General features: G+C 37.9%; 46 protein-coding genes, 1 tRNA gene and 1 pseudogene (1 of these 48 running past the window's edge). 12 read left to right on the top strand and 36 right to left on the bottom strand.

From position 1 onward, the window contains the following. Positions 1–1,310, top strand: partial view of a DEAD/DEAH box helicase gene (locus ACFIKY_RS05975; protein WP_375636301.1) — the 3' portion only. The gene continues 94 nt to the left of window position 1, outside the view; 1,310 of the gene's 1,404 nt are visible here — the last part of the coding sequence; its start codon lies beyond the left edge, outside the window; it ends in the stop codon at positions 1,308–1,310. A 59-nt stretch (positions 1,311–1,369) separates the two neighbouring features. Here ACFIKY_RS05975 and gltX (ACFIKY_RS05970) read toward each other — a convergent pair whose 3' ends face one another. The 7 genes from gltX (ACFIKY_RS05970) to ACFIKY_RS05940 all read right to left on the bottom strand — a co-directional run bounded on the left by gltX (ACFIKY_RS05970) (position 1,370) and on the right by ACFIKY_RS05940 (position 11,703). Beyond that, complete coding sequence (gene gltX / locus ACFIKY_RS05970; RefSeq protein ID WP_375636300.1) at positions 1,370–2,743, bottom strand: glutamate--tRNA ligase; 1,374 nt, start codon at positions 2,741–2,743, stop codon at positions 1,370–1,372. A gap of 10 nt (positions 2,744–2,753) precedes the next feature. Beyond that, the gene (locus tag ACFIKY_RS05965) at positions 2,754–4,415 is read right to left on the bottom strand and encodes an NAD+ synthase (RefSeq protein ID WP_375636298.1); all 1,662 of its coding nucleotides are present in this window, start codon (positions 4,413–4,415) and stop codon (positions 2,754–2,756) included. A gap of 122 nt (positions 4,416–4,537) precedes the next feature. After that, positions 4,538–5,917: a class II 3-deoxy-7-phosphoheptulonate synthase gene (locus ACFIKY_RS05960; protein WP_375636296.1), complete on the bottom strand. Its 1,380-nt coding sequence runs from the start codon at positions 5,915–5,917 to the stop codon at positions 4,538–4,540. Positions 5,918–5,985: 68 nt separating this feature from the next. Further along, on the bottom strand, positions 5,986–7,377 hold the full coding sequence (gor, locus tag ACFIKY_RS05955; protein WP_375636294.1) for a glutathione-disulfide reductase: 1,392 nt from the start codon (positions 7,375–7,377) through the stop codon (positions 5,986–5,988). A gap of 205 nt (positions 7,378–7,582) precedes the next feature. Next, the gene (locus ACFIKY_RS05950; RefSeq protein ID WP_375636292.1) at positions 7,583–8,152 is read right to left on the bottom strand and encodes a DUF2059 domain-containing protein; all 570 of its coding nucleotides are present in this window, start codon (positions 8,150–8,152) and stop codon (positions 7,583–7,585) included. A 111-nt stretch (positions 8,153–8,263) separates the two neighbouring features. Further along, entirely contained in the window at positions 8,264–8,968 is a 705-nt protein-coding gene (gene rpiA, locus ACFIKY_RS05945) for a ribose-5-phosphate isomerase RpiA (protein ID WP_375636290.1), read from the bottom strand. A gap of 470 nt (positions 8,969–9,438) precedes the next feature. Continuing rightward, positions 9,439–11,703 carry a ComEC/Rec2 family competence protein gene (locus tag ACFIKY_RS05940; RefSeq protein ID WP_375661544.1) on the bottom strand — a complete coding sequence of 755 codons (2,265 nt, stop codon included), beginning with the start codon at positions 11,701–11,703 and terminating at the stop codon, positions 9,439–9,441. Between the two features lie 112 nt (positions 11,704–11,815). On the opposite strand from ACFIKY_RS05940, the gene gltX (ACFIKY_RS05935) reads away from it, so the two are divergent. The 7 genes from gltX (ACFIKY_RS05935) (at position 11,816) to ACFIKY_RS05905 (ending at position 19,891) form a co-directional block, all read left to right on the top strand. Beyond that, complete coding sequence (gltX, locus tag ACFIKY_RS05935; RefSeq protein ID WP_375636287.1) at positions 11,816–13,246, top strand: glutamate--tRNA ligase; 1,431 nt, start codon at positions 11,816–11,818, stop codon at positions 13,244–13,246. Between the two features lie 263 nt (positions 13,247–13,509). After that, positions 13,510–14,805 (top strand): citrate synthase, encoded by a 1,296-nt coding sequence (gltA, locus tag ACFIKY_RS05930; RefSeq protein WP_375636285.1) that lies wholly within the window; start codon positions 13,510–13,512, stop codon positions 14,803–14,805. Positions 14,806–15,534: 729 nt separating this feature from the next. Next, a complete protein-coding gene (locus ACFIKY_RS05925; protein WP_012755057.1) occupies positions 15,535–16,287 on the top strand; it encodes a transporter substrate-binding domain-containing protein in 753 nt (250 codons plus the stop codon). A 493-nt stretch (positions 16,288–16,780) separates the two neighbouring features. After that, positions 16,781–17,533, top strand: a complete 753-nt coding sequence (locus tag ACFIKY_RS05920; protein ID WP_012755056.1) for a transporter substrate-binding domain-containing protein — start codon at positions 16,781–16,783, stop codon at positions 17,531–17,533. A gap of 79 nt (positions 17,534–17,612) precedes the next feature. Continuing rightward, on the top strand, positions 17,613–18,335 hold the full coding sequence (locus ACFIKY_RS05915; protein WP_375636283.1) for an ABC transporter permease: 723 nt from the start codon (positions 17,613–17,615) through the stop codon (positions 18,333–18,335). Beyond that, positions 18,332–19,039: an ABC transporter permease gene (locus ACFIKY_RS05910; protein ID WP_375636281.1), complete on the top strand. Its 708-nt coding sequence runs from the start codon at positions 18,332–18,334 to the stop codon at positions 19,037–19,039. Before ACFIKY_RS05915 ends, ACFIKY_RS05910 begins: the two co-directional genes overlap by 4 nt. A gap of 78 nt (positions 19,040–19,117) precedes the next feature. After that, entirely contained in the window at positions 19,118–19,891 is a 774-nt protein-coding gene (locus ACFIKY_RS05905) for an amino acid ABC transporter ATP-binding protein (protein ID WP_375636280.1), read from the top strand. A 20-nt stretch (positions 19,892–19,911) separates the two neighbouring features. Here ACFIKY_RS05905 and lpxB read toward each other — a convergent pair whose 3' ends face one another. The 14 genes from lpxB to ACFIKY_RS05835 form a co-directional block, all read right to left on the bottom strand. Beyond that, positions 19,912–21,108: a lipid-A-disaccharide synthase gene (lpxB, locus tag ACFIKY_RS05900; protein WP_375661543.1), complete on the bottom strand. Its 1,197-nt coding sequence runs from the start codon at positions 21,106–21,108 to the stop codon at positions 19,912–19,914. Beyond that, positions 21,101–21,973 carry an LpxI family protein gene (locus tag ACFIKY_RS05895; RefSeq protein WP_375652986.1) on the bottom strand — a complete coding sequence of 291 codons (873 nt, stop codon included), beginning with the start codon at positions 21,971–21,973 and terminating at the stop codon, positions 21,101–21,103. Before ACFIKY_RS05895 ends, lpxB begins: the two co-directional genes overlap by 8 nt. Before the next feature lie 2 nt (positions 21,974–21,975). Beyond that, positions 21,976–22,800: an acyl-ACP--UDP-N-acetylglucosamine O-acyltransferase gene (gene lpxA, locus ACFIKY_RS05890; RefSeq protein WP_375636274.1), complete on the bottom strand. Its 825-nt coding sequence runs from the start codon at positions 22,798–22,800 to the stop codon at positions 21,976–21,978. A 24-nt stretch (positions 22,801–22,824) separates the two neighbouring features. Further along, positions 22,825–23,292, bottom strand: a complete 468-nt coding sequence (gene fabZ / locus ACFIKY_RS05885) for a 3-hydroxyacyl-ACP dehydratase FabZ (RefSeq protein WP_375661542.1) — start codon at positions 23,290–23,292, stop codon at positions 22,825–22,827. A 1-nt stretch (position 23,293) separates the two neighbouring features. Continuing rightward, positions 23,294–24,340 carry a UDP-3-O-(3-hydroxymyristoyl)glucosamine N-acyltransferase gene (gene lpxD, locus ACFIKY_RS05880; protein WP_375661541.1) on the bottom strand — a complete coding sequence of 349 codons (1,047 nt, stop codon included), beginning with the start codon at positions 24,338–24,340 and terminating at the stop codon, positions 23,294–23,296. Positions 24,341–24,405: 65 nt separating this feature from the next. Continuing rightward, positions 24,406–26,802 (bottom strand): outer membrane protein assembly factor BamA, encoded by a 2,397-nt coding sequence (bamA, locus tag ACFIKY_RS05875; protein WP_375636271.1) that lies wholly within the window; start codon positions 26,800–26,802, stop codon positions 24,406–24,408. A 203-nt stretch (positions 26,803–27,005) separates the two neighbouring features. Continuing rightward, positions 27,006–28,154, bottom strand: coding sequence for an RIP metalloprotease (locus ACFIKY_RS05870; RefSeq protein ID WP_375661540.1), 1,149 nt, complete (start codon positions 28,152–28,154; stop codon positions 27,006–27,008). A gap of 15 nt (positions 28,155–28,169) precedes the next feature. Continuing rightward, positions 28,170–28,985: a phosphatidate cytidylyltransferase gene (locus ACFIKY_RS05865; protein ID WP_375636267.1), complete on the bottom strand. Its 816-nt coding sequence runs from the start codon at positions 28,983–28,985 to the stop codon at positions 28,170–28,172. Between the two features lie 503 nt (positions 28,986–29,488). Continuing rightward, a complete protein-coding gene (locus ACFIKY_RS05860) occupies positions 29,489–29,632 on the bottom strand; it encodes a hypothetical protein (protein WP_375636266.1) in 144 nt (47 codons plus the stop codon). Between the two features lie 99 nt (positions 29,633–29,731). Beyond that, positions 29,732–30,292: a ribosome recycling factor gene (frr, locus tag ACFIKY_RS05855; protein WP_375636264.1), complete on the bottom strand. Its 561-nt coding sequence runs from the start codon at positions 30,290–30,292 to the stop codon at positions 29,732–29,734. Positions 30,293–30,329: 37 nt separating this feature from the next. Next, the gene (gene pyrH / locus ACFIKY_RS05850; RefSeq protein WP_375636262.1) at positions 30,330–31,049 is read right to left on the bottom strand and encodes a UMP kinase; all 720 of its coding nucleotides are present in this window, start codon (positions 31,047–31,049) and stop codon (positions 30,330–30,332) included. A gap of 157 nt (positions 31,050–31,206) precedes the next feature. Beyond that, positions 31,207–32,130 (bottom strand): translation elongation factor Ts, encoded by a 924-nt coding sequence (gene tsf, locus ACFIKY_RS05845; protein WP_375636260.1) that lies wholly within the window; start codon positions 32,128–32,130, stop codon positions 31,207–31,209. Between the two features lie 102 nt (positions 32,131–32,232). After that, entirely contained in the window at positions 32,233–33,012 is a 780-nt protein-coding gene (rpsB, locus tag ACFIKY_RS05840) for a 30S ribosomal protein S2 (protein ID WP_012755041.1), read from the bottom strand. Positions 33,013–33,179: 167 nt separating this feature from the next. After that, on the bottom strand, positions 33,180–34,016 hold the full coding sequence (locus ACFIKY_RS05835) for a cell envelope integrity EipB family protein (protein WP_375636258.1): 837 nt from the start codon (positions 34,014–34,016) through the stop codon (positions 33,180–33,182). Between the two features lie 145 nt (positions 34,017–34,161). Between ACFIKY_RS05835 and ACFIKY_RS05830 the strand changes: the two genes are divergently transcribed. Next, on the top strand, positions 34,162–34,623 hold the full coding sequence (locus tag ACFIKY_RS05830; RefSeq protein ID WP_375607219.1) for a RidA family protein: 462 nt from the start codon (positions 34,162–34,164) through the stop codon (positions 34,621–34,623). A gap of 134 nt (positions 34,624–34,757) precedes the next feature. Then, positions 34,758–35,180 (top strand): HIT family protein, encoded by a 423-nt coding sequence (locus tag ACFIKY_RS05825; protein ID WP_012755038.1) that lies wholly within the window; start codon positions 34,758–34,760, stop codon positions 35,178–35,180. A gap of 7 nt (positions 35,181–35,187) precedes the next feature. On the opposite strand, the gene clpA is transcribed toward ACFIKY_RS05825, so the two are convergent. Beyond that, on the bottom strand, positions 35,188–37,539 hold the full coding sequence (gene clpA, locus ACFIKY_RS05820) for an ATP-dependent Clp protease ATP-binding subunit ClpA (RefSeq protein ID WP_375636256.1): 2,352 nt from the start codon (positions 37,537–37,539) through the stop codon (positions 35,188–35,190). 6 nt (positions 37,540–37,545) lie between these two features. Further along, entirely contained in the window at positions 37,546–37,917 is a 372-nt protein-coding gene (gene clpS / locus ACFIKY_RS05815) for an ATP-dependent Clp protease adapter ClpS (RefSeq protein WP_375636340.1), read from the bottom strand. 234 nt (positions 37,918–38,151) lie between these two features. Here clpS and ACFIKY_RS05810 point away from each other — a divergent pair, with 234 nt between their 5' ends. Next, complete coding sequence (locus ACFIKY_RS05810) at positions 38,152–39,501, top strand: D-alanyl-D-alanine carboxypeptidase (protein ID WP_375636254.1); 1,350 nt, start codon at positions 38,152–38,154, stop codon at positions 39,499–39,501. A 32-nt stretch (positions 39,502–39,533) separates the two neighbouring features. Further along, the gene (locus ACFIKY_RS05805) at positions 39,534–39,812 is read left to right on the top strand and encodes a hypothetical protein (RefSeq protein WP_375626277.1); all 279 of its coding nucleotides are present in this window, start codon (positions 39,534–39,536) and stop codon (positions 39,810–39,812) included. Positions 39,813–41,561: 1,749 nt separating this feature from the next. Here ACFIKY_RS05805 and ACFIKY_RS05800 read toward each other — a convergent pair. The 13 genes and pseudogenes from ACFIKY_RS05800 to ACFIKY_RS05740 form a co-directional block, all read right to left on the bottom strand. Continuing rightward, on the bottom strand, positions 41,562–42,953 hold the full coding sequence (locus ACFIKY_RS05800) for an L-serine ammonia-lyase (RefSeq protein WP_375636252.1): 1,392 nt from the start codon (positions 42,951–42,953) through the stop codon (positions 41,562–41,564). Positions 42,954–43,298: 345 nt separating this feature from the next. After that, positions 43,299–43,988, bottom strand: a complete 690-nt coding sequence (locus tag ACFIKY_RS05795; RefSeq protein WP_375636250.1) for a nitroreductase — start codon at positions 43,986–43,988, stop codon at positions 43,299–43,301. Between the two features lie 207 nt (positions 43,989–44,195). Then, positions 44,196–44,582, bottom strand: a complete 387-nt coding sequence (locus ACFIKY_RS05790) for a MerR family DNA-binding transcriptional regulator (RefSeq protein WP_375636248.1) — start codon at positions 44,580–44,582, stop codon at positions 44,196–44,198. 473 nt (positions 44,583–45,055) lie between these two features. After that, positions 45,056–49,267 carry a DNA-directed RNA polymerase subunit beta' gene (rpoC, locus tag ACFIKY_RS05785; RefSeq protein WP_375636247.1) on the bottom strand — a complete coding sequence of 1,404 codons (4,212 nt, stop codon included), beginning with the start codon at positions 49,265–49,267 and terminating at the stop codon, positions 45,056–45,058. Between the two features lie 171 nt (positions 49,268–49,438). Further along, a complete protein-coding gene (gene rpoB / locus ACFIKY_RS05780) occupies positions 49,439–53,587 on the bottom strand; it encodes a DNA-directed RNA polymerase subunit beta (protein ID WP_375636245.1) in 4,149 nt (1,382 codons plus the stop codon). A gap of 291 nt (positions 53,588–53,878) precedes the next feature. After that, a complete protein-coding gene (gene rplL / locus ACFIKY_RS05775) occupies positions 53,879–54,250 on the bottom strand; it encodes a 50S ribosomal protein L7/L12 (protein WP_012755028.1) in 372 nt (123 codons plus the stop codon). 101 nt (positions 54,251–54,351) lie between these two features. After that, positions 54,352–54,870 (bottom strand): 50S ribosomal protein L10, encoded by a 519-nt coding sequence (rplJ, locus tag ACFIKY_RS05770; protein WP_375636243.1) that lies wholly within the window; start codon positions 54,868–54,870, stop codon positions 54,352–54,354. A 358-nt stretch (positions 54,871–55,228) separates the two neighbouring features. Next, complete coding sequence (gene rplA, locus ACFIKY_RS05765; RefSeq protein ID WP_375636241.1) at positions 55,229–55,933, bottom strand: 50S ribosomal protein L1; 705 nt, start codon at positions 55,931–55,933, stop codon at positions 55,229–55,231. A 4-nt stretch (positions 55,934–55,937) separates the two neighbouring features. Then, on the bottom strand, positions 55,938–56,366 hold the full coding sequence (rplK, locus tag ACFIKY_RS05760; RefSeq protein WP_273723157.1) for a 50S ribosomal protein L11: 429 nt from the start codon (positions 56,364–56,366) through the stop codon (positions 55,938–55,940). Between the two features lie 149 nt (positions 56,367–56,515). Continuing rightward, a complete protein-coding gene (nusG, locus tag ACFIKY_RS05755) occupies positions 56,516–57,046 on the bottom strand; it encodes a transcription termination/antitermination protein NusG (RefSeq protein WP_012755024.1) in 531 nt (176 codons plus the stop codon). A gap of 20 nt (positions 57,047–57,066) precedes the next feature. Next, positions 57,067–57,279: a preprotein translocase subunit SecE gene (gene secE, locus ACFIKY_RS05750; protein WP_375636240.1), complete on the bottom strand. Its 213-nt coding sequence runs from the start codon at positions 57,277–57,279 to the stop codon at positions 57,067–57,069. A 204-nt stretch (positions 57,280–57,483) separates the two neighbouring features. Then, positions 57,484–57,559: transfer RNA gene (locus ACFIKY_RS05745), tRNA-Trp, on the bottom strand. 47 nt (positions 57,560–57,606) lie between these two features. Further along, positions 57,607–57,671 (bottom strand): annotated as a pseudogene (locus ACFIKY_RS05740) (elongation factor Tu); the annotation flags it as partial.

Raw genomic sequence — 57,671 nt, 5'->3', positions numbered from 1 at the left:
TTCAAAGTGAAACAATTCCGCATGTCCTTCAAAGAAAAGACGTTTTAGGAATCGCCCAAACGGGAACAGGTAAAACCGCTTCTTTCGTATTGCCTATGCTCACTCTCCTTGAAAAAGGTCGTGCAAGAGCACGAATGCCCCGTACGCTCATCTTAGAACCAACACGGGAAATTGCAGCTCAAGTTGAAGAAAATTTCGATAAATACGGAATAAATCATCGTTTAAATGTTGCTCTTTTGATTGGTGGAGTTTCTTTTGAACTCCAAGATCGCAAACTTGAACGGGGAGCTGATGTTCTTATCGCAACACCAGGGCGCCTTCTTGATCATTGCGAGCGCGGTAAACTGCTCCTGATGGGCGTTGAAATCCTTGTTATTGATGAAGCGGATCGCATGTTGGATATGGGCTTTATTCCTGATATTGAACGCATCTGTAAGCTAACTCCTTTTACGCGTCAAACTTTGTTCTTTTCTGCAACAATGGCGCCAGAAATTACAAAACTAACGAAACAATTTTTACATTCTCCTGTATCTGTTGAAGTTACAAAAGCATCCTCAACCGCAACCACAATTACACAACGGCTCGTCAAATCTGGAAGTAAGTCATGGGATAAAAGAGCTGTTTTGCGAGAACTTATTCATAATGAAGGTGCTGAGCTTCAAAACGCTATTATTTTCTGTAATCGAAAAAGAGATATCTCTGAACTTTTTAGATCTCTCGTCAGGCATAATTTTAGTGTAGGTGCACTTCATGGAGATATGGACCAATACTCGCGCATGAGCACATTGGCCGATTTTAAAGACAATAAACTCACACTTCTTGTTGCATCTGATGTTGCCGCCCGTGGACTTGATATCCCAGCTGTAAGTCATGTATTTAACTATGATGTTCCTACACATGCTGAAGACTATATCCATCGAATTGGTCGTACAGGGCGTGCAAATCGTAGCGGAAAAGCTTTTACAATTGTCACAAAAGCTGATCAAAAATATATCAATGCCATTGAGGAAATGAGTAATGAAAAAATTGAATGGCTCAATGGAGATCTCTCAACTTTAATAGCCGATGATCAAACAGAAGATATTGTTGTAAAGAAAAAATCTTCAAAATCATCAAAGAAAACTGCTCAAAAAGAGCCTGTTGCTCACACTAAAAAATCTGTAGAAGAGAATAAAACAGAATATATCAAAAATGCAAATAATAAAGAGAAGCCATCTGAGCAACAACGCCCACGAAAAAATAAGAATTACACGCCCCTTGGATTTGGTGATGATATTCCTGCTTTCATGCTTATAAAAACGTGTAAATAAACCCGTTCTTTACTCTCTTTAAGAGTAAAATGAACGAAATGCTTTTAAAAAAGCCGCTCTTATTTCCTAGAGAGTCTTTCTGCTACCTTTTCACGTCCCAAGAGCGGCAAAATTTTTCCCATTTCAGGTCCATGATCCATCCCAGTAAGTGCCTGACGTAATGGCATAAACAAAGCTTTCCCACTACGTCCTGTTTTTTCTTTTAATTCTGTTGTCCAAATTTTCCAACTTTCCTCATTCAAAGCACCTTCAGGTAAGAAATCGAGTGATTGGCGCACAAAAGCACGATCCTCTAGTGCCACTGTATCAAAATTCTGTTCATCATGAATGATTTTCCACCACAAAACAGCATCATTGACTTTATTAATATTACTTCTTATCGCGTTCCAGAAATATTCCGCCTTATCTCCCTCAATAGAAAGTTTTTTAAGGCGCATTTTTACTTCCTCATAGTTTAACTCATGGACAAGATGACTATTCAAAGCAAGAAGATCAGCAATATCAAATTTTGCAACGGATCTTGACGTATCTTGGAGATTAAAATGCTCTAAAAGCGCTGCTTGATTGGGATAGGGATGCACATTTTGCGATGTCCCAATCAAAACGGCAAGGCATTGAACAGCTATAGATTCAAATCCTTCTTCCCGTAGAGAACGAATAGAAAGATCATTGTTACGTTTTGAAAGTCCTTTTCCTAAAACTGTCGCCAATAAATTGATATGACCAAAAACCGGTAATTCTGCATTAAGAGCTTTAAAAAGAGCAATTTGAGCGCCTGTATTTGTAATATGATCATCCCCACGAATAATATGCGTAATAGCCATATCTACATCATCAACAACAGACGGCAATGTATAAAGATAGCTTCCATCTTCACGAATGAGAACAGGATCTGAAAGAGAAGCCAAATCAATCGTCTGCTTTCCCTTTACTGCATCATTCCAACAAACTGCTGTTCGCTTTGTTTGTAGAGGATCATTTTCAAAATTAGGGAGAAGAAAACGCCAATGGGGTTTACGACCTTGTGATTCAAAGTTTTTTTTCTCTTCTGCTGTCAATTTTAATGCTGCACGGTCATAAATAGGAGGCAATTTGCGTGAAAGCTGGATTTTACGACGCCGTTCTAATTCTTCTGCAGTCTCATAACAGGGATAAAGAAGCCCGCGTTGTTTGAGAATTTCCGCAACTTCATCATATCGATTAAATCGCTTAGATTGGTAATAAATTGCATCTGGTTGAATACCAAGCCATTCAAGGTCAACAGCAATAGCATCGATATATTCTTGTTTAGAACGTTCAACATCTGTATCATCATAGCGCAAGATAAATGCTCCATTATGCGCTTGCGCATAAAGCCAATTGAAAAGCGCAATACGGATATTGCCAATATGAATATAACCTGTTGGAGAGGGAGCAAAACGAACTTTAACCATAAAATAATACTCAATTTTTATCGCGAAAATGATTAACTATGGGATAGCGACGATCGCGTCCGAAACTCTTGTAACTGATTTTTACACCGAGTGCAGATTGTCGTCTTTTATATTCGGCACCATAAAGAAGCTGTTCAACTTTCTCAACAGTTTCCCGTGAATACCCACGTTTAATAATATCACAAATACTCATGTCATTTTCTACAAGAGATTGCAAGATATCATCTAGAATAGGATAAGGCGGTAGAGAATCTTCATCTTTTTGATTTTCCCGCAGCTCTGCAGAAGGCGCTTTTTCTATAATATTGGATGGAATGACAATCCCTTCTGGTCCTCTCAAATTGTGCAAGTGATTTTTATTGCGCCACTCAGCTAATGCATAAACCTGCATTTTATAAATATCTTTAAGAGGATTAAACCCGCCATTCATATCACCATACAGTGTCGCATATCCCACAGCCATTTCCGACTTATTGCCTGTCGTTACCACCAATGAACCGAATTTATTTGAAAGAGCCATTAAAAGTGTACCGCGTATACGACTTTGAAGATTTTCTTCTGTTATATCAGGGGGTAACCCTAGAAAAACTGGCGCCATTGTCTTTAAAAAAGCTTCAACAGGTTGCTCAATCGGTATTATTTCATAATGACATCCTAGAAGTTGTGCACATTCTTTAGCATCTTTTAACGATTCTTGTGAAGTATAGTGATAAGGCATCATAATGGTGCGAACTCTCTCAGAGCCAAGAGCATCCACCGCCATTGCCGCACACAGGGCTGAATCAATTCCTCCTGAAAGACCAAGAATAACATCCTTAAAGCGATTTTTATTAACGTAATCTCTCAAACCTAAAACACAAGCTTGATAATCGGCCGCTAATCCATTGAGAAGACTTTCATTAGGACCTGAAATACAGTGCCATCCCGTCGTTATTTTTTGCCAATGGCTTAAAGCAATATGGCTATCAAAGTGCTTCATTTGAAATATCTTTTTTCCTTCTCCATTCAAGGCAAAAGACCCACCATCAAAAACGAGCTCATCTTGACCTCCAACTTGATTAGCATAAATAATTGGTACCCTAGATCGTAGAGCTTGCGTATGAACAACATCTATACGTTTTAAGGTTTTATTACGATAGTAGGGAGATCCGTTAAGGACAAGAATAATTTCCGCTCCTTTATTACCAAGCTCCGCACAAAGTGAAGAATCATTCCAAATATCTTCACAAATCACTATTCCTAGTCCTACCCCACGATAGATAAGAGGCTCAGGTCGTGGGCCTGAAGAAAATAAACGCTTTTCATCAAATTCAGCATAATTAGGTAAATCAAACTTCAAACTTTCGGCAATGACTCGCCCTTCATCAAGAAGCATGACACCGTTGTAAATATTGCCATTGCGTCTTAATGGAAGACCAATGACAATTCCTGGTCCGCCTACGGTTATCTTTGCTAATTTCTTAACAGTCTCTTCACATGTTTTTGTAAAAGCAGGTTTTAGAACAAGATCTTCCGGCGGATAAGCGCTTATAAAAAGTTCCGTGAATAAAACAAGATCAGCCCCCTCTTCTTTGGCCTTTTGATGTGCCATGACAGCTAAAGAAAAATTCCCCTCAATATCACCAACAATAGGATTTAATTGGGCAATTGATACCCGAAAATCATTTTTCATAAGCCTTTGTATCATTTCATCAGTTTAGCAACCACAACTTTACTCTTCATCATCAGGAAATATCACTTTTTAAAAATTCTCTTCTGCCATAATGACCTAAAAGTATATTAGGAAAAATTTTCCTACCCACCAGCAGCAACTCCTAACGAATCAGTCACACGATTTTTTTTAAGGAGTTCAGCAACAAGAAAAGCCAATTCTAACGCTTGATCTGCATTTAACCGTGGATCACATTGCGTATGATAACGATCAGATAAATCGTCTACAGAAATAGCATGCGCCCCTCCTGTACATTCAGTAACATCACGACCTGTCATCTCAATATGGATACCTCCTGGATAAGTTCCCTCTCCACGATGTACTGCAAAAAAATTCTCTACTTCTTTTAAAACATAATCAAAGGGACGCGTCTTATAACCATTGGCAGTAATCGTATTGCCATGCATTGGATCACATGACCATATAACCGCACGCTTCTCACGTTCAACGGCACGGATGAGTTTAGGCAGATAACTTTCAACTTTATCATACCCAAAACGCGTAATGAGAGTAAGCCGCCCCAGCTCGTTTTCTGGATTTAAAATATCAATTAATTTTAAAAGCTCATCAGACTCAATGGAAGGACCACATTTTAATCCTATAGGATTTTTAACGCCGCGACAATATTCAACGTGAGCATGGTCAATCTGACGTGTACGGTCACCAATCCATAACATATGACCGGATGTTGCATACCAATTTCCTGAAGTTGAATCAATCCGAGTCAAAGCCTCTTCATAACCAAGCAAAAGTGCTTCATGACTGGTATAAAAAGATGTTTCACGCAATGAAGAATGTGTTTTGGATGTAATCCCTATAGAACGCATAAAATCAATTGCTTCAGAAATACGCTCTGCCAATAATTCATAACGTTCCCCCTGCGGACTGTTAGAAACAAAACTCAACATCCATGTGTGTACATTTTCTAAATTAGCATAGCCACCTTGTGAAAAAGCACGCAATAGATTAAGTGTTGCCGCAGATTGGCGGTAAGCCATAGACATCCGTTGCGGATCTGGAATACGAGAATCGGCTTCAAACTCAATGCCATTAATAATATCCCCCCGATAAGCAGGAAATTCAACTCCCTCTTTGCTTTCGATATCAGAAGAGCGGGGCTTTGCAAATTGACCAGCAATACGACCAATTTTAACAACCGGTTTAGAACTACCAAAGGTTAAAACAATTGCCATTTGCAAAAATACACGAAAAAAATCACGGATATTATCAGCTTCATGTTCTGCAAAGCTTTCGGCACAATCACCACCTTGCAATAAAAAAGCTTGTCCTTTTGCAACAGCTGCTAATTCATTTTTTAAATCACGTGCTTCACCGGCAAAAACTAAAGGAGGATAACTTCTCAGTTTTCGTTCAACATCTTCTAACATAGACTTATCCGGATAAGTCGGAACTTGTTTAATTGGCCTTGTTCTCCAAGAGTCAGGTGCCCATTCTTTTATCATTACACTCTCTCTAAAGATTAATCTTACAGATTGGCATATCAAAAGCTTTTTACCGCAATATATGCTGTTTAACTTTCTATTTTCTTCCCATTTTCATATATATAACTTGGTTTATACATCGTTACCAATTCTTCTGCCATCGTTGGATGCACTGCCATCGTTTCATCAAAGATATCCTTCGTCAGCTTTCCTTTGAGAGCTATCCCAATAAGCTGTGCCATCTCACCAGCGTTTTCCCCTAAAATATGAGCGCCCACAACAATACGGCTTTCACCATCAACAATGAGTTTCATAAGCATTTTCTCTGAACTATCAGAAAAAACATTACGCATAGGACGAAAAACTGTACGATAAATTTCAAGACGCTTATAACGACGTACCGCATCTTCTTCTGAAAGACCAACTGTTCCAATCTCTGGCTGAGAAAAAACTGCCGTCGTAATTAAATCATAATCAGGTGTCGTGGGAATATTCTCAAACGCAGTCTTCACGAAACACATTGCATCATGAATCGCAACAGGTGTTAATTGAATATGACCTGTTACATCACCAACAGCCCAAATATGGGGTACATTCGTTGTCATTCTTTCATCAACAACAACTGCACCAAATTCATCCACTTGAACACCTGCTCGCTCAAGTCTTAAACCTGTTGTATTTGGTACACGCCCCGTAGCCAACATAATCTGATCGGCACCGATCGTTTGCCCATTTGATAAAACAACTTCATAACAATTTTCTGCAGCCTGCACTTTAGAAATTGTTACGCCATAGAGAATAGAAATCCCTTTTTCAATCATTGCATCGCTAAGCAATTGCCGCAAATCATGATCAAAACCACGAAGGATTAAATCACCACGATGGAGCAGCGTTGTTTTTACCCCCAATTCATGAAAAATATTAGCAAATTCAACACCAATATACCCTCCACCAACAATGACTATCGATTTTGGGAGTTGATCAAGGTCAAAAATCTCATTAGAAGTGAGGCAAAATCCACCGCCTTCTATGGGAGTATTTGGTGCAAATTTTGCCCCTGTTGCAATCAAAATCTTTTTCGCACTTACCCGCTCACCCGTGGCAGAAAGCTCTAATGTGTGATCATCTATAAAAGTAGCACGACTTTCATAAATATGCACATTGTTATTTTCTAATCCCTTACGATACAGCCCTTCTAACCTTGATATTTCTTTATTTTTAGCTGCAACCAACTTTTCCCAGCTAAAAATTGGATCCGCATATTTCCACCCAAAACCAACACTTTTCTTAAATTCTTTTACATATTGTGATGCATAAACATAAAGTTTTTTGGGAACACAACCACGAATAACACAAGTACCCCCTATACGATATTCCTCTGCTATAGCAACACGCTTACCAAGTCCTCCAGCAAGCCGTGCTGCACGTACTCCACCAGAACCACTTCCAATAACAAATAAATCAAAGTCAAAAGAGCCCACGAATTATTCCTTCTTATGTATCTGCAAGAATAGGCTAAGATCATTTATTATCAAATGAAAGTCTTTTTTTCTTTTGAAGAAGCATTTTTTTATAAAGCCGTATTCTAAAAAGACCTACTCTCATTAAAATATTAAAAACGGCGGAAAAACCGCCGCTATTTAAAAAATCAGAAATTGCCCATTGGTTGTCATGATATCAATCAAGCTATTTTTTATTTTCTGAAGATTCTGATTTTATAGGCATATTTGTAGGCATAGTAGAATTATTCAAATTAACTGTTTCAGACATTTCTTTTTTCACATTTTCTACAAGATCCCGCATAAGCGCAGAACGCCATGCATCAAATGCTGAATAAGAATCACGTGCGATATTGGGGACCTCTGTCAAAAACTTTTTACCGGTATCAGAATTGTAGAATGCCGTTATTGCATCAAGCTCTTTTTGAGTAAAATATTTTGCATATACATGAGCAATCTCTTTTTCTAGATCAGAGCGCCTTTTAATTAAAGCAAGCGCCTGCTTATCAACAATATCAGAAATAGTCTCTGCCAAATTTGGATCAGCCCTCATCAGTGCAGTTTTAAGATCATCTACCGCATTTGGTAAAAAACTATCAAACTGATCCGTTGCGTGAATGGCACTTATAGCCTTTCTAGCTGAAGCTAAATGCTGATCGCTCACACCTTGTGCATAAGCCATTCCAATATTCACAACGAAAACGGCAACTACACCTAAATATACGACAAAACGCTGAAAAGAAAATATTGTTTTCATTTAATGATTACCCCGATAATTAATTATAATTCAAATGCGTTATTTATTCAAAATTTCAATACTCTTTGATTTATTGTATTGTGCTAACATATCGTCATGAAACTGTCTTCTCTAAAAATCAAAAGATTCTAAAATTTTTGTTTGACCATCAGCCATAGCTACAATTGCACGTGAAGCCAATCCCAAAAAAAGTCCATGCTCAACAACACCAGGAATGGCAAGAAGTGCATCCGATAATGGTTTTGGTTGCAAAATGCAGCCCCAAAATGCATCAAGAATAAAATGGCCACCATCTGTTTCAAAAGGATTTTTTCCATTCATTCGCAATGCAATTTCTCCAGAAAGCCCTAAATCCTCAGCGACTTTTTCGATGGCTCTGCATGTTGTATGGATACCAAATGGATTAACTTCAATTGGTAGTGCAAAAGCACCAAGTCGTTTTACCACCTTTGTTTCATCAGCAATGACAAGCATTGCACGAGATGCCGATGCTACAATTTTTTCATACAACAATGCTCCCCCTCCACCTTTAATGAGCATCATCTCAGGACCAATTTCATCTGCTCCGTCAATATCAAGATCCAGTTCAGGTATTTGTTCTAAAGTGCTAACAGGCACTCCAAACTTACGACAGAGTTGTTCAGAATATCGTGAAGTAGCAACACCAGTCACTCGCAAACCATCCGCAACACGCCCACCAAGAAGACGAATAAATTCATTGACTGTCGAACCAGATCCAATACCAAGCCGCATATCATCTTCAATAAATTCAAGCGCTTTAATAGCTGCCATTTTTTTTAACTGCTGAACATCCATGAATGACTTTGCCTTTTATCCGTATAAGCAGCATTTATCACCCCTATTACCACCGATAATAATGATAATAAAAGATAACCTCTTGACGCAATCTATTTAAATTTACCATCATCTTTTGCTTGGAGAGATGTTACTCGTTATAGAAATATATGATAAGAATAAAATAGAATAATCAACAATTATCTTTTTTATTTCTTTGAGAAAATTTATTAGCATTTTTCTCATTCAATAAGAATTTTTGATTTATCTTGTGCTATCAATAGGATGCACATATCAATTTTTTTGAAAAATTTAAAATGATCAGATATAAAAATCATCTATTTCTAGAAAACTGTAGATTATTATCTCGTTTCAATAACTTTGATAAACTTACTAATTTAAATACCGCAAAATTTTATCAGAAGAGTCTTCTATTATTTTTTGTTTTGTCATTATCCAAATGTGAAGCAAAATATGATAGATTATATTTTTTATGAATGCTGTCTGTGCATATTCCATGGTCTATGAAACCCTAGCGAAGACCAAATAATATCTCCACCTTTGGTCATCATAACGCTTCCTCGTGATAACAATTGTTGAGGCGTAAATATTATTTTTGCCTTCTTATAACATGTTGGATTACGCATTACAAATGTATGAATGAGAATATCTGCCTCTACACATTGATCTATTTCTCTCTGTAAAACAACCACTTTTAATCCATTCTCTAATAATGACGTACATACATGATAATCACAAATAAATTGTCCGTGCAACGAAGGACCATATTTTGTTGGTTTAATCGTTTCATTCACACGAAATGACTTTTTCCATATGGATGTCGTGAACTTAGAAATATGGTAACGATCAATATATAATTTTTTATCATGGATAACGCCCACGAGACGCATATTATCTGCTATAATCAGTTGTACAGGTGAATGCATTACGCAAATAGAAATACCAGCCAAAATAAACAAACTAAAAAAGAGCCGGATGAGTGTTTTGCAAAAAGTCAGTCCAACCAAGCCTATACTCAATAAAACCAACGCAGATAACGGCATAAAACCAGGATTCAAATCAGGAGAAATAGCCTTGATAACATGCGCAATCTTTATCACAATATCAACACCAAACCCCATAATTTGAAGGGGGAGCCATTCGAATCCTCCTAACATTGCGAGGACTGCAATTAATCCAAAAGGAATGACGAAAATTGAAATGACAGGCAAAGCAAAAGCATTACTGATAATGCTCAAAGATGCCGTATTAGAAAAATGATACGCAGCATAAATTCCACTTGCACTCCCTGCAACAAGGGAAGAAGCACATGTTGAAAGCATCGATAAGAAAGCAAAATTTATCACTCCTCCTCCAACATAAGAGGGTGTTGTTTTTCTTTTACGAAAAAATGATCTTCCACTCCACCAATCAAAAAAAGCGATCAAAGCAGCAGTCGCAGAAAAGGACATTTGAAAGCTAGGACCTAATATTTCATGGGGTGTCATCGCCAGAGTTATCAACCCTGCAATAGAAAAATTACGCATTGTTATAGCAGAGCGATTACACAATATAGCAACCAACATAACAGCAATCATCACAAAACTTCTTTGCGCTGATATTGCTAAGCCCGACAATAACAAATAAAAAGCTGTTATCATAAACGCAACGATAGCAGCAAATTTTTTACTGGAATAATAGGAAGAAAAAACTGGAAAAAATGCTAAAAAACTACGGATACTCAAAAGAACTATGCCGCTTAACAACGCCATATGTAAACCGGATATTGATAAAATATGGGCTAATCCAGCCGTACGTAATGCTTCATTTGTCTCATTTGAAATGCCAGCACGCTGCCCTGTTATAAGAGCAGCAGCAACACTCCCCTTTTCTCCTTCAAGGGCTATACGGATTCTTTGTGTCATCTTCGTGCGTAAATTTTCAATTTTCTGTAGAATGATAGCGAATATTCCATCAGGCTGCGAAACCGATATTTTTCTTGGTTTTCCTAAATAAACGCCTTGTGCCCCAATTCTTTTAAAATAATTATGAAAACTAAAGTCGTAGCCTCCTGGACGCACTGGCCCAGAAAATGCACGAATCTTAACTTTCCCATATAGTCCATCACCAATTGCTAAGCCAGATGGCAAATATCTTGTCGATAAACGAATACGATGAAGACTATGGCATAATATGGGCTTTTCTGTACTCAAAACATCCAAAACTAAACGAAATCCCCCTTTGGTGCCTAACTCAATAGAAACAATTCTTCCCGTCAATGTGGTGACGATGTCACTGCTTAACATGGGTGTTGCAATACGCCACGTTTCTATTTTTGCCGCCAAAACACCCAATATAATACAAAACAAAAATCCCACGGGAATCCATATTTTTCGATAAAAACGTGCAACATAGAATATTCCCAGAAAAATACTGACCAACGCCCCCAATTGTCCCCAACTTGGCTCCCACTCTAAATGAAAATAAAAAATGATTCCTAGAGCAAAAAAGATTAAAATCAGCGAAAAAAGGATACCAAAAGAAACTTCTTTATTGATACAATCTTCTAGCCATTTGCGAAAACGAATGATTACTTCTTTTGAGAGTGTCAATAAAAAAAGTTTTTGTTGGTTATAACTGCCGTTCTTTGCATCATCATATCTAGAAAAAATACTCTGCCCTATTTGACATGGCTTTTTTCTTTCTGTAACAGATTTTTCGGATAAACCCTCTTTAACTTTACTTTGATAAAACATCCGCCCCCCACTTTAACTCGCAATATGGCTATTGCACACCCCATCACCTATGCTAACATGATTTTTCTATAAAGTTCTATAAGTAATATCTCAGTTTAAAGGAAAATATTTCGTGTCTGTTATTACTCGTTTTGCCCCTTCACCCACTGGCTTCCTTCATATTGGTGGCGCTCGTACTGCTCTTTTTAATTGGCTTTATGCAAAACATACCGGTGGAAAAATGCTTTTACGAATTGAAGATACAGACCGAGAGCGCTCAACAGAAGCAGCTGTAAAAGCTATTATAGATGGCTTACACTGGATGGGGCTTAGTTATGATGGCACCCCTATTTCGCAATTTGAACGTGCTGAACGTCACCGACAAATCGCCGAACAGTTGGTCAAAGACGGCAAAGCATATTATTGTTATGCTTCACCTGAGGAGTTAGCTGAAATGCGTGAAAAAGCCCGTGCAGAAGGGCGCCCACCACGTTATGATGGACGTTGGCGGGACCGTGATCGTTCTGAAGCTCCTAAAGGTGTTAAGCCTGTTATTCGCATCAAAGCCCCTGAAGAAGGAGAAACGATTGTACATGATCGTGTTCAAGGTGATGTTCGTTTTCCTAATAAAGATCTCGATGACTTTATTATTTTGCGTTCTGATGGTTCGCCTACTTATATGCATGCTGTTGTCGTTGATGATCATGATATGGGCATCACACATATTATACGTGGGGATGATCATCTTACCAATGCTGCCCGACAAATGATCATCTTTAAGGCAATGGGATGGGATATTCCTGTTATGGCACACATTCCTCTTATCCATGGTGAAAACGGTGCAAAATTATCAAAGCGGCATGGTGCACTCGGTGTTGATGCCTACCGAACAATGGGATATCTTCCTGCTGCTTTGCGCAATTACCTTGTCCGTTTAGGTTGGAGTCATGGTGATGACGAACTGATGTCGCTTAAAGATATGATTTCTTGGTTTGACATTGAGGATATTAACAAAGGTGCTGCTCGTTTTGATCTCAAAAAGCTCGATTCCATCAACGGACATTATATGCGCATGAGTAATGATCAAGAACTTTTTGATGCCGCTCTTAATATTCTACCAGAAACCGATAGGGGAGCACAAATTATTGAAAGACTTGATGAAAAACGCCGTGTTCAATTTTTAAAAGCAATCCCACATTTGAAAGAACGTTCAAAAACACTGTGCGAACTGATTGACAATGCCTCCTTCATTTTTACGCAACGACCTTTACAACTTGATGAAAAAGCACAAATGCTCTTAGATAAAAATGGACGAACCATTTTAAATGATCTTTATCTTGCCCTGAAAGCTTGCCCCTCTTGGGATACAAAAAACCTAGATGAAACACTTCGCTCTTGTGTACAAACACAGAATCTCAAATTTGGATCTATTGCCCAACCACTTCGCGCAGCTCTTACAGGATCTGCAACATCACCAGGTGTTTTGGATGTTCTTATTTTATTAGGACGCGATGAATCCCTTCATCGCATCAAGGACCAACTTATCACAACAATATGCTCATAATGTGTACTGAGTATATTTCCTCAAATAGGGATCTATACAGATATCTCAACGCGCCCTAGAAGAGTTTTTTATGTTATATCATTGAAATACATTTTTTATTGAGTAATAATGATCAATAAGGAAATATTTTTAGATTGCATGTACTCACTTTTAGAGGCAATCTACCATTAAATATAAGTAAGAAAAGCTTCAGTTATACATCCCCCACTCTGATGAAGCAGAGTCTTAATTTTTAGCAGTGAAGGATCTGAAAGGAATACCGAATGTCTGAGAATAACGCATATATTATTGTGAATGATAAAAAAGTAGAGCTTCCCTTGCGTAAAGGCACGAGTGGACCTGAAGTCATTGAAATTGCTTCTCTCTACAAAAAAGCCGATATTTTTACTTATGATCCTGGTTTTACTTCAACAGCTTCTTGTGAATCAAAAATTACTTATATCGACGGTGATAAAGGCATATTGCTTTATCGTGGTTATCCTATTGATCAATTAGCTGAAAAAGGAGACTTTCTCGAAAGTTGTTATCTTTTACTTTATGGTGAACTCCCAACACAGCAAGAAAAAAATGAATTTGATCGATGTATTATGCAGCATACCATGGTACACGAACAGTTTGCACGCTTCTTCCATGGCTTCCGCCGTGATTCTCATCCTATGGCCGTCATGGTTGCCTGCCTTGGCGCTATGTCTGCGTTCTATCACGACTCTATTGATATTACAGATCCTCACCAGAGAATGATTGCTTCTGTTCGTCTTATCTCAAAAGTTCCAACGCTTGCTGCTATGGCCTATAAATACAGTATCGGACAAGCATTTGTTTATCCACGTAATGATCTTAGTTATGCTGCAAATTTCCTCCGTATGTGCTTTGCTGTTCCTTGTGAAGAATATAAAACAAACCCTGTGCTTGCTCGGGCGATGGATCAAATCTTTATCCTTCATGCAGATCATGAACAAAATGCTTCTACATCTACGGTACGTCTTGCTGGATCCTCGGGTGCTAATCCGTTTGCCTGTATTGCAGCAGGTGTTGCATGCCTTTGGGGACCAGCACATGGTGGTGCCAATGAAGCATGTTTAAAAATGCTACAAGAAATAGGTTCTATTGAAAGAATTCCTGAATTTATTGCACGTGCAAAAGATAAAAATGATCCTTTCCGCCTTATGGGCTTTGGGCACCGTGTCTATAAAAATTATGACCCACGTGCAAAAATCATGCAAAAAACCTGTCATGAAGTTTTAAAAGAACTCAACATTCAAGATGACCCGCTTCTTGATATTGCAATAGAACTTGAAAAAATTGCCTTAAGTGATGAATATTTTATTGAGAAAAAGCTTTATCCCAATGTTGATTTCTATTCCGGCATTACATTAAAAGCTCTAGGTTTTCCAACTGAAATGTTTACTGTTCTTTTTGCATTGGCGCGCAGTGTCGGGTGGGTAGCACAATGGAAAGAAATGATTGAGGACCCTGCACAAAAAATTGGTCGTCCTCGACAACTCTACACAGGCCATGCTATGCGTGACTATGTTCCTATAGATGAACGTGCAAATTAAAAAAAGAAATCAATAAAGCTTCAGTTTACTGAAGCTTTATTGAGAATAATCCAAAAATATCCTTTAAGAATTTTTATAAAACGTGATTTTAAAACTCTTTCTACAGAGGTAACATCATCATAAAAATTTACTAAAAAATTCTAAGTTTTAAATTGAGAATACTCTTCTGCAAATTAGCCAAACATTTAGCAAAAAGAAATTGAAAATTTTACCTTATAATTCCCATTATCTTTAATGGAAGTGTATTCCCTGTCATTCCCTCATGTTTAAAAACCTTATTACATATTAAAATCTAGCAATGTCAGAATTTTACTTTCTATCTTCTCCAGATAAAATTGCAAAAGGCTTACATTAAGTGCTTCTTTAAAATGCCAAAAAATTCTTATCCCTTTTCAAGTAGATTAGAATAAAAATACTTTACATTTTATCCTGTTCAGAGCTGAAATTTTCTTTGTATTTAAGTTAATAGTTTTCCTTTTAAATATAACTTATTGATTTTTAAATAAAATTATTAAAAATCATCATATAATCAACAAGAGGTGTACTTCTTTCCTATATTTTTTATCCCCATACTTAATAAGAATAAATCATTTTTTTTGATAATGATATCCAGCATAATGATAGCAAAATGAACCCAGATAAATTTTTTACATTGCTCCAAAAGAGCTTACAGATTATAAAAATGCATGATGGTTTCATATTTGCCAGCTTATCTAATAGGAGAACATAATGAAATTATTAGCAGGAGCTCTTATAATAAGCGCAACACTGTTTACCCTATCGGCCAATTCTCAAACGCTGAAAATTGCAAGCGATGCCTCTTATCCGCCATTTAGTTATATTGACTCAAATAACGAACTTCAAGGGTTTGATATTGATATATCTTATGCGCTTTGTAAAAAAATGAATGTTGAATGTACTATTGTCACACAAGACTTCGAGGGGATGATTCCTGGTCTTCTTGCCAAAAAATACGATGCTATCGTTTCTTCCCTTTCTCCTACAAAAGAGCGCTTACAAAAAATTGATTTTACAGATCCTTACTACAATACTGTACTCGCTGTTATCGTTACCAAAAATTCGGGAATTAAAGAAATCTCAACACAAAACTTTAGAGGTAAAAATCTTGGAGTACAATCGAATACAACACAAGCTGCATATGCGGAAGATCATTATGCCTCTGAAAGAGTGAATATCAAACTTTATCCTACAGCAATAGAAGCTAATCGTGATCTTTTAAGCCATCGGCTTGATATCATTATCTTTGATAAATTAAAAGCATTAAATTGGCTTGAAAATGAAGGAAAAGATTGCTGTATCCTCCTAGGAACTCTAGAAGAAACAAAATTTCCTGTTGCAATTGCACTCCGTCAAAATAATAACGATCTTAAAAACAGTTTTAATAAAGCAATAGAAGAAATCCGCGCCGATGGAACCTATGAAAAAATTATGAAAAAATATTTTACTTTCAATATCGATTAGATATCACTATGAATTAAAATTCAGTTTTTATATTTAAGGAGTATTTTTTAACTCTTTATTGGACATGCAAAGATAATTGGAAATTCGGCAGTTTTATAAGAAAATTTACATTTATCAAAATAGTTTTTAATTGTTCCTCGATATCTAAACATTTTATAGAATATAATGACAACAATAAGGTTGTATTTTTATCGTATCAAAATCTAATTTTTTCTTTATGTTCAAATTGAATAGCCTTACTTTCAAGAAAAATCCTTAGTTTTTACTCATGAAATGATTCAAATCTATCATTTCGTGAAAATTAACCTATCATACAAGCAATAAGATATTTATTCTTTTTTTATCAATAAAAAAGATAATTTTTTTGATAATAATGTCCAACATAATGATCTAAAATAAACATCAATAAATTTTTGAATTGCTCCCAAAAAGCTTACAGATTATAAAAACATAGTGATTTCATATTTGCCCGCTTATCCAATAGGAGAACATCATGAAACTATTAGCAGGAGCTCTTATAATAAGCGCCGCACTATTCACCCAATTGGCTGATGCGAAAACATTAAAAATTGCGAGTGAAGGCACCTACCCTCCCTTTAGTTATATTGACTCAAATAATAAATTGCAGGGACTTGATATTGATATATCTTATGCACTTTGTAAAAAAATGAATGTTGAGTGTACTGTTGTCACACAAGACTTCGAGGGAATGATTCCTGGACTTATTGCAAAAAAATATGATGCTATCATTGCCTCCCTCTCTCTTACACAAGAGCGCTTACAAAAAATTGACTTCACAGATCCTTACTACGATACAGCACTGGCTGTTATTGTTACCAAAGCTTCGGGAATTAAAGAAATCTCAACACAAGACTTTAGAGGTAAAAATCTTGGTGTACAATCAAATACAACACAAGCTTTCTATGCAGAAGATCATTATGCTTCTGAAGAGGTGAAAATTAAACTCTACCCTTCCACAATAGAAGTGAATCGTGACCTTTTAAATCATCGACTTGATGTGATTATTGTTGATAAATTACAAGCATTAAATTGGCTTAAAAATGAAGGAAAAGATTGCTGTCTCCTCCTAGGAACTCTAGAAGAAACAAAATTTCCTGTTGCAATTGCACTGCGTCAAAATAATAATGATCTTAAAAATAAGTTCAATAAGGCGCTAAAAGAAATCCGTTTAGATGGAACTTATGAGAAAATTATGAGAAAATATTTTACAAGTGATATCTATTAAATATCAATATGATGTTTAAATAAAACCCGCTAGTTATTTCTAAAAAATATTATCTAACTCTTTCATGAGGAACACAAGAATGATTGAAAATTTAGCATTGCTATCATTTAGCAATGGTGGATGGGGAGCGGTTATACTTTCTAGTGCAGGAATGACATTGTCATTGGCATTATGTTGTGGACTTCTAGGACTTCCTCTAGGTCTTCTAAATGCAGTGATGATTCGATCCAATATTAAGATGGCCAAAGCGATGGCACGCCTCTTTTCAACGGTATTTCGTGGACTACCAGAGCTTTTAACTTTGTTTTTAGTTTACTACGGGTTACAAAGCCTTATTCAAAATGTCTTGGACTATTTTAATTTTGAAATCATGTTCAGTATCAATGCTTTTGTTGCTGGTGTTCTTGCGCTTAGTATGGTTCTTGCAGCTTTTTCTTGTGAAGTTTGGCTTGGAGCATTTAATATTTTTGATAAAGGCCAATATGAAGCGGCTAAAGCTTTAGGCCTTTCACGGTCAACCACATTTTTTCGTATTGTCTTCCCTCAGCTCATCCGAAATGCCTTGCCAGGACTTTCTAATAATTGGCTTACTTTACTGAAAGATACATCCCTTGTTTCAACCATCGCACTTGTTGACCTCATGCGACAAACGAACTTAGCTGTCGCTGCTACCAATAAACCCATGCTATTTTATCTTGTAGCATGCTTACTCTATTTGTTATTTTCAGCGGTTTTTACTGCAATCTTACGCCATTTGGAAACATACACTCAAATAGGCGATAAAAAGGTGCTACGTCAATGATTCCTGAGTGGCTTTATTTCCTTTTCAATCCTGATCTTTTAAGCCATTATGGACCAAAATTTATTAATGGCTTTATTGTTACTGTTGAGCTTGTTTCTATTTCTTGTTCTCTTGGTTTTTTTCTTGGTATGCTTATCGCTTTTGCACGTTTATCAAAAAATACATTTTTACAGTATTGTGCAAATGCTTATGTCTATTTTTTCCGTGGCTCTCCTTTATTAGTTCAACTCTTCCTTTTTTATTATGGACTTGGTTCAATGAATGACTTCTGGCAGCAGGTTGGTTTGTGGTGGTTTTTTAAAAACGCGTGGTATTGTTGTCTTTTTATTTTTACTCTCAATTCTGCTGCCTATCAATCTGAGATCTTTAAAGGAAGTTTTCTATCCGTAACAACTGGGCAACGTGAAGCATCAAAAGCTTTAGGTCTAAGCAACTCTGTCACATTTTTTAGAGTTATTCTTCCACAAGCAATGATTGTAGCATTACGCCCCCTAGGAAATGAGTTGACTTTAATGATTAAATCCAGTGCTCTTGCCTCACTTATTACTGTTTATGATTTAATGGGGGTTGCTAAACTCACTTATTCACGGACTTTCGATTTTCAAGTTTACGTTTGGGCTGCTCTTATCTATCTCTTTATCGTTGAACTCATTCATCGTTTTATTGTTTTTATCGAACAGCGCCTCACTCGATATTTACGGTAAATAAAATGATCATAAAAAACTTTACAAACAAAAATGTTGAATTAATCAAGTTATTCATCAATGAAAGAATAAAATAAGATGAATTTGAAAAATAATAAATCGATCTCTCCCTGTAAAAACCCTGTGATCTCTATTCGAAATCTAAATAAATGGTATGGAAACTTTCAGGTCCTACATGATATCAACTTTAATGTTCAAGCTGGTGAACATATCGTTATTTGTGGACCATCGGGATCAGGAAAATCAACGTTAATCCGTTGTATTAATCAATTAGAACAAGCACAAAAGGGTTCAATCTGTATCCATAATGTTGATATCCATACCGCTCCTATACAACAGCAAAAAAATGTTCTTCGTAAGATAGGAATGGTCTTTCAGAACTTTAATTTATTTCCCCACATGAGCGTTATACAAAATTGTATTTTAGCACCTATGACAGTTCAAGGACTTTCCAAACAACAAGCACAAGAACGGGCAATTCGCTACTTAACGCATGTTGGTATTGAAAAACACTGTGAAAAATATCCTTTACAACTTTCTGGTGGGCAACAGCAACGTGTTGCAATTGCCCGTGCACTTTGTATGGAACCTGAAGTCATGCTTTTTGATGAACCAACCTCTGCTCTTGATCCAGAAAGTGTGGGAGAAGTTTTAGACGTGATGGCTCGATTGGCCGATACAGGGATCGCAATGCTTTGTGTTACCCATGAAATGGGCTTCGCACGTAAAGTCTCAGAAAGAATACTCTTTCTAGAAAATGGAAAAATTGTTGAAGATACAGCCTCTGAAGAATTTTTTACTAATCCTAAAAGCCAACGTGCTTGTAATTTTCTTGCTAAAATTAAATATTAATCATTAACATATTGCTTTATTTATACAATTTTATTCCTGCTTTTTAAAAGAGTGATAATTATTTGTGCGCTAACAACCCCCGATGGTACTTCAGTTTTCATTTTCTGTTCTACCATCTCAAAGGCATCGAGTTGTGCCTGTCGTATTAAAGGATTAAACAAAAGTTGTTCTACTTGTCTTGCTAACATACCTGGGCGTAAAAATTCATCAAAATATTCCGGTACAATAGGCTTATCAGAAATAATATTGGGAAGAGCTGCACTCCATAAAATTATTTTAGGGAAAATAAAGAATTTAGAAAAACGATCAAGTTTATAGCAAAGGACTGTTGGAATTTTAGCTAATGCTAATTCAAGTGAAACCGTTCCAGATGCTGCAAGTGCAACATCTGCTTGTGCAAAAGCACGCCATTTTGCATCTTCACCAACTACAATTTCCACTTTGCTTTTCCAGCCTTGTACAAAATCACGAATTTTATCCGCTAAACGTGGTAATGTTGGTAAAATAATACGTAAATGAGGAATACGTTGTACAAGAATCTCTACTGTTTCTCGAAAAATAGGCATTAAAGAACGAATTTCTAAATTGCGTGATCCTGGCAAAATAACTAATGTAGACGATGATGTTTGTGTATCGCTCAAATTTCTTTGTTCTAATTGGCATTTTTTTTCTGACTGAACTATCAAAAGGGGAGGATATGTCAAAAGACGATGTCCAACATAAGTCGTGGGAGGACCACCCAAATCTTGCATAATCTTTTCTTCAAAAGGAAAAACCGCTAAAACATGGTCAACAAACTTGCGCATAGCTTTAGCGCGCTCTGGACGCCATGCCCAAACGGTTGGTGCAACATATTTAATGATAGGAATAGAAGGCGCTAAAACGCGCACCTTTTTTGCAACACGATGCGTGAAATCAGGACTATCAATAATAATGAGGCAATCAGGTTGTTCTTGTGCAATAAATTTGGATAAATTGCGAATATGTAGCAACAATAATGGTAGTTTTTTCAACACCTCCTTTAAACCTATTAAAGCAATATCATGGGAATCAAAAAAGCTTTTTAAACCTAATGCCTTTAAATGCCTCCCCCCAACACCAATCAAATGAATATTGCATCCTGTTTGTTGTGATAAACAAGAAATTAAATCGGACGCAAGTAAATCACCAGATTCCTCCCCTGAAACCACAGCAATCTTTAAGAAACAATTATTCATGAGCAAACTTTTCAAATGTCTCTATAAATAGAGAATATTTATTGGCTTTTTCTATTGTTGTTTTCACCGATAATATTAGACTTCTATTTGCCTCCACTGCAACACCAGATAAACCACTTTTTGCAATATTCATTATTGTCGCGGGCCCAATTGATGGTAAATCAACGCGATTATCCTGTTGTGGTTTTGCACATTTTACAAGAACGCCACCTTTAAGGGGAATTTGCCCTCTTTCTCGCATTTCACAAACACGCCATAACATATTATCAGTTCCCTCAGCGCCCTCCAGTGCAACCACCCTTCCTTGGACAACAACAACGGCTTGCCCGATATCTAATTGACCTAAAAGCTTTGCTGCTTCTGCTGCTAAAAAAATATCTTTTTTCTCTTTTTGCGTAGCACGCCGCACTGTTAAATCAAACTCCATAGGAGCTAAAAGATCTGCGACTATCTCGTGAGCACCAACAACACGAAAACCATACGTTTCAATAATCCGTATAAAAGCTTTTAATAACGCATCATCCCCTCTCTTCAAAGCTCCGATTAACTTAGGAAGAGCTAAAAATGTTGTCCAGTCCAGTCGCAATTGTTTAAGAAGTGGGCGCTTTTTCACACCACCTGCCAAAACAACATTATAAACTCTAGCCTCTTTTAAGATTTTAATGAGTCGCGCTAACTCTACAATTGATAGCTCGCAATGCTCATAGCGAGAAAGAACAGAATCTGCCTCACCACGCAAAAGCACAAGAAAAGGATTCTCTCCATTCTTCTCAAGAGCCTGCGCAACAGTAATCGGCAGAACACCATTTCCTGCTATAATAGCAGTACGGCCGGAAAGAAAACCTCTGGCTCCCCAAATAGGCATTTTTAATCCTTATATTCTTTTATTCTATCACCTTCAAATTTTGGTGTACAATAAAAACGTTTTCCTTCTTCCTTAATAAAATTAACTATATCAAGAACAGACTGAGAAGAAGAATAGAAAGAAGCAACATCACTGACACGCTCTTTAAATGGTTTGCTATGATCAAAAAGCATGGCAACCGCATGACGGAGTGCATGAATATCTTGACGCTCAAGTCCTGCACGCTTCATGCCAATAATATTGAGGCCAGCAAGTTTTGCCTGTACCCCAACAGCTGTTCCATAGGGAATGAGATCACCAACCAATGCCGATACACCACCAATAAATGCATGATGCCCAACACGAACAAATTGATGCACAGCAGCACCCCCACCAATAATCACATAATCACCAATAATAACATGACCAGCTATCATCGCATTATTTGCGAATGTTACATGATTCCCTACATGACAATCATGAGCGATATGCGCATAACAAAAAAATTGGCAATTATCACCAACAACTGTCATTCCTACACTTGAATCGGAACCCCTATGCATTGTTACGCCTTCACGAATCGTACAGTTTTTACCAATCGAAAGAGTCGTAGCCTCTCCCTTATGTTTATTATTTTGCGGATCTCCCCCCAAAACTGCATGAGAAAATACTTTACTCTTGGCTCCTAACGTTGTCTTCCCCATTATCACAACATGACTCATCAAACTGCATCCATCACCAATAACAGCATCTGAACTAATATGACAAAACGGTCCAACTTGTACATTCTCACCAAGCTGCGCTCCCTTCTCCACAAGAGCAGTTGGATGGATTTTTGTACCGGACATTTTTAAATTCCCATCAAATATCGTTTATTCTTCTTCGACAATCATCGCAGCAATTTCTGCTTCAGCGACGCGGACATCTTCTACTTTTGCAACGCACGAAAAACGTCTCATACCAGATCTTTTTTTCAAAAGCTGAACATGAATCTTGAGCTGATCACCAGGTATAACCGGCTTACGAAATTTCGCATTATCAACCGTCATAAGGTAAACTAAATTTGTTTGCTTATTGCCTAAATTTAAAAGTGCTATTGCTCCTGCCGTTTGTGCCATAGCTTCTAAAATCAAAACTCCAGGCATAACAGGCTTTGCGGGAAAATGTCCCGTAAAATGCGGCTCATTAATCGTTATATTTTTAATACCAATAGCTCCTTGTTCACCATCAATATCAACTATACGATCGATTAATAAAAACGGATAACGGTGCGGTAATATTGATAATAGTTTTTCAATATCGACAGCCTCTAAGTTTTTAGTCTTTTCACTGCTGATCATATCAGCGTTTCTCCTTTTTAACTTTTCCCATACTGCGCAACGTCGCTACTTCACGAAACCATTGTTTAAATGGTCGCGCTGGACTACCTCCCCATTTTTCGCCATCCGGAATGTCATTCATAACACCACTACGAGCAGCAATCTGAACACATTTACCTATTATGATGTGATCGGCTACTCCAACACCCCCGCCAAGCTGAGACATATCCCCTATCGATGTACTTCCCGCAACGCCACATTGAGCAGCAATAAGACAATAGCGGCCAATTTTTACATTGTGGGCAATTTGTACAAGATTATCAATCTTGCTTCCTTCACCAATAACAGTATCTTGAAATGTCCCACGATCAATTGTCGTGTTCGCACCAACTTCTACACCATCCTCAATAATAACGCGACCAAGCTGTGGAATTTTCTCGATTCCAGAAACGCCCCCAACATAACCAAAACCATCTTGCCCAATACAAACACCAGGATAAAGCTGAACCTTATCACCTATTATAGAACACTGAACTGTTACCTTAGGAGCAATATAGCAGTCACATCCAATACGGCAATTTTCACCGATAACAGCTGTGGATGAAATGAGAGTTCCTGCACCAATCTCAACATTTCTACCAATAACAGCTCCCGCTTCAATACACACATCATGTGCCAACTTAGCCGTTGGATGAATATGCGCATGCGATGAAATCCCCTTCGATCCTAACCAAGGCATTGGCTTGACAGAATCTGGAAACAAAATACGACCAATCTGAGCAAAGTCACGCTGTGGTGTGGATGTTACCAAAATTGCCATAGTTTCGGGAACTTTAAAAACAATCTCATTCGTACAAAAAACAGCAACAGCGGAACTGTCCAGTAAAGCATCAGAAAACTTCCGATGCTCTACAAAAACAAGAGAACCTTCCACAGCACTCTCAAGTGAAGAAAGAGTATTGATAACTTTATGAGAAAACTCTGGATTAAGAAGCTTTGCACCCGTCAACTCAGCAACATTTGCAACTGTCAATTGCCGGGACGGCGTAAAAAAAAATGTATCCGCCATCAAAACACTTTCTCTCCCAGCTTAAGCTATTCTCTTCAAGTTTTTCCTTCTTAAAATCACTCAAATCAGAACTTCGTAGAAATACCAAAATTCAATTGTTGCAAACGATCACCTTCCTGCTTCGTTATTGGCCAAGCATAATCAAAACGCAAAGGACCAAACGGAGAATCCCACATCAAACTCACACCTGCAGATGAACGCCAAGCACTTTTGGTATTGGTAACAGACGGTTCACCCTTAAAAACGGCTTTATAATTATTGCCATAAAGCGTGGCAATATCCGCAAATAAAGCACCGCGCAACCCGAACCCTTCAGGCACAACAGGGATAGGAAACTGTACTTCAGCAGTCGCATTCATATATGTTGTTCCCCCCAAGAAATAAACCTCACCCTTACTGGAAACCTGACGCGGACCTATTCCATTATATTTGAACCCTCGAATCATATCAGTATTCGCTTTAAACATATCGAAAATACGAACACCATCTCGGCCCATTCCGTGGATATAACCACCCCCAAAGGAAAGCAAACCAACAATATCCTTCTGGTCAGAAAGAGTCTTGTACATCATCGCCTTACCCGTGGTCTTCAAGAACTTTGCACTTCCACCAAGCCCTGCATATTCCTGAAGAAGATGCACGTACCATCCATCATGGGGGGATCTCATATCATCAATCGTATTATAGGTGAAACCATAACTAATTGATGAACGTTTCCAAGGGCTTTGTTTTGCAGCTTGAACAATCGCACCAGAATATTTCCCATATAATTCTATTACGTCACTCTCTTTGTCAAAATCGTACTCTCCGCCAAAATCATATTCTTCCTGTACATAAGAATAAGCTACATTAGCAGATAATTGATTATTAATAGGTAATGAAAACCGTAGCGATCCACCTGTCTGTCGTACATCATAGGCCTTATCAGCACGGTAAGTACTACGAAAAACATCAACGCCAGCAGATAAACGATACCCTAAGAAATAAGGATCAACAAATGATAAATTATAATTACGAGATTTTTCTTGCCCCGCACCTAATCCTAAACGAACATATTGACCACGTCCCCCAAGATTACGTTCGGTAACAGAAACTTCAAGTGACATACCAGGACTTGTTCCCCCTGTTGTATATCCTCCAGAAAGAGAGAGATCTCCTGTTGAAGCTTCAACGACATCTATTACCAAAATAACTTGGTCAGATTGATCTGTGGGCACCATTGAAATATTAACGGCTTTGAAGAAACCTAAACTTTCTAGACGACGTTTTGCCCGCTGTAATAAAGTTTGATTGTAAGCATCCCCTTCGTTTAAATCAATCTCACGGCGAATGACGTAATCACGCGTTTTCTCATTGCCACGTATATCAATACGCTGAATATAAGCACGTGTACCCTGTTCAATATTATATAAAATTGAAATTGTATGATTTGCTAAATTACGATTTCCCCGCGGCTCAACTTTAGCAAAAGCATATCCCGAATCAGCAACCTTATTATTAATAATTGCAACAGACTGTTCAATATCTTCTGCGCTATAAACATCACCTGGCTGGGTTTTAAGCACCCTTTTCACAGATTGAACGTCAATTCCATCAACATCACTTTCAACCTGAATATCACTAATTTTATAGCGCACACCCTCATCAAGAACGAAAGAAATTTTATATGTATTGCTTGCTGCATCAAAAGTCGCTTTAGAAGAGACTACACGAAAATCTGCATAACCACGATTATAATAAAAGCGACGTAAAGCTTCTTCATCAGCAGCGAGACGCTCTTCACTGTAAACATCACCTCCCAATAACTTCGAAAAAATTCCTGAAGTTTTTGTTGAAATCACATCACGCAAACGACGACTTCCAAAGACACTATTCCCCTTAAAAGTGATATCACCAATCTTTGTTTTTTGCCCTTCAACAACATTAAATACTACATTAACCCGCCCTTTTCCAAGGTTAATCGTTTGAACGTTGACAGTGATATTATTACGACCAAGAGTTTTATAAGCTTCACGAATTGTATTTATATCAGCAGAAAGCTTAGCAGAATTAAAAGGCTCATTCGGTTTTAAAGAAATAAACCGCTTAAGATCTGGGTCTTTAAAAGATTTATTTCCCTGAAACAATATCTGATTGACAACCTCATATTCTTTTACGAATACAACCAATTTATCACCTACCGGATTTATTTTAACATCATAAAATAAACCCAATTCGAAAAGATTCTTCACAGCATTATCAACATCAGCACTGGAAACCCCTTGTCCAGCCTTAATCCCCATATTGTCTCGAATCGCCTGAGAACTTACAAACTTATTCCCACGAACCTCAATAGAACGGACTACAGACGCTTGCATTTCTCCAACCGCAGCAATTGACATAAAAACCGTTGCTGGGGCAATCATCCCCATCTTTAACACCAATACAGATGCTGCATTTAAAAACTTTGAATTTGTAGTCATTGGCTTTTTTACCTTACTCTTGTTCCTTGGACATGATGCCTTAAAAAGCTAACTGCCATAACAACCTTTTTACAGCGAGACTTTTCATTCCTTAATTACTCATTATAATGTACGACGCCACAACATTTTGCAGACATAGTAAACAACCTTCAATTTGTTTTCGCTATTATTACTCAATTTATAAAGCGTTTTCCATAATTTAATTAGCTAAACCAACAAAAATAATCATTAAAAAAGACAAAGATCATAAAAAGGAGAAGAATGGAAAAACCTAAACGAAAAATAATTCCCTGAATTTTAGCAGATATTTTCCTCCTAGTAATGACCTCAATGACATGCAATAAAAGATGCCCACCATCAAGCGGTAGAATCGGAAAAAGGTTAATAAGCCCAACACTTATTGAAAGAAAAGCTGCCAAATTCAACAAAGAAACAAAACCTGTCTCGCTCACTTTCCAAGCAATTTTAACGGTTTTAGAAGGTCCACTTAGCCGACAACGGTCCTCTTTTCCTCCTATTAAACGACTCATAAAAAGAACGGTTTGAGTGACGATAAACACAGTACGATCTGACGCTTCTCTTACAGCTGTTACAAAACCATAGCGAATATGTTTTATATAAGTTGGATCTAAATGTGCAGGATTATTTAAATCAATAGGAACACCTACACCTATCATAGCACTTCGTGTTCGATTACCAAATCCATCATCTCGCTCAACGATTTCCGGGGTAATCACCGTTGTAAAGAATCGCCCCATGCGTTCTATTTTAAACTCTATGGGTTCTCTTTCGTGAAAAGCTACATAATTCATCAAATCTTCAAAACTTTCAACCCGTCGTCCATCCATTTCAACAAAACGATCACCTAACTCCAAACCGGACTGAAGAGCAGGGCTATCTTTTACCAAAGAACCAACAACGGGCTCAATGGCTACACGACCATAGATAAAGAAAAAAAATGTTAGAATAACAACAGTAAAAAGGGCATTGAAAAAAGGACCGGCAAAAACAGTTGCTGCTTTTTTCCAAGCATGCGCACTAGCAAATGAACCATCAACAATCAGAGATGATTGGGATGATACCATATCGATTTTTTCCTCATCCCCAACAAACTTTACATACCCTCCTACGGGGATAAGTGCTAAGCGCCACTTCGTGCCATGCTTATCTGTATAACTCGCTATTTCTGGCCCAAATCCAAGCGAAAAAACTAACGCCTTAATACCACACCACCGACCAATGAGATAATGCCCAAATTCGTGCACAAAAATGATAATCATAATGATGAAAAGAATACTCAAACTTCTTAAAAGAAAATCACCCATAGTGACGATATAATTTAAAAGTCCCAAACTACCTTCTCCCAATTAGATCATACTAAAAAGATTAAAAGGTGCATCCATATCAGACATAAATGAACCAATTAAATAAAGAAGAAAAGCTGCCCCTACCAATCCATCTATACGATCCATAAAACCACCATGTCCAGGCAATAAAGAACTAGAATCTTTAACAGAAAACCGTCTTTTGAGCCATGATTGCCCTAAATCACTCAATTGTGAAACAATTGACAAAACAAGTGTAAGAAGTGGCACAAAAAAACTTGCTAAATTTATATCAAAAAATCCAAAAGAAACCCATATACCACCGAAAACTCCGACAAATGTACCACCAAGTGCTCCTGACCATGTTTTATTAGGAGAAAATTGTGGTGCTAATTTAGGTCCCCCTAATGCACGTCCGATAAAATACCCACCAATATCTGTTCCCCACACTATCGTAAATAAGAAAATAACAACTTGGAACCCCAACATTTCATGATCCCGTAGAAAGCATAAAGCAACAACAGGAAAAGATGCATATAAAAAACCACAAAAAACCCAACCACTCTTTTTTATAGATATAATAGCCAACACCGCAGCCAAAACGATTAAAACACAAAAAATCAATGAAGCAGATACACTCAACACTAAAAAAAAGCCAAAGATCAAATAAAAGGTACTTGCTAATATTTTTTGTAAAATACACCATTTCTCTTTAGTAATACTCATCCACTCATAAAGAACAAAACCGCCAATACACCATACAAATAAAAAAAAGAAGATTCCTCCCAACCATGTTAGATACAACGCAATAACGCCAAACACAAAAGCTGTCAGAACACGATAAACCAAATTAGACAAAACAACATCCAAACAATAAAAATAGAAAATACAAGCTCTAAAATTGACGCAAGAAAAACTTCCCTACGCAGTATTTTTATTTCATACTTGTATAAATTTCTCTTATAATTTATCATAAATAATTCAGTCTACAAAGATAGCGCTTTTGAGACCAATAATCAATGAAACCAACTTCAAAAATCTCCGTCAGGATTAATCCTAAAATATTTTTTTTAATATTTTCTCAAATATAAAATGAAAAAGCAGCTATCTATCTCCCATATGAATTAACTAATATAGCTTTCGTATAACAACACTTCTCTATCAACTATTCGTCATTGAAAAACGAATTACGCCACATAACATCTGCTTGATCGATTATACTCACATGTTTTATAATGGGAAAATAAGAGAAAGGTTAGGCTTATTTTTTGCGTTATATTCTTTCCCCAACCCTCATCTTAGAATATTTGAATAATTTCTAATAATACTTTCATTATGTAGTTTAACAAAGACATGCTAAACTAAAAGCCCTCACCATGCTGCTCAATAGTGTCTTCCTGCAAAGAGCTTGATTTACCATGCAGATTAAAAAATAAAAACATCTGCCCTTTCAAATCAATCCCTCCCATATCAAGATGATAAAACGATAAAATACCTTCCTGCATCACACCTTGCTATCACAGAGCACTCTACTTCCTACTATTATCCATAGAAACAATTTACAGGCTGGAAGTATAACATCTTTCTCTAGCGACAAAACCGTCTTAAACGTGCATAATTTCAGATTCTTTTACGGCTAAAATTTTATCAATATCAGCAATCGTTTCATCTGTGAGTTTTTGAACTTTTTCAGACAAACTATGGGCTTCATCTTGTCCAATTTCACCATCTTTTTCTAACTTTTTCAAATTGTCCATACCATCCCGACGAACATGACGTGTAGCAACACGCGCTTGCTCTGCATAGTGATGTGCAATTTTTACAAGTTCTTTACGGCGCTCTTCATTCAACTCAGGCAAAGGAATACGTAAATTCGTACCATCAGTTATGGGATTTAAACCAAGACCAGAATCGCGAATAGCGCGCTCTACAGCTCCTACCATCGTTTTATCCCATACAGAAACAGAAAGCATCCGAGGTTCGGGAACAGAAATATTAGCAACCTGATTTATGTGCACAACAGAACCATAAGATTCAACGGTCAACGGTTCTAATAAACTGGCCGATGCACGTCCAGTCCGCAAACCACCTAATTCATGTTTAAAAGCCGCAATAGCACCATCCATGCGACGTTTCAGATCATCCATAATTGATGTAACATTCATATTTCTGTCTCCTTCAATTGTCCTTTGAAGCTTACCCTTATTCCGATACTATTGTAAAGCGTCCTGTTCCATTCAAGACCTTAGCCAAACCGCCTTTTTCATGAATGGAATACACAATAATCGGTACATTGTTCTCACGTGCTAAAGTGACCGCCGTTGAATCCATAACAGATAACCCCCATTGTAAAACTTCAACATGTGTTAATTGGTCAAAACGCTTAGCCGTAGGGTCTATCTTTGGATCTGCTGAATAAATACCATCAACTTGTGTTCCTTTAAGAAGGACATCCGCACCAATCTCTGCTGCACGTAAAGTAGCAGCAGAATCAGTGGTAAAAAATGGGTTTCCTGTACCACCCGCAAAAATAACAACTTTTCCCTGATTCATATAAGCTATTGCTTTACGTTGCGAGAAACTTTCACAAATTTGTGGCATAGCAATCGCAGAGAGTACAACAGTTTCAACCCCTAATTTTGTCAAAGATGTTCGCAATGCTAAAGAGTTAATAGCAGTTGCAAGCATTCCCATATGATCCCCTGTCACTCGGTCCCCACCACGCGAAGCAACAGCAACGCCACGAAAAATATTTCCCCCACCGATAACAACCGCAACTTCTACCCCCATTGTGCGCACTTCTGCAATATCAGCGGCAATACGGTCTACAACAGAAACATCAATGCCAAAACTCTGCCCCCCCATAAGAGCTTCACCAGAAGCCTTTAAAAGAATACGTTTATACGGAAGTGCTAATGCCATTAATAATCTCCCCAAAAGCACATTGACTTTTTGCTTTTGACATCACGAAGGGCACCACTTTTTTCACGTGACGCCCTCTCAACAATTACATTGCTCCCATCAGAGATTCTACAACCAACGATATGATTTTAAATCTCTGATCAAGAGTTTGCAATAACTAGCCTTTTACAGCAGCAGCAACCTCTGCAGCAAAATCAGACTCCTCTTTTTCCACACCTTCACCCAATGCAAAACGAATAAAGCCTGTAATTTTTGCTGGTGCGCCAATTGATTTTTCAGCATCCTTTAAAGCTGCCTCAACAGTCATATCAGGATTCATAACGAAAGCTTGAGAAAGCAAAACAACCTCTTCAAAAAACTTACGCATACGTCCTTCTACCATTTTTTCAATGATATTTTCAGGCTTTCCAGACTGACGTGCTTGATCTGAAAAAATTGCTTTTTCACGTTCAACAGCAGCAGCATCAACATCTTGTGCTGTAAGCGCTAAGGGATTGGTTGCTGCAATATGCATCGCAACCTGCCGACCAAAAGCAAGAGCAGCCCCTTTATTTCCTGTTGTTTCAATCGCAACCAAAACACCAAGCTTACCAAGACCATCAGCTACACTATTGTGTATATAAGTCGCAACAACACCATTCTCAACAGACAATTTAGCGGAACGACGAAATGTCATATTTTCGCCAATTGTACCAATTGCATCTTTAATCGTAAGCTCTACAGTCTTCTCAGAACCTGGATAAAGAGAAACAGAAACAGATTCAACATCACCTGGCGTATCTAAAGCAGCAGTTGCTACATTGCGCACGATATCTTGGAATCCGGCATTGCGTGCAACAAAATCTGTTTCAGAATTAATCTCAACCAAAACCGCATTTAAATCTTTTGATACGACTCCGATTAATCCTTCAGCCGCTGTACGACCGGCCTTTTTATCTGCTTTAGCTATTCCTTTTTTACGAAGCCAATCAACAGCAGCTTCCATATCACCACTGGTTTCAGCTAGAGCGGCTTTACAGTCCATCATACCAGCGCCAGATAGTTCTCGAAGTTCTTTTACTTGTGCAGCAGTAATGCTCATATTTGCCTCTTTATTTTGTAATAGTGAAAGCGTGCAAAACCCCTCTGCACGCCTATAACTTCTTCTTTAGACAATAAAAGTACCTTAATTAGGCGTTTTATATTATTCAGAAACTTCTGCAACCGCATTTTCTTCCAAAATAGGCTCCACAGGCGCATCAACTTGAGCTCCTAAATCGATACCCATTGCTCCTTGCTGGCGTGCAATACCATCAAGGGCGGCACGAGCAAAAAGATCGCAATAAAGAGAAATTGCACGTGAAGCATCATCATTACCTGGTATCGGATGCGTTACATCATCAGGATCGCAATTTGTATCAATAATAGCAATAACAGGAATGCCTAAACGTTTTGCTTCCTGAAGGGCAATATTTTCTTTATTCGTATCGATGACAAATATAAGATCTGGAACAGATCCCATATCTTTAATACCACCAAGCGCACGATTAAGCTTTTCACGGTCACGTTCAAGATTTAAACGTTCTTTTTTGGTAAAACCTTGCGCCTCAGCAGCAAGAATTTTGTCAAGCTTTCGCAAACGATGTATCGAATTGGAAATCGTTTTCCAGTTTGTGAGCATGCCGCCAAGCCAGCGTGCATTAACGTAATACTGGGCAGAACGATTCGCCGCATCAGCGATAATGTCAGATGCTTGCCGTTTCGTACCAACAAAGAGAATACGACCACCACGCGCAACAGTATCTGAAACAAGTTTAAGCGCTTGGTGTAAAAGCGGAACGGTCTGAGCAAGGTCAATAATATGGATATTATTACGCTGACCATAAATATAGGGAGTCATTTTGGGATTCCAACGATGAGTCTGGTGACCAAAATGAACACCTGCTTCTAAAAGCTGGTGCATAGTAAAATCGGGTAGTGCCATAAATCTTATCCTTTCCGGTTCAACCTCCGCGGAAAAAGCAGGAAAACCTACTACCGGCGGATGCTTGCTAGAATTTTCTCACAAATTATTTGCAAACACCCAAACTCCGCGTGTGGAATAGCGCAAACATACTAATATTTGATTCTTTTTCAAGTCATTTTCTTTAATCATTTAATATTTGCATTTTCACATTGATTAAGATCTTTTCCAAGTTCCAAGAATTCGAGACTGTTCAATTTTGCACGCACTGAAAAAGTTCCATAATCTATATGAAGATCACGCATGATACCATTCTCATTTAAGAGAAAACTGCTACGATAAACCGGCAAACCATCTTTATTTTCTCCATCATCAAAATAAGAAATTGTAACAGGCCAATATTCGTCTTCATCCAATTTTCTCACTTTTTCCGTTTTGCTATCAGATAAAAGCGCCTTCTTTTCCCCTATGATGATACTTTCTTTTATAACTTTATCTGCTTTATTTGTCCCATCAAATACAGTAGCATTGTAAAAATGATGCCCTGCTTTTGCATGGCGGATAATATTTTTTAGTTGCATCATTGGAAATTCAGCCATTGCAAGCTTATACTCTTTTTCCTTTGGCTTTTTTAAGGTAACTGTAATACCATCTTGAGTACGCTCCGCGACCCCCTCAGCACGATGCGCAACCTCTTCTCCCTCTTGATCTGTAATATTAAAACGAAATGTACGGCTATCTCCTGTTTCATAACTCGTCGTCTGTTGATCCGTTAAACGTACCGGCATATCTTCAATGTGAACACGACTAATAAAACGAAAACGTGTGCTATAGCCTTGGCATGCCGAACCAGTAAGCTCGTAAACCATTCGCCCTGACATCGCAGAAATTGTCATGTCATGAGAAACGCTATCGAGATGAAAATCATAAATTGCTCGATGAGGCACAATAAAAATAGGCTCTTCAGCTCTCGCTGTACATAAAAAAACAATATATAAAATTATTATAAATAATGATCTAATCATTCCCAAATTCCAAACTTTATCCCCGTTGCATAACATCATACAATAAGGCAAAAAAGGCTAATTTCTCAATTAACCACACATTTCCTTAAATCAAAAAATAGATTATACAATGAATGTATTATAGAGCAGCTATGGAGTTTAAATTATGACCAATATGATTGAAAAAAACTTAGAGAAATTCGGAATCACTCTTCCTGAAGTAATCTCCCCCCTTGCCAATTACATCACCACTTCACAAAGTGGCAATCAACTCTTTATTTCTGGACAACTCCCTCTTATTAATGGAAAACCAATAGCCATCGGTAAAGTTGGTGCAACTGTGAATACCGAACAAGCCCAAAAAGCATCCGAAGCTTGCGCTCTCAATATTCTCGCTCAACTCAAGGCAACTCTGGGTGACTTAAATAAAATAAAACGTGTGGTAAAAATTACTGTTTTTGTGGCTGTAGATTCTCATTTTACCGATATTCCTTTTGTTGCCAATGGAGCTTCTAATTTATTCGTCAATATTCTTGGTGAAATTGGAAAACACGCCCGTTCTGCTATTGGTGTTGCCTCTCTTCCTATGGATGTTCCTGTAGAAGTTGAAGCCATCATAGAAATCTAAGCCTTTATATAATACAGTGCACCATCCTAAATATAACTAAAGTCAAAATACTTCTTTGTCTTACACTCTGATAAAATTTGTATTTTTTCGTTTTTAATTAAAATCTTAAACTTACAATAAAAGGAAATATTTGTATGAAACAAGCTTATGATAATAACAATATTTTTGCTAAATTGATTCGCAATGAAATCCCTTCTGTTCGTGTCTACGAAGATGATGATGTTATTGGATTTATGGATATCATGCCACAGGCACCAGGTCATACGCTGGTCATTCCTAAAAAAGGCTCTAGAAACTTACTTGATGCAGATACTGAAACATTATTTCCTGTTATTAAAGCTGTTCAAAAAATTGCAAATGCCGTCAAAAAAGCCTTTCAAGCAGATGGCATAACTGTCATGCAATTTAATGAAGCAGCTAGTCAACAAACCGTTTATCACCTCCATTTCCATATTATACCACGTATGGAGGGAATAGAACTTACCCCTCATAATAATATAATAACGCCTACAGAAATACTTGAAGAGAATGCAAAGAAAATCCGTGCAGCCTTATAACACACTCTTAAGTTGTTGTGCTTTTTTTTCCTACACGTTTTTTTGTAAAATTTTCCATTTTACTTTTCTTTGAACTTGCAGATATATCGGAAGATGAAATTTCTAACTGTAAGCTTTCTTTTTTGCCATTTGATTTTTGTGTCAATACGCGAACAATGCCACCGTTGCGTAACTTTCCAAATAAAATTTCATCAGCTAATGGCTTTTTAATATATTCTTGTATAACACGCCCTAATGGGCGTGCTCCCATCTGAGAATCGTATCCCTTATTGGAAAGCCATAAAGTTGCAGAAGGGCTTAATTCAAAACAAATTCCCCTATCAGCTAATTGTGCTTCAAGCTGAAAAATAAATTTTTGCACTATCTGCTTGATGATTAAATGAGATAAAGGTGCAAACGGAATAATTGCATCTAACCGATTACGAAACTCTGGTGTAAATAACCGATTGATTGCTTCTATATCCTCACCATCACGATGTACCTTCCCAAATCCAATAGCTGATTTTGCCATATCTGAAGCACCAGCATTGGTTGTCATAATCAAAATAACATTGCGGAAATCAATTTTCTTACCATTATGATCTGTTAATCTACCATAATCCATTACCTGCAATAAAATATTAAATAACTCTGGATGTGCTTTCTCAATCTCATCTAGCAATAGGACTGCGTGAGGCTTCTGATCAACAGCATCTGTAAGAAGACCTCCTTGATCAAACCCTATATAACCTGGAGGAGCTCCGATTAAACGTGCTACCGTATGCCGTTCCATATATTCTGACATATCAAAACGCAATAATTCAATGCCTAAAGATGATGCAAGCTGTTTTGCAACTTCAGTTTTTCCTACACCTGTTGGTCCTGAAAATAAATAACTTCCTATTGGTTTATCCGGTTCGCGTAAACCTGCTCGCGCCAATTTTATGGATGAAACTAAGACGGAAATTGCCTGATCTTGCCCATAAACAACATGTTTGAGTTCTCTTTCAAGCTTACTCAATATCTTCTGATCATTCCGAGAAACTGTTTTTGGTGGAATTCTTGCAATTGTAGCAACAGTAGCCTCAATTTCTTTAACACCTATACTCTTCTTGCGTTGTTTTTGTGGCAAAAGCTTTTGCGCTGCGCCACTTTCATCAATAATATCAATTGCTTTGTCAGGTAACCTACGGTCAATTATATAACGTGAAGATAATTCTACGGATGCCTTCATCGCCTGATCTGTATATTTAATCTGATGAAAATCTTCAAAGTAAGGCTTCATCCCCTGCAAAATCTTAATCGCATCTGTAACAGAAGGTTCATTAATATCAATCTTCTGAAAACGACGCTCTAAAGCACGATCTTGTTCAAAGAATTTGCGATATTCTCTGTAAGTCGTCGAACCAATACATCGCATAGTTCCAGAAGATAATACAGGTTTTAAAAGATTTGCTGCATCCATATTTCCCCCTAATGTCGCTCCTGCTCCAATTAAGGTATGAATTTCATCAATAAATAAAATAGCATCTGGATACAGCTCAAACTCTTTAATAACTTGCTTTAAGCGTTCTTCAAAATCACCGCGATAACGTGTACCAGCAACAAGTCCCCCCATATCAAGAGAAAATATTGTTGCATTTGATAAAACTTCAGGCACTTGCCCATCAACAATGCGCTTTGCTAATCCCTCAATTATAGCGGTTTTCCCCACTCCAGGATCACCAACCAAAAGCGGATTGTTTTTTGACCTTCGACATAAAATCTGAATCATGCGTGAAATTTCTATTTCACGGCCAATTAATAAATCAATTTTTCCATTAAGTGCTTTACAATTGAGGTCAACACAATAATTCGTTAAAGCACTTGTTCCTCTTTCACCATTATCCGAAATCTGCTGATCTAATTGCTCTTCAAGTCCTTCAAGTAACATGGATAACCCATCATCACGTGTGATACCATGCGAAATAAAACGTACAGCATCATAGCGTGTCATTCCCATTTCTTGAAGAAAATATGCTGCATGGCTTTCACGTTCAGAAAAAATTGCAACAAGAACATTTGCCCCCGACACTTCATCTTTTCCAGCTGATTGTGCATGAATCACCGCACGTTGGATAACACGCTGGAAAAAAGCTGTAGGCTTTGTATCCTCATCAGCTCTAATCTGTTCATCTAACTCTGAGCGAAGATAATTGGTTAAGCGCTCTCGCAATTCCTCTACATCTACCTGGCAAGCCTGAATAACGGAATTTGCATCGGCATCATCTAATAGCGCAAGTAGAAGATGCTCTAATGTTGCGTATTCATGCCGTGCTTGAGTAGCAATTGTTAATGCACGATGCAAAACCTCTTCAAGACTAGGTGTAAAAGATGGCATAATTCCTCACTTCCATTCCATTACACATTGTAACGGATGTTCATTTTGACGTGCACATTCCCTCACTTGTAATATTTTCATTTCAGCCACTTCATAAGTATAAGTTCCACATTCTCCTATCCCACTGTGATGAACATTTAACATTATTCGCGTTGCCTCTTCGAAACTTTTTTTAAAAAAGTTCTTCAAAACGAAAACAACAAAATCCATAGGTGTGTAATCATCATTAAGCAAAAAAACTCGACATAATTTAGGTTTTTCGAGTTTTGCTCTAGCCTTAGGTATTATAACCGCACCATGCCTAACTTCATCCCAATTCTTGCCCTTTTCATTATGCATAATATGAGCTATAGAGTTTATTATGAGGATCTGTCCCATTATCGTTTTCCATGCAGCACATTTTTTATTAATTTTAAATTCTTTCATGACTATTGCAATACCTGTATGTATTAGAAAAAGATTCCCTCTATGGTTAGACTTCAATCACTCACTCATAAAATAACTTCTGTAAACAAATTAGTAATACCATTCGTCTAAACTGCATCAACAAATTACAGAAAAGGAAGCTTTATAGAAGTTTTTCAGGATAAATGGAGAAATAGGATACTGCAAGTGTATATTAATTATCAAAAAATTATGCGCTACTGTAAAACAATAGCAATTTCTTTTGTTGTGTTAGCTTTTTCTTACTGTTGGGCATCAGCTACACCTCAAGGAGCCTATCCTGATAAGTATGCGGCTATTGTTATAGATGCTACTACGGGAAAAACTCTATTTCAAGCCAATGCAACACTGAAACGTTATCCTGCTTCTTTAACAAAGATGATGACATTGTACTTACTCTTTGAAGCTATGCAGATGCGTCGTGTGACACCAAATACACCAATTCCCGTTTCACATTATGCAGCAATGCGTCCACCGACAAAAATTGGGTTTAAAGCAGGCCAAACAATTTCTGCAGAATCAGCAGCTAAAGCACTCATTACAAGATCCGCAAATGATGTTGCTGCTGCCATTGCAGAATATCTTGGAGGTAGTGAAAAAAAATTCGCTCAAATGATGACTGTAAAAGCTCGTAAACTTGGCATGAAACATACACATTTCGCAAATGCTTCAGGACTTCCGGATGTGCACAATTATTCTACAGCACGAGATATAGCGACTTTGTCATTAGCTTTACGTAAACATTTTCCAAAACAATATAAATTGTTCAAAACAAAAAGTTTTAATTTCCGTGGGCATAAAATTAACAGCCACAATAAACTCGTTAAAATAATGAAAGGTGTCGATGGAATTAAAACAGGATACACACAAATGTCAGGTTCTAATTTAGCAACTTCAATGCGTCTTGATGGGCGCTCTGTTGTCGCTGTTGTTATGGGAGGGAAATCATCTACTGCACGTGACGAGCATATGGCTAGCCTATTGAATCAATATTTGCCCAAAGCAAGCCAAATGAAAAGTGGTGAACGTTTAATGGCTTCTGTACGCTATCACTTACCGACTGGCGCCAATACTCCTATACCGACTATTAAAGCTGATTCAAGTAATTTTGATGATGAAATTTCGACTATGTTGACAGCATTTGCAGAACAACCTAAAAACTCCAATACCGCAATAACGGCTGTAAATAAGGTAATTATACCAATACCAAACCCTCAAAAAACTATACCGGTTGAGACTCATAAAATTGTAACAGCCTCTTTGTCCACAAATGCCGGATGGGCTATCCAAATTGGTTCTCTTCCTAGTGAAGAACAAGCAAAAACTTTACTTTTAAAAGCAAAAAATATAGCTTTTTCTACTTTAAAGCACGCATCTTCACACATGCAACTGTTTGAAAAAAATGGGCAGCGTTATTACCGAGCGCGCTTTACAGGGTTTCAATCAAAAAAAGCTGCATTTGATGCTTGCTCTACATTAAAGAAAGCAAATTTTAACTGCTATACTGTAGCCTACTAAAAATTTTTGAATTCTGCGTTAAGGATAGTATTATGACAGATAATGCTTTTGCTTCATTCCATAAAAAAGAAATTTTATTGAAGCAATCATCCCTCCTTTCATTGCGTTCTCTTCACGATGCTGCCGCAAAACTTACTGGTTTAAAATATAATTCGACGGCATTAGATACACAATCTCTTGTTAACCTTCTCATTTGCCAAACAATACGCAACCGTCGTCTCATAATGCCTCCTGTACGCATTCATTTACGCGTTGCTAGCCAAACTGGTAATGTGCCTATCAAAATCCGTCTAGGAGCAACAAATATTTAATTCTACAGACCATCTCTAAAAAATTATTTTATTATTAACCATTATCTACAGCCTTAGAAACTCCTTTGATAAACATACTTTTTTCTTATTATGGAATTGTGCTGACAGCTTTTCCAACTATCCAATACCTCCAAGCTTTCAATAAAACCATTATTAAAGACATAAAAAAACACCCAATATTTTTTCACTTTTGGATTTAATATAAAAATTATCCTTGATATCTTTTTGGAAAAAATGAATAGCTTCATTGGATGAAAACTTATCATTTTAGGGATTATTGTAAAAGTTCAATAAAGGAAGTCCCTCTTAATAACGGTCCCCCTTACAACATAAACGCTGTAAAAAATAATCTAACTCCTCTTACTTTTATTTCTTTCAACAGACAAAGAAAATTGGAAAATACAACAAATACTATCGATGAAAAAACGTAAAAGAAATTATCAGATTAAATATCATGATAACGATTTCCATAAGATTTTAATTTATAATTTATTTTTTGCATATTGAATAAGAGGTTTTCGTAAAATTCTCTTATTTTCCTTCTTATATTCAATCAGTCAAAATCGTTCGCTTGCTCATCACGAGCAAGATTGGCATTAAACTATAAAAAAGGATGATAGTGCTGGTTTTCTCCCTCTATAAATAAAGATGCTAATACTCTATAGGTTTTATACCATTCATGGAAAACTTACATTATACTATTCATATGTAAGATACTGATTTATAAAGATAGTTCATTATTTTGCATGTTAGATAAAAATCTCGAATATCGTAAGATTCTCTCATTTGAAATTTGTTTATGTTGAATCAATCCAAACCGTTCTCTTGCATATTACGAGCGAGATTAGTGTGTGGCGTGAGACCGCACCAAAAAAACTCAAAATGCCTATAATGAACCGTTTCAAATGCCAAGGGCTTTGGTCCCCATACAAGGGGGGGCTGGTAAAGTGTATAATCGTGCCAGCATACTCTTTTTATTAAGCATAAAGATGGGGATAGCTCAATGGATTTACTGTTATACCATTCACAGGTGCCATCGCGAAATGAGTTTGGGAGCGTTGAGAGATATTTCTTTAAAGCAAACTCATGAATGAGTAACACGATAATGTTCTATCGTGTGCATTCTATTCTCATGAGAATTTTGATAAATATTTTTTAATGTATATGCTATTATTTATTTTAGTTTTTTTGACGGTACAGAATTTATAAATAAAAAAGATATTTCCAATATATCTCTTAATTATTGTAAATTAGCATTTCTTTTCAAGGTATTTTTTACCATACTAGGTATCAAAAGATCTTCACTTCTAAAAATTAAAATCTTTAAAATTCTCTCTCCTCATCATAATTATTCAGATTTAACACAAATTTTCCTTGGATACTCAGGCATAATCTTCCATTACTTAAAAGATATGGCTATGGAAACTTTTAAAAGCCATAAAACCCAGCTAAAAAATAATGGCAGACTGATCACTAATTTTACTTTACGCTTTTTTATTTTTTCTAAATTAGACTTTTTTCCCATTTTAGAGACAAATCAGATAGATACTGATACTACTCCCCCTCCAAACTTGCATGCCAAAGCTACTATTCGTTAAGAAAACACTGAATCATCTCAAATTTATTTCAAGCTGCTGTTTCATTAAAGTGGAATTTTGATTTATAAGTAACAAAAAAACATAAGCTTTATCAGGAAATACGATCCCCCTCCCAAAAATTCCAGTTATGGATTGAAAAATGTTTCAGCTCCTAACAAGATATTGTATTGACTGCAAGACCACCTTTACTTGTCTCTTTATAGCGTTCACTCATATCATGACCAGTCTGGCGCATTGTTTCTATACAAGCATCAAGAGAAACAAAATGATCTCCATTACCATATAATGCAAGAGAAGAAGCCGTTACCGCCTTAACAGCTCCCATTGCATTACGCTCAATACAAGGAACTTGTACAAGACCTGCAACAGGATCACATGTCATTCCCAAATGATGTTCAAGCGCAATTTCTGCCGCATTTTCAATTTGAGCTGGCGTTCCACCTAACGCTGCGGTCAACCCTGCTGCGGCCATTGAAGATGCCGTTCCAACTTCACCTTGACACCCAACTTCTGCACCAGAAATAGAGGCATTATGTTTGATAACACCGCCTATAGCTGCTGCCGTTAATAGAAAATTATGTATTCCCTCTCGATCTGAATCATCATTAAATTGAAGATAATAACGCAAAACTGCTGGGACAACTCCAGCTGCCCCATTTGTTGGAGCTGTAACAACACGACCACCTGCTGCATTTTCCTCATTGACTGCTATAGCATATACCGAAAGCCAATCATTTGCCCAAAGTGGATAATTGCGATTTTTCTTTTGATTTTCCAAAAGCGTTTCATGCAGCTTTTTAGCACGCCTTAGAACACGCAATCCACCAGGCAACTCACCTTCTTGTGAAAGACCTCTATCAATGCAATTTGTCATCGCTGAAAAAATTTCATCAAGCCCTGTATCAAGAGAAGAACGCTCTATCTTTGTTTCTTCATTTAAGCGCTTCATTTCAGCAATTGAAAGTCCTGATTTTTCTGCCATTGATAACATTGCACCAGCAGAATCAAATGGATATGGCACCTCTAATGTTTCTGGTTGTATATTATCATTCATATGGCTTAATTCATCCTCAGTCACAACAAAGCCACCACCGATAGAATAATAAATCTGCCGCAACAGAACATTCCCATCAGTATTAAGTCCTTCAAAGGCTAGTCCATTTGTATGTCCTGGGAGAATTTTCTTTCGTTCAAAAATAAGATCACGCTGCACATCAAACTGATAAGCGAGATGGCCTTCTGGTTGCACTTTTTTTTCACGTATAACTTTTTCTAACAACCCTCCCATGCTATCAGGATCAACAGTAGAAGCTTTTTCTCCTAAAAGTCCTAATATGATAGCCCTATCTGTTGCATGACCAATACCCGTGAAAGCTAAAGAACCATAAAGATAAACACGTATACGAGAAACTTGAATATCAGACGACTGAGAAAAATCTCCTATCTTTTGCAAAAACATATTAGCAGCTGTCATCGGTCCCATCGTATGTGAGCTAGAAGGACCAATCCCAATTTTAAAAAGTTCAAAAACAGATAGAAACACGTATCACCTCAAAACTATAGTACAGCTTGAGCATATATGCTTTTTCATAACGTTTGTCCCGTTTAAAATCAAACTGCGAGATAAACTAAAAAAATGACAGCAATAAACACGAATGTCGCTCGTCTTGCTACCACCCAACACTTTCTCTCTATAGTGTTTTCCATTAGACTCACCTTCAAAAAACGGACAATGCCCCTAGAGCCACCGCTCTTAATGTTTCAAACGTAGTAAAATAAGTGTTAATATGCAATATTAAAATTCAATAAGGATGCGAAATTCTTATCGGAAATATTTTTTATAATGCACCAAGTTCTTCAAAACGTATGCTTAATTATATAAAATATTTTATGGGTATGTTTCAATGAAACGTACAAAGTTTTCTAACGGTTCGCGTTCTGTCTCAAAATTGTTTTCTGGAGCACTCATATCGCGATAACCAAGTGCCATACCACAGATAATATGGCGATCAGAAGGAATAGATAAAAGCGTACGAATCTGTTTATGATAATCAGCAAAAGCAGCTTGAGGACAGGTATCTAATCCAAATCCACGTGCAGCTAACATAATGGTCTGCATAAACATACCCAAATCAAGCCAACTCCCCATTTCCATGTCATGATCCATTGTAAATAAGAGTCCTACAGGTGCATCAAAAAATAAAAAATTTCGCGCCTTTTGATGAAGTACTTTTTCTTCATCACCTTTTTGAATTCCAAGACTCTGATAAAGATCCAAACCAACTTTTCGACGCCTTGAAATATAAGGCTCACGCCACTGACGTGGATAATAACTATACTCACGCTCTCCTTTTACACCTGAAAGCACAAGTTGTGAAAGCTCTTGCCCTACTTTCTGTAATACACTTCCTGTAAGCACAATCACTTGCCATGGCTGAATATTTGTTCCAGATGGTGCACGTGCTGCAAGTTTTAAGATTTCTTTGATTGTTTCCAAACTAACTGGCTGATCAGTAAAAGCGCGAATTGACTTTCGTGATAAAATAGATTGAAAAACACTCATAGGAGAGACTGCCATTGTTTTTACTTTCTTTATGAAAAATAATTTTTTACTTATCAAGGACAATATATTGCGAAAATACCTTCGCAGCTTTTTTCGAACACTCTATTTCTTTAAATAACTTACACATTTCACGTAGTGTTAAAGATTCCCCTTAGAGATAGTATAACACATCTCTTTTAATAGAAAAAAATTGTCTAAAAGCAGATGAAATAAATTTTATAATCAATGATTAACCCCCAACTCCGCTAAGCTCTCAAAAAAACTCTCCTCAATTCGTTCTAAATCCTGTAGAAGATCATCAATATCATTCTGCATCTGCTTTAAATCAGCTCGTTTTTTATGAATTCCTGCAATTAATTTCTTAAGCTTTTTCTCATCATCAGGTGGTTTTCCAACCATTGTCAACATATCAGATATTTCAGAAAACGAAAATTTAACTCTTTTAGCACGCAGAATTTGTTTTAACTTATGACGATCCGTTTGTGTATAAAGCCGTGTATTTCCACGCCGAAAAGGAATAAGAAGTCCCTCTTCTTCATAATAACGCAAAGTCCGAGCTGTTATTGAAAACTCACGTGTTAATTTTCCAATTGAATAATATTCGTGCATTTTTTTATTCTGTCTTCATAGATCACATTGTGATAAGAAATATGTCTATTTTTTATAATACTTAGTGAGCACCCTAATCTCTACTCTCCTGCATTCTAATTTAGAAGAAGATACATTCTTGTCATACAAGTATTGTATAGTAGAGAATCAATTATTTTTTAGATTATAAAAAAGACTATCGATCTTTCATTATAAGTCCTTTAAAATCTTTATAAAAGATATCAATCAACAATTTTCCTAAAATTCAAAATCAATCATTATTTGATTTGTAGATAACCAACTCTTTTCCTTGAATATGGCTTTTGAGTTTCACATAATTACAAAACAATAAGCTACTAAAGATGTTTAAAATAACTATTGCCTTATAATTTTTGATATTTTTCAGGAAAATATGCAACTTCTGCATTTCGAAATAAAAAAACGTCTGAATAGAAAGTTCAGACGTTTTTTTATTATGTGATGTTATATTTAAATTATTCAGCAACTGCTTGGGTTGTCATATTTGTCAACATAGCCTTAGCCACTTCGTTATTACTAGACTTACGCTGCTCATCTACAATCAAATCATCACGAACTGCAGCAATACGACGGATTTGAGAAATCGTACCACCCGTACCTGCTGGAATAAGACGACCGACAATAACGTTCTCTTTAAGTCCTTGCAAAGTATCAATTTTACCAGAAACTGCTGCTTCAGTAAGAACACGTGTTGTTTCCTGAAACGATGCCGCCGAAATGAAAGAAGGCGTTTGAAGAGAAGCTTTTGTAATTCCAAGAAGAATGGGATTACCAGAGGCAGGTTTCTTCCCTTCTGCAATCAAATTATCATTGATTTCATCAAGTTCAATACGATCAACATTATCACCTGGAATATAACCAGAATCTCCAGATTCAGTAATTTCAACTTTTTGCAACATTTGACGAACAATCACTTCAATGTGCTTGTCATTAATAAGAACTCCCTGCAAACGATAAACCTCCTGAATCTCATTAACAAGATAAGATGCCAAAGCTTCAACCCCCTTAATCGCCAAGATATCATGAGGTGCTGGATTACCATCAAGGATATAATCTCCCTTTTCAATTTGATCACCTTCTTGGAAGTGAAACAACTTACCTTTTGGAATCAAATATTCTACTGCCTCAAGAGTTTCATCATTTGGTTCAATAATGATACGACGTTTATTCTTATAACCACGGCCGAATCGAATCGTACCACTTACTTCAGCAATAATCGCATGATCCTTTGGACGACGCGCTTCAAAAAGCTCAGCCACACGTGGTAAACCACCCGTAATATCTTTCGTCTTGGCACTTTCCATTGGCAAACGAGCAATAACATCACCAGCCTTAACATGAGCACCAAGCTCAACAGAAAGAATAGTTTCCACTGACATCATATAACGCGCTTCACCTCCCTTATACAATTTAGCAATGGATTCACCTTCTTTATCTGCATGGATAATAATGGCTGGTTTAAGATCCGCACCACGTGGATTAGCGCGCCAATCAATCACCAAACGCTTCGTAATACCCGTAGATTCATCAGCTGTTTCAGTGACAGATAAACCATCAATCATATCTTCAAAACCCACATAGCCTTCAACTTCCGTTAAAATTGGACGTGTGTAAGGATCCCATTCTGCTATACGTTGGCCACGTTTAACCATATCACCATCATCAACAAAAATATGGGCACCATAGCTAACACGATGTACAACGCGCTCTTTTCCTAACTCATCCTTGATAAGGATAGCCATATTACGCCCCATCACCACCAAATGTCCTTCAGAGTTACGAACCACATTACGATTACGAATCTCCACCTTACCTTCATAAGATGCCTCTAAATAAGATGAATCAACAACCTGCGCAGTTCCTCCTAAGTGGAAAGTACGCATAGTAAGCTGTGTTCCCGGTTCACCAATGGATTGAGCAGCAATAACACCAACGGCTTCTCCCTGATTAACAGGTGTTCCACGCGCCAAATCACGACCATAGCATTTTGCACAAACACCAAGACGTGTTTCACATGTTAAAGCAGAACGAATTTGAACAGATTGAATTCCAGCTTCTTCAATCTTCGCGACATCAGCTTCCTCAATCATCGCTCCACCTTCAAGGATAACCTCTCCAGAGACAGGATGTAGAATATCAACAAGCGCTGTACGACCAAGAATCCTTTGCCCAAGGGAGGCAACAATTTGTCCTGCATCAACAATTGGCTGCATGGTAAGCCCTTTTGCGGTACCACAATCAACTGCTGAAATAATAGCATCCTGTGCAACATCAACAAGACGCCGTGTTAAATAACCAGAGTTCGCCGTCTTTAACGCAGTATCAGCAAGTCCTTTACGTGCACCATGCGTGGAATTGAAGTATTCATTAACAGTTAGACCTTCTTTAAAATTTGAAATAATGGGGGTTTCAATAATTTCACCCGATGGTTTTGCCATTAATCCACGCATACCGGCCAATTGTCTCATCTGGTTAGCAGAACCACGTGCCCCAGAATGCGACATCATATAGATCGAATTCATCGGCCGTTGACGACCTGTTTTAGGATCAAAATCGACGGCTTGAATACGTTTCATCATTTCATCTGCAACGCGATCTGTACATTTACCCCAAGCATCTACAACCTTATTGTATTTTTCACCTTGTGTAATCAAACCATCATTATATTGCTGTTCATACTCCTTAGCCAAAGCTTCTGTCTCTGCAACTAAACGCGACTTACTATCAGGAATAACCATATCATCCTTACCGAATGAAATTCCTGCACGACAAGCATAAGAAAAGCCAAGCTGCATAATACGGTCGCAAAAAATAACCGTCTCTTTTTGTCCACAGTGCCGATAAACATGATCAATCATTTTAGAAATATTCTTTTTCGTCATTTCTTGATTGACAATATCAAATGAGATATCCGAATTTCTTGGCAAAAGCTCACCGATAATCAAACGACCAGGTGTCGTATCATAAAGTTTAGAAACTTCTTTTCCATCCTTCCCCATATTCTTAACACGGCCTTTAATCTTCGTATGAAGCGTTACAACCTTATTTTCCAAGGCATAATGAAGCTCACCTATGTCAGAAAAAGCCATTCCTTCACCTGGTTCTTTTTCAGAAACAATTGAAAGATAATAAAGACCAAGGACCATATCCTGTGAGGGAACAATAATTGGGGCACCATTGGCCGGATGAAGAATATTATTGGTCGACATCATCAAAACACGAGCTTCAAGCTGTGCTTCAAGAGAAAGCGGAACGTGAACCGCCATCTGATCTCCATCAAAATCCGCATTAAAAGCAGTACACACCAGTGGATGAAGTTGAATAGCTTTGCCTTCAATTAAGATAGGTTCAAAAGCCTGAATCCCCAAACGGTGCAATGTTGGCGCACGGTTGAGTAAAACAGGGTGTTCACGAATAACCTCATCCAAGATATCCCAAACTTCTGGATGTTCTTTTTCAACAAGCTTCTTTGCCTGCTTTACCGTTGATGAATAGCCTTTTGCATCAAGCCGCGCATAAATAAAAGGCTTAAACAATTCAAGAGCCATTTTTTTGGGAAGACCACATTGATGCAATTTTAATTCAGGACCCGTCACGATAACAGAACGCCCCGAGTAATCAACACGCTTCCCAAGTAAGTTCTGACGAAAACGTCCTTGCTTACCCTTCAACATATCTGATAGGGACTTGAGAGGACGTTTATTGGCTCCAGTAATCACACGCCCACGCCGTCCATTATCAAACAATGCATCAACAGCTTCTTGTACCATACGCTTTTCATTGCGCACGATAATTCCAGGAGCACGCAATTCAATCAGCCGTTTCAAGCGGTTATTACGATTAATAACCCGCCGATAAAGATCATTCAGATCTGATGTCGCAAAACGCCCACCATCAAGCGGAACCAATGGACGCAAATCCGGTGGAATAACCGGAATTGTTTTCATAATCATCCACTCTGGCTTATTTCCAGATTCAAGAAAATTTTCAACGATTTTAAGTCGTTTAATCAGTTTTTTCTGCTTTAACTCTGAAGTTGTTTCAGCTAATTCGAGACGCAAATCATTGGCGATTTTATTTAACTCCATACCAGCTAAAAGCTCGTAAATAGCTTCAGCGCCAATCATAGCTGTAAACTGATCTTCTCCAAACTCATCAATAGCAAGCATATATTCTTCTTCAGAAAGAAGCTGATGGAGCTTAAGAGATGTCAATCCTGGTTCGGTTACAATATAATTCTCAAAATAAAGAACCCGCTCAATATCTTTTAAAGTTAAATCTAAAAGTGTAGAAATACGACCTGGTAATGATTTAAGAAACCATATATGCGCAACAGGTGCCGCAAGTTCAATATGCCCCATACGCTCACGACGTACGCGCGAAAGAGTAACCTCTACACCGCATTTTTCACAAATAATGCCCTTATACTTCATGCGTTTATATTTGCCACATAGACATTCATAGTCTTTAATAGGGCCAAATATACGTGCACAAAAAAGACCATCACGCTCTGGTTTAAAAGTCCTATAATTAATAGTCTCAGGCTTCTTAATCTCACCATACGACCAGGACAAAATTTTCTCAGGACTCGCAATAGAAATGCGAATAGAGTCAAATGTCTGCGCTGGCGCTTGAGGATTGAAAAGATTCATGACCTCGTGGTTCATGCTGTTCTCCTTCAAAGATTCTTAGAACCTGTTGTAATATCTCATTTTTTTATAACAGATCTTCTTTAAAATACATTTACTTTTAAAAATGACCTGTATAACCTTAATAAGGTTATTGAAACTCTTAAAGCAATCAGAGCGCAGTCTTTTTCTACTGCGCTCCTTGAATTATTATTCTGCTGTATCAGACAATGCCCGCTGTGCAATAAATTCGCGCGCATCATCAAGCTCCACATTAAGAGCAAGTGAGCGCATTTCTTTTACCAACACATTAAAGCTTTCGGGTATACCCGCCTCAAATGTATCATCACCACGCACAATTGCCTCATAGACTTTCGTTCGACCAGCCACATCATCTGATTTTACTGTTAGCATCTCCTGCAAAGTATATGCAGCACCATAAGCTTCAAGTGCCCAAACCTCCATTTCACCAAAACGCTGACCACCAAACTGTGCCTTACCTCCTAATGGCTGCTGCGTAACAAGTGAATAGGGACCAATAGAACGTGCATGAATCTTATCATCAACAAGGTGATGCAATTTCAACATGTAAATATATCCTACCGTTACTGGACGATCAAAAGGCTCTCCAGTACGACCATCATAAAGCGTAACCTGCCCTGAACTATCTAAGCCTGCGTCCTCCAGCATCATGTTAATATCAGACTCATGTGCTCCATCAAAAACAGGCGTTGCAATTGAAACCCCTTTCTTCATCTGTAATGCCAATTTGTAAAGGCTTTCATTATCATACTGACGGACTGGTTCATTTTGATTATCATCAGGCATAAGATTTTCAATACGCTGACGCAACGGCAATATATCCCCAGTCTCTTGATACAATTCTAACAAATCACCAATCTTCTTGCCCATCCCCGCACATGCCCAACCAAGATGCGTCTCAAGAATTTGTCCAACATTCATACGACTAGGCACACCAAGCGGATTCAAGACGATATCAGCATGAGTCCCATCTTCAAGAAATGGCATATCTTCTACGGGAAGAATACGTGAAACAACACCCTTATTCCCGTGACGTCCTGCCATCTTATCACCTGGTTGGATTTTGCGCTTCACAGCCACAAAAACCTTCACCATTTTCATGACACCAGGAGGCATTTCATCACCTCTTTGGACCTTTTCAACTTTATCCATAAAGCGACGTTGTAATGCTTCTTTTGATTCATCATATTGCTTGCGCAAAGCTTCAATTTCATTTTGAAGCTTTTCATCCTCAACAGCAAATTGCCACCACTGGGATCGTGGATAATGCCCCATTACTGTACTATCAAGCTTTTTGCTGCCCGAAAAGCCTTTCGGACCTTCTACAGCAACTTTACCTGTCAACATATCAGTAAGGCGCGCATAAACATTGCGATCAAGAATAGACTGCTCATCATCACGGTCTTTTGCTAAACGCTCAATTTCTTCACGCTCAATTGCCATCGCACGTTCATCTTTTTCCACGCCATGGCGATTAAAAACGCGAACTTCAACAACAGTACCAAAAGTTCCAGGAGGCATACGCATAGAAGTATCACGAACATCGGATGCCTTTTCCCCAAAAATTGCACGCAGAAGCTTTTCTTCCGGCGTCATGGGACTTTCACCTTTTGGGGTAATCTTTCCAACTAAAATATCACCTGGTTGAACTTCAGCACCAATATAAATAATGCCAGCTTCATCAAGATTTCTTAACGCTTCTTCCGCAACATTAGGAATGTCGCGCGTAATTTCCTCAGGCCCAAGTTTTGTATCGCGTGCTGCAACTTCAAATTCCTCAATATGAATTGAAGTAAAAACATCATCAGCAACAATGCGCTCGGATAACAAAATAGAATCTTCATAATTGTATCCATTCCAAGGCATAAAGGCTACGAGAACATTCCGCCCAAGAGCTAAATCACCAAGATCCGTGGATGGACCATCTGCAATGATATCACCTTTCTCTACCCTATCACCGACATGTACAAGAGGACGCTGATTAATACAAGTGGACTGATTAGAACGCTGAAATTTCTGTAGGCGGTAAATATCAACGCCTGATTTTGAAGGATCTAAATCTTCTGTTGCACGGATAACAATACGGGTAGCATCGACTTGATCAACAACACCACTACGTTTTGCACTCACAGCAGCTCCTGAATCGCGCGCAACAATGGCTTCCATTCCCGTCCCAACAAATGGCGCTTCAGCACGTACAAGAGGAACTGCCTGACGCTGCATGTTCGATCCCATAAGCGCACGATTCGCATCATCATTTTCCAAAAAAGGAATAAGCGCTGCTGCAACTGAAACCAACTGTTTTGGTGAAACATCCATCAAATCAACATGATCACGCGGCGCCATTAAAACTTCACCAGCATGACGGCAAACAACAAACTCTTCTGTAAAACGACCTTCACTATCTAATGACGAATTAGCTTGAGCGACATAATGCTTTGCTTCTTCCATCGCTGAAAGATAAATAACTTCTTTTGTGACTTTTCCATCAACAATTTTTCGATATGGGCTTTCAATAAAGCCATATTTGTTAACTCGCGCAAATGTTGCTAAGGAGTTAATCAGACCAATATTGGGGCCTTCTGGTGTTTCAATGGGACAAATACGACCATAATGCGTAGGATGTACGTCACGGACTTCAAAACCCGCACGTTCACGAGTCAAACCACCTGGACCAAGAGCAGAAAGACGGCGCTTATGGGTAATCTCCGACAATGGATTAGTTTGATCCATAAACTGCGACAATTGCGAAGACCCAAAAAACTCACGAACTGCTGCTGCAGCAGGCTTTGCATTGATCAAATCCTGTGGCATAACTGTATCAATTTCAACCGATGACATACGCTCTTTTATCGCACGCTCCATACGAAGAAGACCAATGCGATATTGATTTTCCATTAACTCCCCAACGGAACGAACGCGACGGTTGCCAAGATTATCAATATCATCAATTTCGCCACGACCATCACGCAATTCAACCAACATCTTAACAACAGCGAGAATATCCTCTTGGCGTAAAATGCGAACTGTATCTGGACAATCAAGATCCATACGCAAATTCATCTTAACACGCCCAACGGCTGAAAGATCATAACGCTCTGGATCAAAAAACAATGAATGGAACATTGCTTCTGCTGTATCGATTGTTGGGGGCTCACCTGGACGCATCACTCGGTAAATATCAAATAACGCATCCTGCCGACTTTCATTTTTATCCACCTTTAAAGTATTGCGGATATAAGCGCCAATATTCATGTGATCAATATCAAGGATATTGATTTGATCAGCACTAACATCAAGCAAAACTTTTAATACTTTTTCGTCAATTTCATCACCAGCTTCAAGGTAAATTTCACCTGTTTCGTAATTGACGATATCTTCGGCTAGATAACAACCTAATAAATCATCTTCACTAACTTTAACCGCTTTAAGTCCTTTTTCTGCCAAAGACTTCGCAGTACGAACTGTTAATTTTTTACCAGCCTCCGCGACGACTTCACCACTATCTGCATCTATAAGGTCAGAAATGAGCTTCATTCCTTTAAAGCGATCAACAGAATAAGGAACTCGCCATCCTTCTCCATCACGCTCATAAGGCACTTTATCATAAAACGTCGATAAAATATCTGACGCATCCATACCCAGTGCCATCAAAAGACTAGTAACAGGAATCTTGCGCCGTCGATCAATACGTGCATAAATGATGTCCTTAGCATCAAACTCAATATCAAGCCAAGAACCACGATACGGAATAACACGAGCAGCAAAAAGAAGCTTTCCTGATGAATGGGACTTTCCTTTATCATGGTCAAAAAAGACACCAGGAGAACGATGCATCTGCGAAACAATAACACGTTCCGTACCATTAACAATAAAGGTACCATTCGTCGTCATTAAAGGCATATCGCCCATATAAACGCCTTGCTCTTTAATGTCTTTGATATCTTTGGAGCCAGTATCCTCATCAACATCAAAAACAATCAAACGTAATATGACCTTTAATGGGGCAGCATAAGTTAAATCACGTTGACGGCACTCCTCAACATCAAATTTCGGTAAATCAAATTCATAACCAACAAACTCAAGCATAGCTGTACCGGAAAAATCTGAAATAGGAAAAACCGATTTAAAAACAGCTTGCAAACCTTCATCTGGTCGTCCACCTTTCGGTTCCTCAACCATGAGAAACTGATCGTATGACGCTTTTTGAACCTCAATAAGATTCGGCATTTCTGCTACTTCAGGAATCTTACCAAAAAATTTGCGTACGCGCTTACGACCATTGAATTGAGACATCATTGCGTGAGTCTGAGCCATCGTCGCTCCTTGATCTTTACTCTTCAAGGTAGACCAACCTTGAAAGCCTTATATCATTAACCTGCATATGCAGACCAGTTCACTTGATACTCAATATTGAGCATCTTTAACTTTCCCCATCAACATAAGCCATTTATCTTTTTGACTCTATGATGAAGGGACGGATAGTGCAAACCTATCCCATTATTGTTACGAAACCGTTGGGAAAAGGTTTTTTTACTCATTATTTTTCCTCTTTGTATTAAGAGAAAGAAAATCGGCGAACATAAATGCCCGCCGATAAAATTAAATTTACTTAAGTTCTACTTTAGCACCAGCAGCTTCAAGTTGAGATTTAATTTTTTCTGCTTCTTCTTTAGAAGCACCCTCTTTAATAGGCTTAGGTGCCCCTTCAACCAGATCTTTAGCTTCTTTAAGACCAAGTCCAGTAAGAGCACGAACTTCCTTAATAACATTAATTTTTTGCGCGCCACCTTCAACAAGAATAACATCAAATTCTGTTTTTTCTTCAGCAGCTGGAGCAGCAGCACCAGCAACAGCAGCGACAGCTACAGGAGCAGCAGCCGAAACTCCCCACTTCTCTTCAAGTAACTTAGAAAGCTCAGCGGCTTCCAAAAGGGTTAGATTAGAAAGGTCTTCTACGATCTTCTCTAGATCAGCCATTTTTAAATTCCTTCAATTAAAAGATTTGAACCATTATTAAATCTTATCCAAAAAAACAGAAAAGCATTAAAGCCCTTCCATAAACGTGAATACAAACAGCCTTAAGCCGCCTTATCCTTCTGGGCATATGCTCCAATGACACGTGCAACCTGACCAGCAGGAGCATTAACAACCTGTGCAATACGGGTCGCAGGGGTAGAAATCATACCCACAAGTTTTGCACGCAACTCGTTTAATGAAGGCAATGAAGCCAATGACTTCACAGCATCTACAGTTAAACTTGTTGCACCCATTGAACCGCCAAGGATGACAAATTTGTCATTGCTTTTCGCAAAATCAACAGCAACTTTCGGTGCTGTGATTGGATCTTCTGAATAAGCAATAAGTGTTTGTCCAGTAAACAAACCCACTATCGATTCAGATTCCGTGCCCTGAAGAGCGATTTTAGCAAGACGGTTTTTGGCGACTTTAACGGCACCGCCAGCTTCACCCATTTTCGAACGTAGATCATTCATCTGTGAAACTGTCAGACCGGAATAATGTGCAACAACAACAGAACCAGACTTTCGAAAAGCCTCGTTAAGCCATGTAACAAATTCGCGTTTCTCCGCTCTATTCACTGTCTCTCTCCATTTAACAGATTTGCTTAAAACAAACCTGTTGGTTACCTTTGATAACATAAAATACTTCATGTCACCGATGAGGATCCTGTCCCCTTTTTCACGCATAACGATCAAAGGCAACCTTGGCTCAAACCCTTTAAGTCTTTTAACTCTCAGTTTTTACCCCAGTCTCATGCAGGTTTTTTTTGATTAAGATACTTAAAAGCATCACCTACAATCTCGGACAGGATATTCCGGAATTTCTTCCGGTATAACCTAAGCCCTATAAAGCTTAGATAGCTAAATGCTGATCAAAACCAGCATTTTAAATACAATTTTGATATTCACATACCCCAAAATAAAATTATAAATCAGCTTACACTAGCTCTGAACGAACCGTTGCTGGATCAACTTTAACACCAATTCCCATAGTCGAAGAAACAGCAACGCGCTTAATATACTCACCTTTTGCACCTTGCGGTTTGGCTTTAATAACTGCACTTGCAAAGGCCTTTATATTTTCTACGATTTTTTCAACACCAAAAGAAGCCTTACCAATACCAGCATGCACAATACCAGCTTTTTCCACACGAAACTCAACAGCACCACCTTTAGAAGCTTTGACAGCACCGGCAACATCAAGTGTTACAGTACCAACTTTCGGATTCGGCATCAAACTCCGCGGACCAAGAATCTTACCAAGACGACCAACAAGAGGCATCATGTCTGGTGTTGCAATACAACGATCGAAGTCTATAGTCCCTCCATTAATGCTTTCAAACAAATCTTCAGCCCCTACAATATCAGCTCCTGCCGCCTTAGCTTCCTCAGCCTTATCCCCACGAGCAAAAACGGCAACACGAATATTTCTTCCTGTTCCATTAGGCAAATGAGCAACTCCTCGAACCATTTGATCAGCATGACGAGGATCAACACCCAAGTTCATTGAAATTTCGATTGTTTCATCAAACTTAGCAACCGCACGCTCCTTAACCATTGAAACGGCATCTTTTAAAGCGTAAAGTTCATTAAAATCAATATCTTTTCGGATATTTTTTATTCTTTTTGCTACTTTTGCCATAATATTAGCCCACCACTTCCAAGCCCATCGAGCGAGCAGAACCTTCAACCATACGCATTGCTGCCTCAATGTCATTCGCATTAAGATCTTTCATTTTTGATTCCGCAATCGAACGAATTTTATCGCGAGAAATGCTTCCTACAGACACTTTACCAGGCTCTTTTGAACCAGATTTCAGGTTTGCTTCCTTCTTTAAAAAGAATGATACAGGAGGCGTCTTGAGAGAAAATGTGAAAGACTTATCTTGGTAATACGTAATAACAACTGGAATCGGTGCTCCCTTTTCCATTTCTTGTGTAGCTGCATTAAACGCCTTACAAAATTCCATGATATTAATACCGCGTTGCCCAAGAGCTGGACCAATCGGTGGAGATGGAGTAGCAGCTCCTGCAGGAACCTGCAACTTAAGCTGACCTATACTTTTTTTTGCCATAACAATCTGCCTTTAATTTCACTGGTATACTGACAATTTATCTTGCCCATTACCCGCCGCAGTCACGTGGTTCGGATCATTAAGCCGACAAAAGCCATAAATCACCTCCCACTCCTTCCTTAAAGTAATTAAAACTACTCTAAGTTTAATCAGAGTTTTTCAACCTGACCAAATTCCAAATCAACAGGCGTAGGACGCCCAAAAATAAGCACTTCAACCTTAAGACGAGAGCGCTCTTCTTCAACCTCTTGAACAATTCCATTAAACGAAACAAAAGGACCATCAGCAACACGAACCTGCTCTCCAACCTCAAACAATACAGAAGACTTTGGAGACTCAACCCTTTCTTGAACTTGTTTGAGAATTTGCTCAACCTCTCGATCAGAAATGGGAACAGGACGCGCATCCGATCCTAAAAAACCTGTCACTTTAGGCGTATTCTTAATAAGATGATAAACTTCATCTGTTAACTCAGCACGAACAAGAACATAACCAGGAAAAAATTTCCGCTCAGCATCAACTTTACGTCCACGACGAACCTCTACAACACGCTCTGTTGGAACAAAAATCTTTTCAAAAAGATGATCAAGTCCTTTTTGCTTTGCTTCCTTATCAATAGCTTCCGCTACTTTCTTTTCAAAATTTGAATATGCCTGAACAATATACCAACGAGCTGCCACAGTCACACTTCCTTACATTCTCAACTAAAAAGATATTTCAGAAGATCAATAACCCGCCAAACACCAAAATTCATAACCTGATCCACAATAAAAAAGAAAGCTGAAGCCAACGCAGTTACCAACAAAACCATAACAGTAGAAATAACCGTCTCACGACGTGTAGGCCATTTCACTTTAATTGTTTCTGCATAAACCTGCTTCAAAAAGGTAATCGGATTGGTTTTAGATGCCATCGTCACACTATACTCTCTCTAGCCCTATTGTGTTTTATACAAAAAAATAAACAGAAAGAAATGCAAAAGCCAACTTTCAGACTTATGCAATTTCCTCACTTTTTATTCAATACCGTTTCATACACAAAAAAACAAGCCCTATATCAAAAAAAGCGAAAAAGGCAGCAAAATCCACTCCCTTATATGTAAAATTCTATTCCCCTTTGGCAGGGGCAGCAGGACTTGAACCCGCGACCTGCGGTTTTGGAGACCGCCGCTCTACCAACTGAGCTATACCCCTAACTCTCAAAACTAAAACACTTTTAACATCCCTTTAACAAGCATTATTTATTCAATGATCTTAGAGACGATACCGGCACCAACAGTACGACCACCTTCACGAATAGCAAAAC

It is taken from the genome of Bartonella sp. CR127HXZ (genome assembly GCF_042194555.1).
Classification (GTDB): Bacteria; Pseudomonadota; Alphaproteobacteria; order Rhizobiales; family Rhizobiaceae; genus Bartonella; species Bartonella grahamii.
Note: the sequence above shows the minus strand (reverse complement) of the source record. Positions and strands in the feature narration are given on the sequence as shown.

What these genes read in the sequence shown, in the direction of transcription:
- gltX (WP_375636300.1), bottom strand. Translation starts at nt 2,743, where the DNA reads ATGGTTAAAGTTCGTTTTGCTCCCTCTCCAACAGGTTATATTCATATT.
- ACFIKY_RS05965 (WP_375636298.1), bottom strand. Translation starts at nt 4,415, where the DNA reads ATGAAAAATGATTTTCGGGTATCAATTGCCCAATTAAATCCTATTGTT.
- ACFIKY_RS05960 (WP_375636296.1), bottom strand. Translation starts at nt 5,917, where the DNA reads ATGATAAAAGAATGGGCACCTGACTCTTGGAGAACAAGGCCAATTAAA.
- ACFIKY_RS05950 (WP_375636292.1), bottom strand. Translation starts at nt 8,152, where the DNA reads ATGAAAACAATATTTTCTTTTCAGCGTTTTGTCGTATATTTAGGTGTA.
- rpiA (WP_375636290.1), bottom strand. Translation starts at nt 8,968, where the DNA reads ATGGATGTTCAGCAGTTAAAAAAAATGGCAGCTATTAAAGCGCTTGAA.
- ACFIKY_RS05940 (WP_375661544.1), bottom strand. Translation starts at nt 11,703, where the DNA reads ATGTTTTATCAAAGTAAAGTTAAAGAGGGTTTATCCGAAAAATCTGTT.
- gltA (WP_375636285.1), top strand. Translation starts at nt 13,510, where the DNA reads ATGTCTGAGAATAACGCATATATTATTGTGAATGATAAAAAAGTAGAG.
- ACFIKY_RS05925 (WP_012755057.1), top strand. Translation starts at nt 15,535, where the DNA reads ATGAAATTATTAGCAGGAGCTCTTATAATAAGCGCAACACTGTTTACC.
- ACFIKY_RS05920 (WP_012755056.1), top strand. Translation starts at nt 16,781, where the DNA reads ATGAAACTATTAGCAGGAGCTCTTATAATAAGCGCCGCACTATTCACC.
- ACFIKY_RS05915 (WP_375636283.1), top strand. Translation starts at nt 17,613, where the DNA reads ATGATTGAAAATTTAGCATTGCTATCATTTAGCAATGGTGGATGGGGA.
- ACFIKY_RS05910 (WP_375636281.1), top strand. Translation starts at nt 18,332, where the DNA reads ATGATTCCTGAGTGGCTTTATTTCCTTTTCAATCCTGATCTTTTAAGC.
- ACFIKY_RS05905 (WP_375636280.1), top strand. Translation starts at nt 19,118, where the DNA reads ATGAATTTGAAAAATAATAAATCGATCTCTCCCTGTAAAAACCCTGTG.
- lpxB (WP_375661543.1), bottom strand. Translation starts at nt 21,108, where the DNA reads ATGAATAATTGTTTCTTAAAGATTGCTGTGGTTTCAGGGGAGGAATCT.
- ACFIKY_RS05895 (WP_375652986.1), bottom strand. Translation starts at nt 21,973, where the DNA reads ATGCCTATTTGGGGAGCCAGAGGTTTTCTTTCCGGCCGTACTGCTATT.
- lpxA (WP_375636274.1), bottom strand. Translation starts at nt 22,800, where the DNA reads ATGTCCGGTACAAAAATCCATCCAACTGCTCTTGTGGAGAAGGGAGCG.
- fabZ (WP_375661542.1), bottom strand. Translation starts at nt 23,292, where the DNA reads ATGATCAGCAGTGAAAAGACTAAAAACTTAGAGGCTGTCGATATTGAA.
- lpxD (WP_375661541.1), bottom strand. Translation starts at nt 24,340, where the DNA reads ATGGCGGATACATTTTTTTTTACGCCGTCCCGGCAATTGACAGTTGCA.
- bamA (WP_375636271.1), bottom strand. Translation starts at nt 26,802, where the DNA reads ATGACTACAAATTCAAAGTTTTTAAATGCAGCATCTGTATTGGTGTTA.
- ACFIKY_RS05860 (WP_375636266.1), bottom strand. Translation starts at nt 29,632, where the DNA reads ATGCAGGAAGGTATTTTATCGTTTTATCATCTTGATATGGGAGGGATT.
- frr (WP_375636264.1), bottom strand. Translation starts at nt 30,292, where the DNA reads ATGAATGTTACATCAATTATGGATGATCTGAAACGTCGCATGGATGGT.
- pyrH (WP_375636262.1), bottom strand. Translation starts at nt 31,049, where the DNA reads ATGGCATTAGCACTTCCGTATAAACGTATTCTTTTAAAGGCTTCTGGT.
- tsf (WP_375636260.1), bottom strand. Translation starts at nt 32,130, where the DNA reads ATGAGCATTACTGCTGCACAAGTAAAAGAACTTCGAGAACTATCTGGC.
- rpsB (WP_012755041.1), bottom strand. Translation starts at nt 33,012, where the DNA reads ATGGCACTACCCGATTTTACTATGCACCAGCTTTTAGAAGCAGGTGTT.
- ACFIKY_RS05835 (WP_375636258.1), bottom strand. Translation starts at nt 34,016, where the DNA reads ATGATTAGATCATTATTTATAATAATTTTATATATTGTTTTTTTATGT.
- ACFIKY_RS05830 (WP_375607219.1), top strand. Translation starts at nt 34,162, where the DNA reads ATGACCAATATGATTGAAAAAAACTTAGAGAAATTCGGAATCACTCTT.
- ACFIKY_RS05825 (WP_012755038.1), top strand. Translation starts at nt 34,758, where the DNA reads ATGAAACAAGCTTATGATAATAACAATATTTTTGCTAAATTGATTCGC.
- clpA (WP_375636256.1), bottom strand. Translation starts at nt 37,539, where the DNA reads ATGCCATCTTTTACACCTAGTCTTGAAGAGGTTTTGCATCGTGCATTA.
- clpS (WP_375636340.1), bottom strand. Translation starts at nt 37,917, where the DNA reads ATGGGACAGATCCTCATAATAAACTCTATAGCTCATATTATGCATAAT.
- ACFIKY_RS05805 (WP_375626277.1), top strand. Translation starts at nt 39,534, where the DNA reads ATGACAGATAATGCTTTTGCTTCATTCCATAAAAAAGAAATTTTATTG.
- ACFIKY_RS05795 (WP_375636250.1), bottom strand. Translation starts at nt 43,988, where the DNA reads ATGGCAGTCTCTCCTATGAGTGTTTTTCAATCTATTTTATCACGAAAG.
- ACFIKY_RS05790 (WP_375636248.1), bottom strand. Translation starts at nt 44,582, where the DNA reads ATGCACGAATATTATTCAATTGGAAAATTAACACGTGAGTTTTCAATA.
- rpoC (WP_375636247.1), bottom strand. Translation starts at nt 49,267, where the DNA reads ATGAACCACGAGGTCATGAATCTTTTCAATCCTCAAGCGCCAGCGCAG.
- rpoB (WP_375636245.1), bottom strand. Translation starts at nt 53,587, where the DNA reads ATGGCTCAGACTCACGCAATGATGTCTCAATTCAATGGTCGTAAGCGC.
- rplL (WP_012755028.1), bottom strand. Translation starts at nt 54,250, where the DNA reads ATGGCTGATCTAGAGAAGATCGTAGAAGACCTTTCTAATCTAACCCTT.
- rplA (WP_375636241.1), bottom strand. Translation starts at nt 55,933, where the DNA reads ATGGCAAAAGTAGCAAAAAGAATAAAAAATATCCGAAAAGATATTGAT.
- rplK (WP_273723157.1), bottom strand. Translation starts at nt 56,366, where the DNA reads ATGGCAAAAAAAAGTATAGGTCAGCTTAAGTTGCAGGTTCCTGCAGGA.
- secE (WP_375636240.1), bottom strand. Translation starts at nt 57,279, where the DNA reads ATGGCATCTAAAACCAATCCGATTACCTTTTTGAAGCAGGTTTATGCA.